This is a genomic window from Microbacterium sp. ARD32, from assembly GCF_031844385.1.
Taxonomy (GTDB): domain Bacteria; phylum Actinomycetota; class Actinomycetes; order Actinomycetales; family Microbacteriaceae; genus Microbacterium.
In genome coordinates, this window is record NZ_JAUZVD010000004.1 from 1 (window position 1) to 56203 (window position 56203).

Consider the following 56203-nt stretch of genomic DNA (forward strand, 5'->3'; position numbering starts at 1 on the left):
CCACAGCCGGCAGATCCGGGACTGCAGAGCAGTCAGGCCGGAGCCGGAACCTCTAGCCTACATCAGCGATACCGCCGATGGAAGAAGAGGAGTTGTTCGCCTCTTGGAGGGGAGCCAGGCCCTCAGGCCTTCCGCTCAACCGCTTGGGGCGAACAGGTAATAATTTACGCGGATCCCCGTGGTCCGGCAAATCGTGACGGGATCCCGGGCGTGTCGTGCTCGTCGGGACAGCGTGCGTGGCCACCCGAACCGTGCGATCGGCGTTCGGGATCCGTGCGATCGCCGGACGGAGATCCGTAGGACCGGCGGATGGAGACGCTGTCGGACGGCCGCGTCCGCACGCGAAGTGACCACGCGAAGGGACTGGGATGAGCGCAGCGCTGCTCGGCAGGCTCTGCACCGAGCTGGGGCTGGATGCCGGCCGCGCGGTCACCGCCGCGCACTCCGCCGTGCCGCTGTCGTCGCGCCTCCCGGTCGGTGAACTGGCGTGGTCGAGCATCATGATCGCCGGCGGAGCCCTGGCATCCGATGCCTGGTCCTCCCCCGACCCCGGACGGGTGGCCGCCGCGTACGTGAGCGACCGCCACCTGCGGGTCGCCGGCACCGCACCGGAGGCCTTCGCGCCGCTGTCGGGATTCTGGCGCACGCGGGATGGCTGGGTGCGCACCCACGGGAACTACTCGCATCATGCGGCCGCGCTGCGCGCCGGTCTGGGACTCGCCGCGGGCGCGGAGGTCGCCGAAGTGAGGACGACGCTGGCGCGGATGGCGGCCGTGCAGGCCGCCGACGGCATCCGCGCGGCGGGCGGTGTCTGCGTCCCCGTCGCGCAGGAGCATCCGTCGGTCGACGCCGAACTGCGGCGGCATCCGCTCATCACGCTCTCCCGGATCGGCGACTCGCGCGCGCGGGCGCTCCCCCGCGGCGACGGCGCGACGCCGCTGGACGGTGTCCGGGTGCTCGATCTGACCCGGGTGCTGGCCGGCCCCGTTGCCACCCGAACCCTCGCGCTGGCCGGGGCCGCCGTGCTGCGCGTCGATCCGCCGGGGCGCCCGGAGATCGCCTGGCAGCACCTCGACACCGGGCACGGAAAGCGCTCCGCGCTGCTCGACGCGGGCGCCGACCGCGCACGCCTGGACGCTCTCGTCGCGGAAGCCGATGTCGTCGTGCTCGGCTATCGCCCGAGCGGGCTCGCCCGCCTGGGCCTCGACGCCCGCACGCTGACCGCGCGCAATCCGCAGCTGGTCGTCGCGCAGCTGAGCGCCTGGCCCGGAGCCGACAGCCCGCGCGGCTTCGACAGCATCGTGCAGGCCGACTGCGGGATCTCGTGGATCGAGTCCGCCGACGGCATCCACCCTGGCGCGCTTCCGGCGCAGGCCCTGGACCACTCCGCCGGCTACCTGCTCGCAGCGGGAATCGCGACCGCGCTGCGCCGCCGCGCTGCTTCGGGCGGCTCCTGGTACGTGCGCACCTCCCTGCGGCGCATCGCGGCCGAGCTGCTCGGGCTCTCCCGTTCCGCCGTCACGACGCCCGCCGGATCGAACGGCCCCGACTCCGTGCGCACGCAGGATTTCGACGTGGCCGGCATGCGCGTGACCACCGTGGCTCCGGCCGTGACGTGGCCCGGCGGTCCGGAGCTGTTCGCCGCTCCCCGCCCGTGGGGCGCCGATGCGCCGGAGTGGTGAGCGGATGCCGCGGTTCACGCGGCGTGCGCGGTTCACGCGGCGTGCGCGGTTCACGCGGCGTGCGCGGTTCACGCGGCGTGCGCTGGTCGACGCGTCGCGGTGAGCACGACCACCACGCACAGCACGAGCGTCATCGCGCCCCAGACGCCGCACGCCGGCGGAAGGGTGCGGTACGCGAACTGCTGCAGCGTGAGCGCCTGCCCCGGCGGCCCGAAGCGGACGAGACCGATGCTCCAGCCGGTGATCAGGGCGGTGGGAAGCGTGAGGTACCAGACCCAGCGCAGCGGCGTCGGCAGCATACGCGGACGCCGTGCGACCGGTCGCCGTCGCCCCCAGAGCACGCCGTACAACGCGAGCGCGAGAAGCCCGATCACGCCGGAGCCGCGCTGCAGCCACTTGTACCAGGGCAGCGGGCCCCACGGCTGCTGCAGCGCCGTCAGCGTGACCACTCCCCAGCGGCCCTCGTGCGTGAACATGTCCCAGGCGATGTGCGAGAGCACCCCGAGCACCAGCGACGCGGCCAGCAGCGCGCCGGCGACGGCGCGCGACTCACCGGACCGCGGTGTCACCAGCCCTCGGAGCGCCTGGCCATCCGACCGCAGCCATTCCCGCGGCATCCGCGCGGCGACGGCATCCGGTGCGAGCATGACCAGAGCGGGACGAAGCACGACCCGCCACAGCGTGAACAGCACCAGCGCGATCAGCGCGGTCCACACGACGTTCGCCGCCGAGTGCGTGAAGCCGTATGTGGGGCCGACGCCGCGCAGGAACAGCGGGAGATCCGGCGTCATCGCGCCGATCGCGATCGCCGCCGGCACCAGCGGCGTGCGCACGAACGGCAGCGCCACCAGCGCGTGGCTCGGGGTGAACGGCATCCGGACTCCTGGGGCGCTGCGGGGACGGCAGAGCCCCCAGCCTAAGCGGGCGTGACGGCGACCGGACTCAGTCGGCGGCGATCACGACGGGGATCGGCATCGTGCTCGTGTCGATGAGCGGGTTCTCGTCCTGCCCCTCGACGATCTCCCGTGCCTCCTGCGGAGTCTCGACGGTGGGGAACGAGCCGATCAGCGGGCGCTTGGCGGTCTCCTTCATCGACAGCAGCGCGACACCGCCGAGCGCGGCGAAGAACATGATGTAGAACGCGGGCATGTAGATGTTCCCGGTCCACTCGATCAGCGCCTGGCTGAACAGCGGCGTCGTGCCGCCGAACAGGGACACCGCCACGTTGTAGGCGATCGCCATCGCGCCGAATCGCGACGCGGTCGGGAACAGCGCGGGGAGGGCGGATGCCGAGATCGCGACGTAGAACGCGACGGGGATCGCCACCATGCCGAGGGCGATCATGACCGCCCATTCCCTGCCGATCTGCATCACGGTGAACGCGGGGACCATGAGCACGATCGTCGAGACCACGGCGATGCCGTACACGGGACGACGCCCGATGCGATCGGAGAGCCGGCCGATCAGCGGCAGGCACGCGCTCATGACGATCAGCACCGGAACGGTGGCGATGGCGGCCATCAGGTTGGACACGCCCACCTCCGTCTCGAGGTAGGTCGGCATGTAACTGGTGAGCGCGTAGCCGGCGGTGTTGGTCGCCGAGACCAGGGCGATGCCGATGAGCACCTCGCGCCAGTGATGGCGCAGGATGCCGAGGATCCCGTGGCGCGCCATCGGGTCGTCGGGATTCTCCTCGGTCAGCCCCGAGGCCTGCTCGGCCTCGTAAGCGGGCGTCTCCGGGATCTTCAGCCGGAACCAGATCGCCACGACGCCGAGCGGCACGGCGACGAGGAACGGGATGCGCCATCCGTAGTCCACCATGCCGGTGGGTCCGGAGAGCGACTCGACGATCCAGGTGGTCAGTCCGACGACGCTGGCGCCGGCGGCGAACCCGATGTACGAGCCGACGTCGAGGAACGAGGACCAGTACCCGCGCGAGCGGTCCGGCGAGAACTCCGAGACGTAGGTCGTCGCGCCGGCGTACTCGCCGCCCGTGGAGAAGCCCTGGATCATCTTCAGCAGGTACAGCGGGATGATCGCCCACAGCCCGATCTGCGCCGACGTCGGCAGCACGCCGATGAGCGCCGTCGCCGTCGCCATCATGGCCATGGTGAAGAAGAGCACGCGCTGACGGCCGATGCGGTCGCCCAGCGGCCCGAGCACCAGTCCGCCCAGCGGACGCACCAGGAACGAGATCGCGAAGCCGAGCAGGGTGATCAGCAGCCCGAGTCCGCCGGGGAGGTCGCCGGTGAACACCGTGGTGAGCGTGACGGCCAGGTAGCCGTAGACGCCGAAGTCGAACCACTCCATGAAGTTGCCGACGACGGTCCCCGAGATCGCGGTGCGCAGTCGGGACTTCTTGACGACGAGCACATCGCCGACGCGGAGGCGGCGCGGCGGCCGGCGCTTGGTCAGGGTCTTCTTGGGCACAGGATCACTCCTCGCTGCGGTCGGAATCGCATCGGGTCTCGGTGGAGCACGATGTTACTCCGCCGCCGATGCGCGGCCCGCAGCGCGTCCGGTGTGTGCTATACGGCTCGCTCCGCCCGGAACGACGCGGATCACGGCATCCACACGCCTGCGCGACACGCGCGGCGCCACCCGGGCGTGTCGCCGACGCCTCCCCCAGGCGGCAGCGTCAGCTGAGGAACACGCCCGCGAGGGTCTTCTTGCCCCGCCGCAGCACGCTGACGCCGCCCGGAAGCGAGCCCTGCACGGTCGCGGTGTCGTCCGCGACCCGCTCACCGTCCAGGCTGACGCCGCCCTGCGAGATCGCGCGTCGCGCCTCGGACGCGCTCGAGACGAGTCCGGTCGCCACCAGGGCCTCGGTGATCGCGGTTCCCGCGGCCACCGTGGTGTGCGGCAGCTCCTCCAGCGCGGTGCGCAGCGTCGCGGCGTCGAGGGCGGACAGATCACCCTGACCGAACAGAGCCTCGGATGCCGCGATCACGGCCTGCGTCGCCTCGACGCCGTGCACGGTCGCGCAGACCTCGAGCGCGAGCCGCTTCTGCGCGGCCCGCCGGAACGGCTCCGACTCCACCTGCGCTGCGTAGTCCTCGATCTCGGCGCGCGTCAGGAACGTGAACACCTTCAGCCGATCGATCACATCGGCATCCGCCGTGCCCAGCCAGAACTGGTACATGCGGTACGGGCTGCACATCTCGGCATCCAGCCAGATGGCGTTGCCCTCGCTCTTGCCGAACTTGGTGCCGTCGCTGTTGGTGATCAGCGGCGTGCCGATCGCGTGTGCGCTCGCACCCTCGACGCGGCGGATCAGGTCGGTGCCGCTGGTGAGGTTCCCCCACTGATCCGACCCGCCGGTCTGCAGCACGCAGCCGTACTGCCGGTACAGCTCGAGGAAGTCCATGCCCTGCAGGATCTGGTAGCTGAACTCGGTGTAGCTGATGCCGGCATCCGAATTCAGCCGCGCGGCGACGGCGTCCTTCTTCAGCATCGTTCCCACGCGGAAGTGCTTGCCGATCTCGCGCAGGAAGTCGATGGCGCTCAGCGGCGCCGTCCAGTCGAGGTTGTTCACCATGCGAGCGGCGTTGTCGCCCTCGAAGCTGAGGAAGCGCTCGACCTGGGCGCGCAGCCGGCCGACCCATTCCTCGACGGTCTCGCGCGTGTTCAGGGTGCGCTCGGCGGTCGGGCGGGGGTCGCCGATCAGGCCCGTGGAGCCGCCGACCAGGCCGAGCGGCCGGTGACCGGCCAGCTGCAGCCGCCGCAGCAGCAGCAGCTGCACGAGGTTGCCCAGGTGCAGGCTGGGCGCGGTCGGGTCGAAGCCGCAGTAATAGGTGATCGGGTCTCCGCCGAGAAGGGCGCGCAGCGCCTCCTGATCGGTGGACACGTGGACCAGCCCGCGCCACTGCAGCTCGTCCCAGACGTTCTCGAAGGCGGGATCGAGAGCGACGGCGCTGATGGTGAGCGGGGCGGTCGTCAGAGCGGAATTCGACACGCGCTCCAGATTATCAGCGCGGATCCGGTCAGCTGCGCGCCGCCCACCACACGAGGAAGGCGCCTGCGAGCGCGATCACCCAGCTGACCAGGCTGCCGACCAGGAAGTACTCGGCGCGAGCGCCGGTCTCACCGTCCTTGGAGATCTCCGGGAATCTCACGATGCCCTTCGCCGCGAGCATGGCGGCGAGCAGGGGGTATGCGGATGCCAGGGTGAGCGCGACGACCAGGAAGCGCTCCAGCGGTCCGATGAGCCGGCCGCCCTGGAAGCCCGTCGCCGCCGGCTGCGGCTGGCGCAGTCGCCCGCCGCGCAGCGCTCCCCCGAGGTCGGCCGGTCGCCAGGTCCCCTCGCGATCCAGAGCCGCCCGCACGACCAGGTTGGCCGACTCCGCCGCGAAGAGCGCGACACCTGATGCGAGCAGCACGACATCGAGCCCGAGGTCGCCCATCGGCGAGCGGACGACCCAGACGTCGTCGAGAAGTCCGTGCCGGGTGCTCGCCGGCAGCAGCGCGGTGGTCGCGAAGACGACGCCGGCGAGCACTGCGGCCGGCCAGAACGACGCCCTGCCCGTGGCATCAAGCGGCATGGTCCACATCCACACGCCGCACAGCACGCAGGCGATCACGGCCGGGATGAGAGCAGCGCTGCACGCTCCGAAGCCGATCACTGCGACGGCCAGCAGTGACAGCACCGCGATCCGGGCGCTCCGACGGCGCGCGAACCGACGCGCCAGGTCGGAGGCGCCGATGGAGACCAGCGCGAGACCGGCGAGGATCATGCTCCCGCTCCGTCCAGCAGAGCGAGCCCGTCCAGCAGAGCGTTCGCCCCGGAACTGTGCAGCGCCTTCGACACCGCGGGCTGCGTGATGCCCTCCTGCTCGGCCAGTACGCGCTGGGACAATCCGCCGAAGCGGCCGTAGGCGAGTCGACGCTCGCGCTCGCTCATGCGCGCGACGATCGCATCCCTGGCCAGCAGATACGCGTTGGATGATGTGATCACGGCGTCCATGACCTCAGTCTGGCCCGGGGCTCCGACGATCCAGGTGCGGGAGGTCGGCACTGCGCGCTGCTGACGCGAATGAGCCGCCTCGATCGCCTCTCGCGCCGCCCACCAGCCCGGCCCGTCGGAGAGCTGGCCGTGCTGGGAGTCGATCCGGCGGATCCCGCCCACCCCCAGGCCGAACCGGAACTCGACTCCGTCGGGCAGCGCCAGCTGCAGCAGCAGCAGCGATGCGAGCGCGTCGCCGAGCGTGCGGTAGACGCCCTGCTGCTCGTCGCCGACGGTCGGCCGCAGCGGGTCCTGCGCCCGCGGATGATCGCTCTCCACGCGGGCGATCGCGCCATCGAACACCTGCTGGGCCGAGACGCGATCGTCGAGCAGCCGGGAGCCGACGATGTCTGCGATCACTGCGATGACCATGCGATAACCGTATCACGAATTATTCGCGATTATGACTTGCTTGGTTATATATACGGGATATGCCTCACGCGGGGCCCGCCCTCAGAGACCGAGCGCGTGTGCTGCCGCCTGCGTACGCGACACCAGCTCCGCCCGCTGCTCGCCCACCCGCTCCGGAGCAGTGCCCCCTGCGCCGGAGCGCGCGGCGACCGAGCCCTCGATGGAGAGCACGTCGCGCACAGCGGGAGTGAGGTGCTCCGACACCGAGCTCAGCAGGGCGTCATCGGCATCCTCCAACCCGATGCCCCGCTCCTCGCACGCCCGTACCAGCGCCCCGGAGATCTCGTGGGCGTCACGGAACGGCACCCGCTGCTTGACGAGCCACTCGGCGACGTCCGTCGCCAGCGAGAAGCCCTGCGGAGCGAGCTGCGCCATCCGCTCGGTGTCGAAGCGCAGCGTCGCGATCATGCCCGCGAACGCCGGCAGCACCACCTCGAGCGTCTGCACCGAGTCGAACACCGGCTCCTTGTCCTCCTGCAGGTCGCGGTTGTACGCGAGCGGCAGGGCCTTGAGCGTGGCGAGCAGTCCGGTCAGGTTGCCGATCAGCCGTCCGGACTTGCCGCGGGCGAGCTCGGCGATGTCGGGGTTCTTCTTCTGCGGCATGATGCTGGAGCCCGTGGAGTAGGAGTCGTCGAGGGTGACGAAGCCGAACTCGCGGGTGTTCCAGAGGATGATCTCCTCCGACAGGCGGGAGAGGTCGATGCCCGTCATCGCCGCGATGAACGCGAACTCCGCCACCACGTCGCGGGCGGCCGTGCCGTCGAGCGAGTTCTCGGCGGGGCGGTCGAGTCCGAGTTCGCGCGCGACCAGCGCAGGGTCGAGGCCCAGCGTCGAACCGGCCAGCGCTCCCCCGCCGTAGGGCGAGACGCCGGCGCGGCGACGCCAGTCGACCAGGCGCTCCAGCTCGCGCACCAGCGGCCAGGCGTGCGCCTGCAGGTGGTGGGCGAGCAGCACCGGCTGCGCGTGCTGCAGATGCGTGCGGCCGGGGAGAATGGCATCCGGATGCGCCTCGGCCTGCGCGACCAGCGCATCGATCACGCGCAGCAGATCCCGGGCGATCACCCGGGCATGGTCGATCAGGTACATCCGCACGAGCGTCGCGATCTGGTCGTTGCGGCTGCGTCCGGCGCGCAGGCGCCCGCCCACCTCGGCGCCGACCTCGGCGATCAGCGCCTTCTCCAGCGCCCCGTGCACGTCCTCGTCGCCGGGATCGGGCAGCAGGGTGCCGTCGGCGATCCTCGCGGCCAGCGCGTCCAGGCCGGCGCGCATGATGCGCGCCTCTTCGGGCTCCAGGTACCCGGCGGCCTCCAGCGCCGTGGCGTGCGCGTGCGATCCGGCGATGTCATAGGGCGCGAGGATCCAGTCGAAGTGCGTCGACCGGCTCAGTTCGGCCAGCTCCGGTGACGGTCCGCCCGCGAAGCGGGCGCCCCAGAGCGCACCCTCGTTCGTGCCATGCGCGCCGCCGGTGCTCACGCCTCCGCCTCCTGCTTGCCGAGCAGCCACACCAGCAGCGCCTTCTGCGCGTGCAGTCGGTTCTCGGCCTCGTCCCAGACGACGCTCTGCGGTCCGTCGATGACCTCGGAGTCGACCTCGTAGCCGCGGTCGGCGGGCAGGCAGTGGATGAAGATCGCCTCGGGATCGGCGAGGGCCATGATCTCGGTGGTGACCTTGTAGCCGCCGAGGTCGCGCAGGCGCTCGATCTTCTCCTCCTCCTTGCCCATCGACACCCACGTGTCCGTGACGATGATGTCCGCTCCGAGCGCCGCCTCGCGCGGATCGGTGAGCAGTGTGACCGATCCGCCGCTGGAGGCCGCGCGCTTCTCGGCGGATGCCACCACGTCGGCACGCGGCGCGTACGCGTCGGGCGAGGTGATGCGCACGTGCATGCCGGCGGTGACCCCGGCCAGCAGATAGGAGTGCGCCATGTTGCTGCGGCCGTCGCCGTAGAACGTGAGCGTGAGGCCCGCGAGTTCGCCCTTGTGCTCGCGGATGGTGAGCAGGTCGGCCAGCAGCTGGCAGGGGTGGAAGTCGTCCGAGAGGGCGTTGATGACCGGAACGCGGGTGCCGCGCGCCATCTCCTCCAGGCCCGACTGCGCGTAGGTGCGCCACACGATCGCGGCGACCTGACGCTCCAGCACGCGGGCGGTGTCGGACGGTGTCTCCTTGCCGCCGAGCTGGCTGCTGGCGGTCGAGATGATCAGCGGCGACCCGCCGAGATCGGCGATGCCGACCGCGAAGGACACCCGGGTGCGCGTGGACGACTTGTCGAAGATCACCGCGACCGTCTGCGGGCCGGCGAGCACCTTGTTCGACCAGCGGTCCTTCTTCAGCTCGAGCGCGAGATCGAGCACCTCGTTCTGCTCGGCGGTGGTCAGGTCGTCGTCGCGAAGCAGATGGCGGGTCACGAGGGGTTCTCCTTGGATGCGGATGCGGATGCGGATGCGACGGCGTCGAGCGCCGCGCGGAACAGGGTGAGGAACTCCGCCACCTCGGCGTCGCCGATGGTGTAGGCGGGCGCGATGCGGATGATGTCCTCGGTGGGTGCGTTGACGATCAGGCCGCGCTCGTGCGCGGCGGCCCGCACCTCGGCGGCGACGGGCTCCGACAGGCGGATGCCGATGAGCAGACCGGCGCCGGTGGTCCCGGTCACGTACGGAAGCTCCGCGATCGCGGTGCGCAGCTGGGCGCCGCGCGCGTTGATGTTCTCGAGCAGACCGCTGTCCTCGATGTAGCCGAGGGTGGCGTTGGCGACAGCCGCCGCCAGCGGGTTCCCGCCGAACGTCGAGTTGTGCGTGCCGGGATAGAACAGGTCGCTGGCGGCGCCGAACGTGATGAGCGCACTCAGCGGGAAGCCCGCGGCGATGCTCTTGGCCAGCGTCACGGCATCCGGGACGATGCCCTCGCGCTGGAACGCGAACCACTCGCCGGTGCGACCGGACCCGGTCTGCACCTCGTCGAGGATCAGCAGCGCATCGTGCTCCGTGGTCAGTTCCCTGGCGCGGGTCAGGAATCCCGCGGGCAGCTCGATCACGCCCGCCTCGCCCTGGATCGGCTCGACGATCATGGCGGCCACTCCCCCGTCGGCGAACGCCGCCTCGAGGCTCTCGATCGAGTGGCCGATCGTCACCACGTCGGGCACGGCGGGCAGGAACGGATCCCGGTACTTCGCCTTGGGCGTGAGCGAGAGGGCGCCCATGGTGCGGCCGTGGAAGGCACCCTCCACCACGACGACCTTCGTGCGGCCGGTGGGGTTCCCGTGCAGGCGCGCCAGCTTGAACGCCATCTCGTTCGCCTCGCTGCCCGAGTTGGCCAGGAACACGCGGCCGGCGTCGCCGGTGCCGGCGAGGCGCTTCAGCCGGGCGGCGAGCTCGAGCTGCCCGGGGCTGGCGAAGTAGTTGGACACGTGCGCGAGAGTCGCCGCCTGCGTGGACACGGCCTCCACGAACACCGGATGGGCGTGCCCCAGGCAGTTCACGGCGATCCCGCCGAGGAAGTCGAGGTAGCGCCTGCCCTCGGCATCCCACACCGACGACCCCTCACCGCGCGTGAGCAGGGCGAACCGTCCGCCCAGGCTCATCAGATCGTGAGCGGCACCCTCTTTCCAGTCGCTCATGACGCAACCACTTCCGTTCCGATTCCCTTGCTGGTGAACAGTTCGACGAGCACCGAGTGCGGCACGCGTCCGTCGATGATGGCTGCGGCGTCCACGCCGCCCTGCACGGCGTCCAGGCACGCGCGCATCTTCGGGATCATGCCCGATTCCAGTGTCGGCAGCATCGCGGTCAGATCCTCGGCTGCGATGTGCGAGACCAGCGAATCGCGATCGGGCCAGTCGGCGTAGAGGCCGGGGACATCGGTCAGGATCACCAGCTTGCGCGCTCCGACCGCGGTCGCCAACGCCGCTGCCGCGGCATCCGCATTGACGTTCAGCGACTGCCCGGGGTGATCCAGGTCGGGCGCGATCGACGACACCACCGGGATGCGGCCGGCCGCCAGATGGTCGAGCACCGGCGTGGGGTCGACCTGAACGACATCGCCGACGCGGCCGAGATCGACCTCCTCGCCGTCGATGACGACGCCACGGCGACGCCCGCCGAACAGTCCGGCGTCCTCGCCGCTGAGCCCGGTCGCGATCGGACCGTGCGAGTTGATCTTGGCGACCAGCTGCGGGTTCACCTGTCCGGTGAGCACCATCCGCACCACGCTGATCGCCTCGGTGTTGGTGACGCGGTAGCCGCCCTTGAACTCGCTCGGGATGTCGAGCCGGTTCAGCATGCGGGAGATCTGCGGGCCGCCGCCGTGCACGACCACGGGCTGCACGCCGACGTAGCGCAGGTAGGCGATGTCCTGCGCGAACGCATCCTGCAGCTCGTCGCTGACCATGGCGTTGCCGCCGTACTTGACGACGACGATCTGGTCGCGGAACCTCTTCAGCCACGGCAGCGACTCGATCAGGGTGGCCGCCTTGCCTGCGGCCTCCTCGGGGGCGGTGTCCTGCAGGTCGGTCGTCATGAGGAGTAGGCGCTGTTCTCGTGCACGTAGTCGTGGGTCAGGTCGTTGGTCAGGATCGTCGCGGTCTGGTCGCCGTTCTTCAAGTCGATCAGCACGTGGGTCGCGCGGGGGGTCAGGTCGACGTCCTCACGGGGCCGATCCGGGCCGCCGTCCGAGCAGACCCGCACCCCGTTCATCGACACGTCCACGGCATAGGGGTTGAAGTTCGCGCTGGTGGTGCCGATCGCGGCGAGCACCCGCCCCCAGTTCGGGTCGTTGCCGAAGATCGCGGCCTTGAACAGATTGTTGCGGGCCACCGAGCGGCCGACCTCCACGGCATCCGCCTCGGTGGCCGCGTGCACGACCTCGATGGCGATGTCGTGACTGGCACCCTCGGCATCCGCCTGCAGCTTCTGCGCAAGGTCGAGGCACACCTCGGCGAGCGCGACGTCGAAGTCGTCCAGGTCGGGGCGGATGCCGCTGGCACCGCTCACGAGCAGCGTCACCTGGTCGTTGGTGGACATGCAGCCGTCGGAGTCGAGCCGGTCGAAGCTCACGCTCGTCGCGCGGCGCAGCGCGGCGTCGGCCTCGGCGGCCTCGAGGTCGGCATCCGTGGTGACCACCACGAGCATCGTGGCCAGGCCCGGCGCGAGCATGCCCGCTCCCTTGGCCATCGCCCCGATGGTCCAGCCGTCGCGCGCGACGGCCGCGGTCTTCGCGACCGTGTCGGTGGTCATGATGGCCTCGGCGGCGGCCTGACCGCCGTCGGCGGACAGCGACGCGATGCCCTGCACAACGCCGTCGAGCACCTTGCCGCGGAACACCTCGTCGCCGGTGCCGATCAGACCGGTGGAGCAGACCAGGATGTCACCCGCGCTCACTTCGAGCAGCTCAGCGGCCCTCTCGGCGGTGAGATGACTGGTCTGGAATCCGAAAGCACCGGTGAAGCAGTTCGCTCCGCCGGAGTTCAGCACGATCGCCTCGACCGTGCGGTCGGCGATGACCTGCTGCGACCACAGGATCGGGTTGGCCTTGGCGCGATTGCTGGTGAACACCGCGGCGCCCACCTTGCGGGGTCCGCGGTTGACGACCACCGCCACATCCGGCTTCCCGGTGCTCTTGAGCCCTGCGGCGACGCCGGCCGCTTCGAATCCCTGGGGCGCGGTGACGCTCACGGCGCTACTCCGTTCACGGTCAGAGCGCGGTCCTCGGGAAGGCCCAGCGCGAGGTTCATGGACTGCACGGCGGCACCGGCGGTCCCCTTGACGAGATTGTCCACCGCGGTGACCACGACCACGCGGTTCGCCGCGCGGTCGACGGCGATGCCCATCAGCGCGGTGTTGGCGCCGAGCACGTCGGCGGTGCGCGGGAAGACGCCCTCTGGCAGCAGCTGCACGAAGGTCTCCTCGGCGTAGGCGGACTCCCAGGCATCCCGGATCTGCGCGTCGGTGGCGCCCGCTGCGATCGGCGCCGTGGAGGTGGCGAGGATGCCCCGGGCCATCGGCACGATCACGGGGGTGAAGGAGATGCGGATGCCGTCGGGCGACGCACCGGATGCCGCGGCGAGCGCCTGCCGGATCTCGGGGATGTGCCGGTGGGTGCCGCCGACCGCGTACGGGTTGGCGGTGCCGAGCAGTTCGCTGCCGAGCAGATGCGGCTTCAGGCTCTTGCCCGCGCCGGAGGGCCCGACGGCCAGGACGCTGACGATGTCGCCGGGATCGATGACCCCCGCGGCGACGCCGGGCGCGAGACTGAGACTCACGGCGGATGCGTTGCAGCCGGGCGCTGCGATGCGCGTCGCGCCGCGCAGGCTGTCGCGCTGCTTGGCGCCGTTCACGAGGAGCTCGGGCACGCCGTACGTCCAGGGCTCGTGGAAGGCTCCGCCGTAGAAGGCGTCCCACGCGTCCGGCGAGGTGAGCCGGTGATCCGCGCCCGCGTCGATCACGAGGGGGGTCTCGCCGAGGGCATCCGTGTACTGGCCGGACTGGCCGTGCGGCAGCGCGAGGAAGACGACGTCGTGCCCGGCGAGGATCTCGGGCGTGGTCTCCTGCAGCGTCAGGTGCGCCAGCGAGCGCAGGTGCGGCTGATGCTGCACGAGCGGCTGACCGGCGCTGGAGTGCGCGGTGACGGTGCGGATCTCGATGTCGGGATGCGCGGCGAGCAGCCGCAGGATCTCGCCTCCCGCATAGCCTGATGCGCCGGAGACGGCGACGGAGTACGTCATGGTTCTACCTTAACGGTCGAGGTGCGCCCGGAACCCTGTGCGTCATGGGTCCCTGAGCCGGGGCCCCGCGGCCCGGAGGCTCGGAACGTCGCGAAGCGGCGTTCCGAGTGGGGCGTGGGGATCGAAGGGTGGACCGGGGCGGCGACACCGGCTCCGGCCTCGCACCATGACGGAACGGGCAGCGCGGGGTCGCCTAGAGTCGGCGGCCGACGCGGCGTCGGCGCACGGGGACGACACGCACAGGGACGACGCGCGGAACGGGCGTCGAGGCGAAGTGTGCGGCCGAAGGCATGACGCGACAGTAGCGCCGATTCCGCGGCATCCGCAAATCAGCGACGTCACACCGCCGACGGCCTCACCACGGCATCGGGCGGTCCGGCCCGCGACGGCTGTCGTCGGGCATGTGCGGCAGGTGCTCGCCGCCGGCGCGGATGCACAGCCAGCGCAGCTCGCCGGGGCTGTCCGGCAGTGCCCGCCAGGTGCGCCACACGCCCTGACCCACGCGCACGACCGTGCCCTCCTCCACGTCGACGACGTCGTCGTCCAGCCCCATCTGCCCCCGTCCGGCGAGGAAGACGTACAGCTCCTCGACCTTCTCGTGCACGTGCCAGTAGCCGGCCTCCTCGCCCGGGATCAGGGCGTTCGCCGTCATGCCGATGTACTGCATGGTCAGCTCGTGGTCCACGACCCGGCGGCCGTCGCGCGAGCGCGACTCGTCGAATCCGCCGTGGAACGCGCGCCAGTCCGGCATCGCCCCGATCTCGGTCACCTGATAGTCGCTCATCGTGTCTCCCTCTCATCCGACGCGCTCTCCGCGTCCTCCATCCGATGCACCCAACCGCGCCCGTCGCGGCGATACACCAGCCGCAGGTGATTGCGGTCTTGGGCGCCCTGCCAGAACTCGATGCGCTCGGGCACAACCCGCCAGAGCACCCAGTCCCCCGTCGCGATCCCGGCGCGGGCGGCCGGCGTGCGTGCGGCGAGGTCAGCCGCCGACTCCTCCGCAGTCGCCTCGCGCACGCCGCCGCGCACCCGCACGGCGCGGACCAGCGGCTGCCACCAGAGCGAGAGCGCCGCGACCGGATGCGCGGCGAGCTGGATGCCTTTCGCCGAGCTGCGACGGCCGGCGAAGGCCCATCCGGCATCGCCGAAATCCTTCAGGATCAGCGTCCGCGCATCCGGCAGCCCGTCGCGGCCCACGGTCGCCAGCGTCATCGCGTGCGGCTCGGCGACGCCGCGATCGACAGCATCCGTCAGCCAGTCCCGGAACAGCACGACCGGATCAGCCGGGGCCTGGGCGGGATCGAACATCGGGGCGCGCCCGGAGAGGGAGCGCAGGCTGCGCAGCCACGCGGCGTCGGTCATGTCCCCGAGCCTACGCAGTCGCCGCCGCATCCCGGTGCGGAATGCGGCGGCGATGCATGTGGATCAGTCGCGGATCGCGGCGCCGAACCGCTCGGCGGCGACCGCGACACCGGCCAGCTTCGCCTCCGTCGCCTCGGCGGCGGTGAGCGTGCGATCGGGTGCCCGGAAGCGCAGCGCGAAGCTGAGGCTCTTGCGCCCGGCCTCCACGCCGTCGCCGCGGTAGTCGTCGACGAGGGTCGCCGACTCGAGCAGGTCGCCGGCGCCGGCGACGAGCGCGTCTCGCACCTCGGATGCCGGAACCGCGGCATCCAGCACCAGCGAGACGTCCTGCGTGGCGGCCGGGAACGTCGAGAGCGATTCGGCGACCACCCGCTCCCCGGCCAGGCCGAGGAGGCGGTCGAGGTCGAGTTCGAGCACCACGGCCCGTCCGGGCAGGTCGGCATCCGCCGCGACCTGCGGATGCAGCTCGCCGACGTACCCGACCTCCTCGCCGCGCACGCTCAGGACGCCCGCGCGCCCCGGGTGCAGAGCGGCGCGCTGCGTCTGGGACACGTCGATGTCGACGCCCGCCGCGACCCCGATCACCTGCACCGCATGCAGGGCGTCGCCCAGGCTCGCCGGCTCCGCCGCCCGTCCGGGCTGGCGCGGCGCGACGTTGCCCGTCAGCACCACCCCGACGTGCCGCGGCTGCGGCGGGATGGACGCGTTCAGCTGCGCGAGGGTCGCGTCATCCGGGCGCTGCGCGAGCGGCGGCACGAAGTCCGTGCCGTAGGTGACGCCCTCCTCCGGCGTGAACACCAGCCCGGTCTCGAAGATCGCGAGGTCAACCAGACCGCGGGCGATGTTGCGGTGCGCGGTCTGCAGCAGTCCCGGCAGCAGTGAGCGCCGCAGGAAGGCGGACTGCCCGTCGAGCGGGTTGGCCAGGCGGATGCCGGGCAGGTGCGCGCCGCTCGCCGAGCCGTGCAGATCGTTCTGCTCCTCGGCCGTGAACGCGAACGACGGGGTCTCGACGAAGCCGGCCGCGGCCAGAGCATCCGCCACGCGCCGGCGGCCCTGCTGCAGCGGGGTGTAGCCGCGACCCGACGGCGGGGTGGGCAGCACCGAGGGGATGCGGTCGAGCCCGTGGATGCGCGCGACCTCCTCGACGAGGGTCCACTTGTCGGTCAGATCCGGGCGCCAGCTGGGCGGGGTGACGGACCAGCCGCCGCCCTCCTGGGTGGCTGAGCCCGTCGAAGCGACTTCCGCGCCGATCATCTCCAGTGCGCCGGTCACCTCGTCATCCGTGTAGTCGACGCCGACCACGCCCTGCGCGAAACCCGCCGGCAGCAGGATGGCATCCTGCGTGACGGAGGCGAACAGCGCGCCGCCCTCGTCGGTCAGCTCGCCACCGGTCAGCTCGACCATCAGGTCGGCGACGCGTCGCGCCGCGACGAACGGGATCAGCGGATCGACGCCGCGCTCGAAGCGCTTGGACGCCTCGCTGGGCAGCTTGTGACGCCGCGCCGATCGGGCGATCGTGACCGGATCGAACGTGGCCGCCTCGATGAGCACGTTGCGCGTGGTCGCACTCATCTCGGTGGTGCCGCCACCCATGACGCCTGCGAGGCCGATCGGGCCGGAGTCGTCGGTGATCAGCAGGTCCTCGGGGTGCAGCGCACGCTCCTGACCGTCGAGCGTCGTCATCCGCTCGCCCTCGATCGCACGGCGCACGACGATGCCGCCCTGCAGCTTGTCGAGGTCGTAGCCGTGGATCGGGTTGCCCAGCTCGAGCATCACGTAGTTGGTGATGTCGATCAGCACGCCCAGCGACCGCATCCCGGCCAGCACCAGCCGCGCGATCATCCACGGCGGGGTCGGGCGGCTCGGGTCGACGCCGCGCACGACGCGCGTGACGAACTCGCTCGCGCCGACGCTGCCCCGGATCGGCGCCGCATCCTGCACGGCGATGCGGAAGCCCTCGGTGGGCTGCTGCAGCTCGCCCCACGGGCGCGAGCCCGGGTCGCGGAAGACCGCGCCCGTGGCGTGCGAGTACTCGCGCGCCAGCCCGCGCAGCGAGAACGCGTAACCGCGGTCGGGTGTGACGTTCACCTCGACGGCGATGTCGTCCAGGTGCAGCAGGGCGATGGCATCCGCGCCCACCTCGGGATCCAGGCCCAGCGTGGAGAGCACGATGATGCCTTCGTGATCGTCGCCCAGGCCCAGCTCGCGCGCCGAGGCGATCATGCCGTCGGAGACGTGACCGTAGGTCTTGCGGGCCGCGATCGGGAACGGCCCGGGCAGCACGGCGCCGGGCAGGGTGACCACGACCTTGTCACCGGCGACGAAGTTGTGCGCACCGCAGACGATGCCGCGCACGCCGCCGTTCGCCTCGCCGACATCCACCTGGCACCAGTTGATGGTCTTGCCGTTCTTCTGCGGCTCGGGCTCCAGCGACAGCACCTGCCCGACGACGACCGGGCCGGAGATCTCGAAGCGGTGGATGTCCTCCTCTTCGAAGCCGACCGACACGAAGGACGCCAGCACGTCCTCCGGCGTGGCATCCGCCGCGACCTCGACGTACTCGCGCAGCCATGAGAGCGGAACGCGCATCACACCACCATCCCGAACTGCTCGCTGAAGCGCACATCGCCCTCGGCCATGTCACGCATGTCCTTCACGTCGCTGCGGAACATCACCGCGCGCTCCACGCCCATGCCGAACGCGAAGCCGCTGTACACCTCGGGGTCGATGCCCGCCGAGCGCAGCACGTTCGGGTTGACCATGCCGCATCCGCCCCACTCGATCCAGCGCGCTCCGCCCTTGAAGGTGGGGTGCCACAGGTCCAGCTCCGCCGAGGGCTCGGTGAACGGGAAGTAGTTCGTGCGGAACCGCGTCTTGGCGCCCTCGCCGAACATCTGCGTGGCCACGTGGTCGAGCGTGCCCTTCAGATGCGCCATCGTGATGCCCTTGTCGATCACCAGGCCCTCGAACTGCGTGAACACCGGAAGGTGCGTCGCGTCGAACTCGTCGGTGCGGTACACGCGACCGGGGCACAGCACGTAGATCGGCAGCTCGCGATCGAGCATCGACCGCACCTGCACCGGGCTGGTGTGCGTGCGCATCACCAGGTGCCGCGAGCTGGGGGCGACGTAGAACGTGTCCTGTTCCTGGCGCGCGGGGTGATCCTCGTCGAAGTTGAGCGCGTCGAAGTTGAACCACTCGTGCTCGAGCTCAGGCCCCTCCGCGATCTCCCAGCCCATGCCGACGAAGATGTCGCTGATCTGCTCCTGCATCAGGACGATCGGATGCCGGGCGCCGACACGCGCGTGCGAGGTGATCGCCGTGATGTCGACGCGCTCCGCCTCCAGGCGCGCGGCCGTCTCCGCCGCGGCGAGCTCGGTCTCCCTCGCGGCGAGCGCCTGGGACACCCTGCCCCTGCCCTGCCCGATCAGCTTTCCGAAGGCGGCCTTGTGCTCGGGAGCCACCTGACGCATCGAGGCGTTCAGCACGGCGAGCGGCGACCCTTCGCCGACGTGCGCGGCGCGGGCGGCCTTCAGCTGCGCGGTATCGGATGCCGCGGCGATCGCCGCCAGTGCGGCGTCGACGGCGGACTCCACCGCCTCCGGCGTGATCTGAGGTGATTCGGAAGACTCTGACACGAGAACCGAGTCTACCGGCGCACCGGCGCCGACCCCGCGCCGATGCCGCCGGCCGCGGCGGACCGCCTCAGACGACCAGGCCCAGCAGCATCACGCCGATCAGGCCGACCACCGAGACCGCGCACTCCATCAGGCTCCAGGTCTTGAACGTCTGCCCGACGGTGAGCCCGAAGTACTCCTTCACCAGCCAGAACCCGGCGTCGTTGACGTGCGAGAGGAACACCGACCCGGCGCCGATCGCGAGCACCATCAGGGCGACGTGCGTCGCACTGAGGTCCCCGGCCAGCGGTGCCATGATCCCGGCGGCGGTGATGGTGGCGACCGTGGCCGAGCCCGTCGCCAGCCGGATCACGACGGCGACCAGCCAGCCGGCCAGCAGCAGCGGCATCCCGGAGCCGGCGATGCCCGAGCCGATCACCTCGCCGACGCCGGAATCGACCAGCGTCTGCTTGAAGCCGCCGCCGGCGCCCACGATCAGCAGGATGGAGGCGATCGGCGCGAATGAGTCGCCGGTGATCTTCGCGACCTCGCCCGTCGATCGGCCGAGGGCCGTGCCCAGCACGACCATCGCGTACAGCGCGGTGATCAGCAGCGCCTGCAGCGGCGTGCCGATCCACACCAGGACCTGCCCGGCCACGTTGTCGTCGAGACCTATGGACTTCACCACCGTCATCAGCAGCATGAGGACGACCGGCAGCAGCACCACGGACAGCGCGGCGCCGAACGCCGGGCGACGCCCCTCGCGCTCGGTCACCGGGGCGAGCAGCTTGTCGGATGCCAGCACCGGCACCCAGCGCGCCATCGGCTTCGCCAGCACGGGACCGGCGATGATGACGGTCGGGATGGCGACCAGCAGCCCGAGGCCCAGGGTGAGCCCGAGGTCGGCGCTCAACGCGTCGATGGCGATGAGCGGGCCGGGGTGCGGGGGAACGAGTCCGTGCAGCGCCGACAGTCCTGCCAGCGCGGGGATGCCGATGAGGATGACGGGAAGCTTGGCGCGCTTGGCGACCAGCATGACGATCGGGATCAGCAGCACGACGCCGACCTCGAAGAAGAGCGGGATGCCGACGATGAACGCGGCGAGCGCCATGGCCCAGCCCAGGCGCTTGAGGGGCGTCTTGGACAGGATGGTGTCCACGATCTCGTCCGCCCCGCCGGATTCGGTGAGGAACCGGCCGATCACCGCGCCCAGCACGATGAGCACGCCGACGCCGCCGACCGTCTCGCCGACGCCTTTCGAGAACGAGGTGAAGGCGTGCTCGAACCCCATGTTCGCCGTGAGCGCCATCACCGCCGCGCCGAGCATCAGGGCGAAGAACGGATGCATCTTCACCCAGACGATCAGCACCACGATGAGCAGGATCGAGACGACGGCCGCGACGATCAGCTGCGGTGTGCCCGCTGTCGGGGTGACTTTGTCAGCGGCGAGCACCCCGTTCAGGAGCGGCGCCGCGTGTGCGAGCAGTTGCATTCTCGGACTCCTTCGCTGAGCCGGGCGGGGCGCCCGGAACGTAGCGGACACGATACTCCCGGGTAGGATCGGCGACGAGAGCGACTCACGAGCGGGAGAAGGCGGATCCATGGCCGAAGAATCGATTCCGACGACGCAGGCCATCCCCCTGGCATCCGCCCCGGCCCCGTACGTGCTGGCGATCGACATCGGCTCCGGATCGACCCGCGGCTGCCTGTACGACGCGTACGCGCGGCCGATCAAGAAGCATCTGGTCAAGGCGGATCACGCGTTCGTGGAATCCGCCGACGGCACCGCCGAGGTGGACGCCGACAGGATCGTCGAAGAGGTGGGCGAGGTCATCGACGGCGCCCTGAAGGGTGTCGATCCCGGCCTCGTCAAGGCGGTGGTGATGGACACGTTCGCCTCGTCGCTGGTGTGCGTGGATGCCGATGGCGACGCCCTGACGCCGTGCTTCACCTACGCGGATTCCCGCTCGGCCGAGCACCTGGCCCGGCTGCGGTCGCAGCTGGACGAGGACGAGGTGCATCAGCGCATCGGCGCCCGGCTGCACACCAGCTACCACCCGCCGCGCCTGCTGTGGCTGCAGGACGAGTTCCCCGACGTGTTCGCGAAGACCGAGAAGTTCCTCTCGCTGGGCGAGTACGTGTACGCGAAGCTGGCCGGCATCGAGGGCGCAGCGACCTCGACCATGGCGTGGGCCGGCATCCTGAACCGGCACACCTGCGAGCTCGACGACGAGCTGCTGCAGGCCGTGGGCGTCGACCGCAGCCGGTTCGCCCCCGTGATCGACCCCGCCGAGCCGATCACCGACGTCTCCGCCGATGCCGTCAAGCGCTGGCCGGCGCTGGAGGGCGCCGCGTGGTTCCCCGCCGTTCCCGACGGCTACGCCTCGAACCTGGGCGTCGGAGCGAGCTCCCCCGACACCGCGGCGATGTCGGCCGCGACCTCGGGAGCCATCCGGGTGATCGTCGACGGCACTCCCGACGTGCTGCCCTCCGGCCTGTGGGCCTACCGCGTCTCGCGCTCCCAGTCGATCGTCGGCGGTGCGCTGAACGATGTGGGCCGGGTGACGCTGTGGCTGCAGAACACGCTGGCGCCGCTGTCGTACGAGGAGATCGACGAGGTGTTCCGCGCGGCACCGGTGGAGGGGACGCCGCTGATGCTGCCGTTCCTGACCGGCGAGCGTGCGACGGGGTGGGCCGGCGATGCGCGCGCGGTGCTGACCGGCGTGTCGTCCGCGTCGGGGCCGCACGAGCTGTGGCGGGGTGCCGTCGAGGGCATCGCCGTCTCGTACGCGCGCGTGTTCGACCAGCTGCGCGAGGTCTCCCCCGGCATCGAGCGGGTGATCGCGTCGGGCGGTGTGACCGGCGCGTATCCGGGATTCATGAGCCCTGTCGCGCAGGCCCTGGGCTTCCCCGTGCAGGTGGTCGAGGTCAAGCGGGTGACGATGCGCGGCGCGGCTGCCCTGGCGCTCTCGGTGCTGGACGGAGAGCATCCGCTGGCCACCATTCCCGAGACCGACCTCACGACGCCGGATGCCGAGCAGAAGCCGTACTACGACGATCTGCGCGCCCGCTTCGAGGACGCCTACCAGGCTGTGATCGCCGGCTGACACACCGAGGGGGCATCCGAATCGGATGCCCCCAGGTGCCCCTCCGGTCTGAGTGCGGCGACGAGCTCAGAGACTCGTGCCGTCGAACTTCCCGCCTCCGCGCTGCATGGCGATGACTTCGGTGACCGTCCCATCGTGGATGCGCGGATCGTCACCCGCCGCCGGGGCGTACCCCTTCAGCTTGGGCGAGCGGCTGGTGCGCTTCTCGAGCCACTTCGCGACACCCGAGAGGATCAGGCACATCGCGATGTAGATCGCCCCGATGACGATCGCGGACTGCAGGATCGGTCGACTCGGGTGCGCGGTGAGCTGCTTGGCGTAGTACAGCAGCTCGGGATAGGTGATGATGAACCCGAGAGCGGTGTCCTTCAGCGTCACGACCAGCTGCGCCACGATCACGGGGAGCATGGCGCGCACCGCCTGCGGGAGCAGGATCAGCGTCATCACCCCGCTCTTGCGCAGCCCGATCGCGTAGCCGGCCTCCTTCTGGCCCTTGGGCAGCGACTCGATGCCGGCACGCAGGGCCTCGGAGAGCACCGAGCCGTTGTACACCGTCAGGCCGATGACGACCGCCCAGTACGGCTCCATCTTCACGCCGAGCTCCGGGAGGCCGTAATAGAGCAGCATCATCATGACCAGCACCGGCACCGCGCGGAACAGCTCGGTGATCACCGTGACGGGCACGCGCACCCAGGTGTGATCGGACAGCCGGCCGATGGCGAGGACGAATCCCAGCACAAGACTGAACACGGCGGCGGTGGCGAAGGCGCCGAGCGTCTTGCCGAGCGCCGTCGAGATGCCCACCCAGACGTTGGTGAACGTGAACACGTACCAGCGGTCGGCGTCGAACTGGCCTGTGACCGTGAAGCGGTAGACGACGAAGCCGATCACCGCGAGCACGAGGACGGCGGTGACGACCGCGATCAGACGGTTGCGGGCGATCGCCCGGGGGCCGGGCACGTCGTAGAGGACGGAAGTCATCGTGCGATCCTCCACTTCTTCTCCAGGTGCTGCTGAGCCCAGCTGAGCAGCATGACGAGGGCGATGAAGACGAGCGCCACCCACAGCAGCACTTCCATGGACGTGCCGGGCCGGTCGTGCGAGTCGTAGATCGTGGCGCGCAGTGCCGCGAGCTCGGCGACCGAGAACCCCGCGGCGATCGTGGTGTTCTTCAGCAGCGCGATGAAGACGCTCATCATGGGCGGCACCACCGAGCGGAACGCCTGCGGGAGCACGACCAGCGTCATCACCTGGCCGAACGGCAGCCCGATGGCGCGAGCGGCCTCGGCCTGTCCGACAGGGACGGTGCTGATGCCGGCGCGCAGCACCTCGGCGACATAGGTCGCCGTGTAGATGCCGATGGCCACGATGCCGAGGACGAGGTTCTGGTTCGGGAGCTTCCCCAGTCCCAGCTGCGGATATCCGAACACGAAGATGAAGAAGACCAGGGTCAGCGGAGTGTTCCGGATGAGGTTCACGTACACCGTGCCGACGCCCCGGGCGATGGGAACCGGCGACACGCGCATCGCGCCGACGATCGTCCCCAGGATCAGGGCGATCACGCCGCCGGCGAAGAACACCAGCAGCGTGTTGCCGACCGCCTGACCCCAGAGGTCGAGGTTGCCGAAGATGACGTCCATGCCGTCCTCCCTTCGTGTCGGCGGGCGGCCCCGGGAACGCGGGGCCACCCGCCAGTGATGAACGCGGTGGCGGTCAGTCGACCTCGGGCTGGTCGACCTTGATGCCCGACTTGCCCAGGTTCTTGTCGAAGATCTTCTGCCAGACGTCGTGACCGTCGGTGAAGAGCTTGTTGATGTGGTCCTTCAGGACGGTGTCGCCCTTGGGCAGACCGACGCCGTAGCGCTCCTCGGTGAACAGTCCGCCGACGATCTTGAGGTCGTCCGGGTGCTGTGCGGCGTAGCCGATGAGGATCGCCTGGTCGGTGGTGACCGCGTCGACCGAGCCGCTGAGGAGGTCCTCCACGCAACCGGAGTAGATGTCGTACTCCTTGGTCTTGATCTCGGGGTAGTTGGCCTTGATGTTCTGGATCGGCGTGGAGCCGGTCGCCGAGCAGACGGTCTTGCCGTTGAACGCCGACAGATCCTCCACATCGTCGATTCCGCTGTCCTTGCGGACCAGCAGGCCCTGGCCGGTGACGAAGTACGGGCCGGCGAAGTCGATGTCCTGCTTGCGCTTGTCGGTGATCGAGTAGGTGCCGACGTAGTAGTCGACGTCGCCGTTCTTGATCGCCTGCTCGCGGTTCGCCGAGGCGATCGGCTTGTAAGTGATCTGCTTCTCGTCGAAGCCGAGGGACGCCGCGATCCAGCGGGCGATGTCCACGTCGAAGCCGCTGCGCTCGTTGGTCGTCGGGTCGAGGTAGCCGAGACCGGGCTGGTCCTCCTTGACGCCGACGGTGACGCCGTCGGCCTTCTTCATCTTGTCGAACGTGGGGCTGCCATCGAGGCTGACGTCCTTGGCGACCTGCCAGATGGCGCCGCTGTCGCCGCCGTCGCCGTCACCTCCGGTGCCGCCGCCGGGCGAGGTCGGGCTGCCGCTGTTGCAGCCGGTCAGCGCCAGCAGCGCCGCCGCGGCGATGCCGATTCCTGCGAGTGCCTTGGTGCGTCGCATGATCTTCTCCTTCATTTGCTGTGGGTGCACGGGATCTCCGCGCGGGAAGGTCAGTGGGTGAGGAGCTTGGACAGGAAGTCCTTGGCGCGGTCGCTCCTCGGGTTCGTGAAGAACTCCTCGGGCGTCGCCTCCTCGACGATCTGCCCGTCGGCCATGAAGACCACGCGGTTCGCGGCCTTGCGGGCGAAGCCCATCTCGTGGGTGACGACGATCATCGTCATCCCCTCCTTGGCCAGGCCGATCATCACGTCGAGGACCTCGTTGATCATCTCCGGGTCCAGCGCGCTGGTCGGCTCGTCGAAGAGCATCACCTTCGGATGCATGGCCAGGGCGCGCGCGATCGCGACGCGCTGCTGCTGACCGCCGGAGAGCTGGGCGGGGAGCTTGGATGCCTGCTGCGCGACCCCCACGCGCTCCAGGAGGGCCATCGCCTCCTTCTCGGCATCCGCCTTCTTCACGCCGCGCACCTTGATGGGGCCGAGCGTCACGTTCTCGAGGATCGTCAGGTGCGCGAACAGATTGAACGATTGGAACACCATGCCGACCTCGGCGCGCAGGTTCGCGAGCCCCTTGCCCTCGGCGGGCAGCGGCTTGCCGTCGATGGAGATCGTGCCGCTGGTGATGGTCTCGAGGCGGTTGATCGTGCGGCACAGCGTGGACTTGCCCGATCCCGACGGGCCGATCACCACGACCACCTCGCCGCGGTCGACGGTGAGGTTGATGTCCTTCAGAGCGTGGAAGTCGCCGTAGTGCTTCTGCACGTTCTCGACGACGACCAGCGATTCGGCTGTGCTCATTGTGCCTCCATAGACCGGCCGGCCGACGGGAGCACATGATCGATCCGGGCTCCCCATCGAATCCGCTGAGCTTCAGACTATGCACCCGCGGGAGCGCGGGCCAGCCCCTTGAGTGTTTCTTGAGTGTGCGGCGCGGCGTCAGCGCCGGGCGTCACGGTAGTACTCCCGCGCGCCCGGATGCAGCGCAACCGGGTCCGTGAAGATCGCCAGCCTGCGATCGAGCATTGCCGCCGCCGGCACGTCGTGCGCGATCTCGCCGCGCGACGCGAACAGCTCCGCGAGCACGTCGTGGACGAGAGCATCAGGCACGTCCGCCGAGGTCACCAGGTAGTTCGGAACGGTCATCGCGACGGTCGATGCCCGGCTCCCGTACGTGCCGACCGGGAACTCCGCCGAGCGGTAGACGCCGTCGTGCGCGGCATCCGCCCTCTCCACCACCTCCGCGCCGATCGACAGCAGCCGGATGGGCAGCTGCCCGGCGAGCTTCTCGATCCCGGGCGTGGGGAGTCCGCCCACCCAGAAGAACGCGTCGACGCGCGAGTCCGTCAGGGCCGCGATCGAGGCGCCCAGGCCCAGCCCCGCATCGTGCACCTCGTCGGCTGCGACCGACGACGCCTCCAGCACGCGCCGCGCCACCACGCTCACTCCCGAACCGGTGCCGCCGAGCGAGATCGTCCGGCCGGCCAGATCGGCGATGGAGCGGATGCCGGAGTCCGCGCGCACGACCACGTGCACGTACTCGTCGTAGAGTCGCGCGGCGGTCCGGATCGGGAGCGGCGCGTCGAAATCGCCGGAGCCGGCGACGGCATCCGCCACGGCGTCGCTCTGCGCGAATCCGAGCTGCGCCCTTCCCTCCCCGATGAGGCGGAGGTTGTCCACCGAGCCGTTCGTCTCGATCACCTGCACATCCGCGCCGCGGTCACGGCGCAGCACCGCAGCCAGGTGCTCGCCGTAGTCGTAGTAGACGCCGGTCGCACCTCCCCCGGCGATGCGCAGCGGATGCTGCGCCCACGCCGGCTGCGCGGGCGCGCAGCCGGCCAGGCTGAGCAGCATCACGGCGGCGATGAGCACCGGCATCCACCGCTTCCGGGCGCTCATCGCTCCCCCGCCCCAGGAAGGTCGAACTTCACCCGCAGGCCGCCGCCCTCGGGCGAGTCCACGTGCAGGCGGCCGCCCACCGACCGCAGCAGATCCGTCGCGATCGCCAGGCCCAGCCCCGACCCCGGCACGTTCTGGTTGCGGGCGCTGCGCCAGAACCGGTCCGACGCCTGCTCCAGTTCCGCCGGCTCCAGGCCCGGACCGTGGTCGCGCACCGTGATGCGAGGCGCGTCGCCACCGCACGCCGACAGTTCGATCAGGCCGCCGGGCGGCGAGAACTTCACGGCGTTGTCGATCACGGCATCCAGAGCGCTCTCCACGATCGCCTCGTCCACACGGGAGATCGCGCGCGGAGGCCGTTGCACCGCGAAACGGAGTCCCTTACGCGCCGCGACATCGCGCCACGCCTCCGCACGGCGAGCGACCAGCGCGCTGAGATCGACGTCCTCGAAGTCGGAGTCGCGCACGGCACCGCGTGCGAAGCCGAGCAGGGTGTCGAGGATGCGCGTCATCCGCTGCCCCTCCTCGCGGATCTTCTCCACGTCGGCGGCGCCCGCCGTTCCCAGATCGGCGGCGAGCACCTCCACGCGCAGCAGCAGGGCGTTCAGCGGGTTGCGCAGCTCGTGCGAGGCGTTCAGTGCGAACTCCTGCTGCCGTGCCACCACCCGCTCGATCTCGTCGGCCATCCGGTTGAACATCAGGATCATCCTGTGCAGCTCGGCGGGCCCGGTGTCGTCGGCGATGCGGGCGTCCATGTCGCCGCGCTCCATCGCCTCCATCGCCTGATCCAGCCGTCGCACCGGCCGCAGCACCCAGCCCGCCAGCCGGAACACGACCAGCAGTCCGGCTGCGATCACCAGCGCCGCCACGGCGACGATCAGCAGCCACTGCCGACCGATCTCGGCGCGCGGCACGTCGACACTGGCCGACATGACGACGGCGCCGATCACGTCGCCGCCGTCGAACACAGGCTCCACCAGCGACAGGTCCGAGAACTGCCACGGCAGGGCGTTCTGCGGCAGCTCGCCGCGCCGACCCGACAGGGCGAGCCGGATCTGCGCCTCGATCTCGGGACCGTCGAACACCGGCTGCGCCGTGTCGGGCGCCCACGGACGTCCCGCGCGATCGACGATCACCACCCTGGTGCCGTACAGCTCGCGGTAGCGCTGCGCCTCACCGTCGAAGACCTCGGAGCGGCCGGCGAGCAGAGCCTGACGCGCCGTCGTCACGAAATAGCTGAGATCGCCCAGCTGCTCGGCGTAGAACTCCTGCTGCACGCTGCGCGCGGCGCTCCACGCGTACGCGCCGCCCAGCACCGTCAGCACGAGCACCAGCGGCACGAGGAAGACGACGATCAGCCTGCGGCGCACCGCTCAGCCCTCCAGCCGGTACCCGACGCCCCGGACGGTCTCGATGAGCGATGCCCGGCCGATCTTGCGGCGGATCGAGGCGACGTGCACCTCCAGCGAGCGCGCGAAGCTCTGCCAGTCGGTGTTCCACACCTCCCGGATCAGGCGATCCCGTGGGACGGCGACACCGGGGTAGCGGGCGAGCACCGCGATGATGTCGAACTCCTTGCGGGTCAGCTCGATCGGAGCGCCCTCCACCGACACGCGGCGGGCCACCAGATCGATCCGCACACCGTCGACGGTGATCACGGAGCGGTCGCCCGTCGCCTGGCCGTGCACGTCGAGCGGATGCAGGCGCCGGGTGACCGCCTCGATGCGGGCGAGCAGCTCGCGCACGTCGTAGGGCTTGACGACGAAGTCGTCGGCGCCGGCGCGCAGTCCGCGGATGCGCTCCTGCACATCGCTGCGCGCGGTCGCGATGATCACCGGCACACCGCTGCGCGCACGGATGCGACGACAGACGTCGACGCCGTCCATGTCGGGCAGGCCGAGATCCAGCAGCACCACCTCGGTGTCGGAGCCGATGAGGGCGAGCGCCTGTGCGCCGTCGGTGGCGCGCACGGTGGCGTACCCCGAGCGGTTCAGGAACGCCTGCAGCGCCTCGGCGACGCTGTCGTCGTCCTCGACGATCAGGATGCGCATCGGGTCCCGCTCATCCGCCCGCGCGCTGCGCGAAGGCGCTCTCGTACAGGCAGACGCTGGCGGCGGTGGCGAGGTTGAGCGATTCGGCGCGTCCGTAGATCGGCAGCTTCAGCGCCCGATCGGCGAGGGCGAGCATGTCGTCCTCCAGGCCGCGCGCCTCGTTGCCGAAGAGCCAGGCCGTCGGTCGCTCCAGCACGCCCTCGGCGCGCGCCTGCAGAAGATCGTCCCCCTTCACGTCGGCCGCGAGCACCTGCAGCCCTGCCGCGTGCGCGCGCGTCACGACATCGCTCAGCTCGCCGCCCACCGAGAACGGCAGGTGGAACAGCGAGCCGGTCGTCGAACGCACCACCTTCGGGTTGTACGGATCGACCGTGCGTCCGGTCAGCACCACGGCATCCGCTCCCGCCGCATCCGCCGCGCGGATGATGGTGCCGAGGTTCCCGGGATCGCGCACCTCCTCGCAGATCGCGATCAGCCGCGGCGAGGCGGCGAAGACGTCGCGCACCGACGTCGGCGTCTGACGGGCCACCGCGACGATCCCCTGCGGGGTGACGGTGTCGGCCATCGCCGCGACCACCTGCTCGGTGACGAACTCCACCTCGATGCCGTGCTCCGCGGCCAGCGCGCGCACGTCAGCGTGCTTCTCCCACGCGGTCGGCGTCGCGTACAGCTCGACGATCGCCTCGGAGAGGTAGTTCAGCGCCTCCCGCACCGACTGCGGACCCTCCAGCAGGAACATCGCCGCCTCGGCGCGCGCACTGCGCTTGGTCAGCTTGGCGACGGCACGGACTCGGGGCGAGCGGGGGTTCTCGAGCACGCTCTCAGTGTATCGGGGCCGGATACGACGAGACGGGCGCCTCCCCGGAGGGAGACGCCCGTCTGCGGTGTCGTTCGGCTCAGGCAGCGGCCTTGGGAGCGTTGACGTCCGAGGGCAGCGCCTTCTTGGCGACCTCGACCAGCGCGGTGAACGCGGCGGCGTCGGTCACGGCCAGGTCGGCCAGCATGCGGCGGTCCACCTGCACGCCCGCGAGGCCGAGGCCCTGGATGAAGCGGTTGTAGGTGATGCCGTTCTGGCGGGCGGCGGCGTTGATGCGCTGGATCCACAGACGACGGAAGTCGCCCTTGCGCTTGCGACGGTCGCGGTACGCGTAGACGAGGGAGTGTGTGACCTGCTCCTTCGCCTTGCGGTACAGACGCGAACGCTGACCGCGGTAGCCCGAGGCGCGCTCGAGGATGACGCGACGCTTCTTGTGCGCGTTGACCGCGCGCTTGACTCTAGCCATTTTCCTGTGTTCCTATTCGTGCGTTCGGGCGACGATCAGCCGCGGCCGAGAAGCTTGTTGGCGACCTTGGTGTCGGCCTTGGAGAGGACCTGGTCCTGGTTCAGGCGACGGGTCTGGCGGCTCGACTTGTGCTCGAGGTTGTGGCGCATGCCGGCCTGCTGCTTCTTCAGCTTTCCGCTGCCGGTGATCTTGAAGCGCTTCTTCGCACCCGAGTGGGTCTTCTGCTTCGGCATCTTCTCTTCCTTCGTGTGGCGCCCTGGCGGGCGACGGTGGGTTACCCGCGCGGGGCGGGAGTTCTGGGGCGGCTCAGGCCGCGGATTCGTCGTCCGCCGCGGATGCGGCGCTCGCGCCGTTCTTGGCGTCGCGGGCCGCCTGCTTGTTCGCGCTGCGGACGGCGTTCTGCTCGGCCTTGGCCTCGGACTTGTTCTTCAGGGGTGCGACGACCATGACCATGTTGCGCCCGTCGATCGTGGGGTTCGACTCGACCGTGCCGAACTCGGCCACGTCCTCGGCGAACTTGCGCAGCAGGCGCACACCCTGCTCGGGACGCGACTGCTCGCGACCGCGGAACAGGATCATGGCCTTGACCTTGTCGCCGGCCTTCAGGAAGCCCTCGGCGCGCTTGAGCTTGGTCGTGTAGTCGTGCGCCTCGATCTTCAGGCGGAAACGCACCTCCTTGAGGATGGTGTTCGCCTGGTTGCGGCGCGCTTCCTTCGCCTTCTGTGCGGCCTCGTACTTGAACTTGCCGTAATCCATGATCTTGACCACGGGCGGCTTGGAATTCGGGGCCACCTCGACCAGGTCGAGGTCTGCCTCCTGGGCCAGACGCAGTGCTGCCTCGATGCGGACAACACCGATCTGCTCACCCGCGGGGCCGACGAGGCGGACCTCGGGGACGCGGATGCGCTCATTGGTACGGGGATCGCTGATGCGGAGCTCCTTAGACGTGGTTTCGGCCACCGGGGTGCGGTCTGCATCCCGGGCGAAATCGAAGTCTCCCCACCCGCCGATGCGTTCAGAAGCACCGGCTTGTGACACCCTTTCCACCGGAGTCCGGCGGGGTGTGGAACCCGGTAGCCTGGAACGGCAAGCGCGGGTGGGAATGAATCCTCTTTCGTGTCGGAGCGAAAAGCTCCGAAGCCCGCAGAAGTCTACCAGAAAGCATCCCGAAGTGACGATTCCTGCCGACCACGCCGATGACCGCCACGAGCGCTGGGCTCAGCAGGAGCAAGCCGCGAACGCCGCCAGTCGCGACATCGCCGATGTTCCCGCCGTCGAGGTGATCACCACCACCGCCGTGCATCTGATGAGCGCCGCCGCCGTCAAGCTGGGCCTCGCCGATGACCCGGACTCCCAGCTCGACCTGGACGAGGCGCGCAAGCTCATCAACGCGTTGGCCGGCCTGATCACCGCCGGCGCCCCCGAGATCAGCAGCGCCCACGCCGGCCCGCTGCGTGATGGCCTCCGCTCCCTGCAGCTGGCCTTCCGCGAGTCCTCGCCCATCCAGGACCCGATCGGCAAGGGTCCGGGCGAGAAGTGGACAGGGCCGGTCAGCTGATCCTGGCGAGCGCTTCGCGCGGGGATGTGCGCTTCGCGCGGACGGACTCCCGGCATTCATCCGCTGATGGCGCACAAGTCCGCGACAGGCGTACGCGAACGGATGCTGCTGATCAAAGCTCTGCGCGGCCGAAGCGCGCAAGCAGGTGCACGTCGTCCAGCATGAGCGCACCGTACACCGGATCTGCAGAACTTCGGAGAGATCCGGCCGGGCTTCTCCGAGATCGCGCATCTCTCCGACGTTCCGCTGAGCCGGAAGCGGATTCGGATGCCGAACTCAGCCGGCGGAGCGGGTGAGCTTCACGGTCAGGGAGTCGACCAGCACGGCCATGCGGTCATCGGCGGCCCAGCGCTGCGCGAGGCGCGCGAGCACGGCATCCAGCGTCTCCCGGTCCAGGCCGTCGACCAGTTCGAGCGTGACGATCAGCTCGGGGCCGCGCATGCGGGCATCCGGGTCCCCCGCCGCGACGGAGACGTCGATGACCGCGAGCTCGTGCGCGATGCTCTCCCGCAGCGCGGTGAACACCTCCGGCGAGAGGTGGCTCGGCTCCCACGGCTCGTCGCGGGCGATCGCCCAGACCGCCGGACGACGCAGCACGAACTCGGTCTCGGATGCCGGGTCCAGCACGATCAGGTCGGTCTCCTCGTCGGCGGCCGACAGCGCGACCCGCACCGCCTCGACAGGGATCGGCCGGGCCTGAGGATCCCAGGCGCGCATGGTGTCGACGGAGGTGAACGCGGGCTGCACCCGGCGGCCGTCGGGGGCGGCGACCGTGACGATCGACAGCTCCTGGGTCTTGTCGACCTTCAGGCCGGTCGGGCCGACGGGTTCCTGAGCCTGACGAAGGGTGTCGCCCTTCTCGGCGACCAGTGGCACCAGCACGCGTGCCGGCCGCAACGCATCGACGACCTCGGCCTGCGAGCCGGTGCCGGCGCGGAAGCGCAGCAGCGCGTCCAGCAGCGCAGGGTCGGCGGAACCGTCGTCCGCGGCGCGCGCGTTCGGCTCGAAGCTCCGTCCGGCCCACGGGACGCCGGCAGAGTCAGCGCCGCCCGGTGCAACCTGCGAATCGGGATGAGCGCCGTGATCGCAGGCGTCGTCAGAAGCCGGCGGCATCCAGCGCCTCGACCAGCGTGAACTGCCCCGCGTACAGCGCCTTGCCCACGATGGCGCCCTCGACACCGAGCGGCACCAGCTCGCGCAGCGCCGCGATGTCGTCCAGGCTGGAGACCCCGCCCGAGGCGATCACCGGCTTCAGCGTGCGCGAGGTGATCTCGCGCAGGAGGTCGAGGTTCGGGCCGCGCAGCGTGCCGTCCTTGGTGACGTCGGTGACGACGTAGCGGCTGCAGCCGGCCTCCTCCAGCCGCTCCAGCACCTCCCAGATGTCGCCGCCCTCCTGCGTCCAGCCGCGGGCGGCCAGAGTGGTGCCGCGCACGTCGAGGCCGACCGCGACCGCCTCGCCGTAGCGGCCGATGACATCGGCCGCCCACTCGGGGTTCTCCAGCGCGGCGGTGCCCAGGTTGATGCGGTTGGCACCGGACTCCAGGGCCGCCTCGAGGCTGGCGTCGTCACGGATGCCGCCGGAGAGCTCGATGCTCACCCCGCGGTACTGCTTGATGACCTTGCGCAGGATGCCCGCGTTGTTGCCGCGCCCGAAGGCGGCGTCCAGATCGACGAGGTGGATCCACTGCGCACCCTGGTCGACCCATTCGCCTGCGGCGTCGACCGGGTCGCCGTAGCTGGTCTCGGTGCCGGCCTCACCCTGGGTGAGCCGCACCGCCTTGCCGCCCGCGACATCGACTGCCGGAAGCAGGATCAGCGAGGGGGACTGAGCGAAGTCGTTCATGACGTCCTTGATTCGGGTGGCGTCCGCGGTATGCGAGCACGAGAGAAGACACTAGTCGGCCCCCGTGCCCGGTTCAACACGGGGTGCGCCGCATGACGTTCAGGTGAGGGAGCCCACCCAGTTGCGCAGCAGGTGCACGCCCGCATCGCCCGACTTCTCGGGGTGGAATTGCGTGGCGGACAGCGGGCCGTTCTCGACAGCGGCGAGGAAGCGCTGCCCGTGCACGGCCCACGTCAGCGCCGGCTGCGGGAAGGGCGCCTCCACCTGGATGCGCCAGTCCGTGGCTGCGAACGAGTGCACGAAGTAGAACCGCTCCTGCTCGATCCCGCGGAAGAGCACGCTGCCCTCGCCGGCCTCGACGGTGTTCCAGCCCATGTGCGGCAGCACGGCGGCATCCAGCTCCTGCACCGTGCCCGGCCACTCCCCCAGGCCCTCGGCGTCCAGACCGCGCTCGAGGCCGCGCTCGAACATCACCTGCATGCCGACGCACACGCCCAGCACCGGACGGCCCCCGGCCAGACGGCGGTCGATGATCTCATCGCCGCCGTGCGCGCGCAGCGCGTCGACGACCGCGGCGAACGCCCCGACCCCGGGGACGAACAGGCCGTCGGCCTCCAGCGCGCGATCACGGTCGCCGGTGAGCTCCACGTCGGCACCGGCGGCGGCGAGTGCCTTGACCGCGGAGTGCACGTTGCCGGACTCGTAGTCGAAGACGACTACCCTCGGGGATCGCGTCACAGTGCGCCCTTGGTGGAGGGGATGCCGTCGATCAGCGGGTCGAGGGCCTTGGCCTGCCGGAACGCGCGTGCGAACGCCTTGAACTCCGCCTCGGCGATGTGGTGCGGATCGCGTCCGCCCAGCACGCGCACGTGCACCGTCAGCGCGGCGTTGAAGGTGATGGCCTCGAACACGTGCCGCACGAGCGAGCCCGTGAAGTGACCGCCGATCAGGTGCAGCTCGAAGCCGGCGGGCTCGCCCTCGTGCACCAGGAACGGGCGGCCGGAGATGTCGACCACGGCCTGGGCGAGCGCTTCGTCCAGCGGGACGAGCGCATCGCCGTACCGGGAGATGCCCGACTTGTCGCCGAGCGCCTCGCGGATCGCCTGCCCGAGCACGATCGAGATGTCCTCCACCGTGTGGTGCGCGTCGATGTGCGTGTCGCCGGTCGCGCGGACAGTCAGGTCGGTCAGGGAGTGCTTCGCGAACGCGGTGAGCATGTGATCGAAGAACGGCACCGAGGTGCTGATCTCGCTGCGGCCCGTGCCGTCGAGGTTCACCTCGACCTCGACCGTCGACTCGGACGTGCTGCGGGTGCGGCTGGCGATGCGGGACGCGGTCATGCTGGTGATCCTATCGACGCGAGTGCTTCCAGGAAGGCGGTGGTCTCGGCTTCGGTGCCGGCGGTGACGCGCAGGTGCCCGGGGATGCCGACGTCGCGGATGAGCACGCCGCGGTCGTAGAGCGCCCTCCAGAGCTCCTGCGGATCATCGACGCCGCCGAACAGCACGAAGTTGGACCACGACGGGTGCGGCGCGTACCCGAGCGCCTGCAGGGTCGCCGAGATGCGATCGCGCTGCTCGACGATCTCGTCGACCATGGCCAGCATCGTGGACGAGTTCCGCAGCGCGGCCGTGGCCGCCGCCTGCGTGAGGGCGCTCAGGTGGTACGGCAGGCGCACCAGGCGCAGCGCGTCGATGAACGTGGGGTCGGCGGCGAGATACCCGACCCGACCGCCGGCGAAGGCGAACGCCTTGCTCATGGTGCGGGAGACGGCCAGCCGCGCGCGACCGGGCAGCAGGCTGAGCGCGGAGGCCGCCTCTCTCGGCGCGAACTCCTGATACGCCTCATCGACCACCACGACACCGCGGGCGGCGTCGTAGACGGCCTCGATCACGTCCAGGCCGAGCGGCGTGCCGGTGGGGTTGTTGGGCGTGCACAGCAGCACGACGTCCGGGTCCGCGGCAGCCACCTGCGCCGCCGCGTCCTCGGGTGTGATCGTGTAGTCATCCTCGCGGGTGCCGGCGATCCACGCGGCACCGGTGCCCTGAGCGATCAGCGGATACATCGAATACGTCGGCGCGAAGCCGAACACCGAGCGCCCGGGGCCTGCGAACGCCTGCAGGATGTGCTGCAGCACCTCGTTCGAGCCGTTGCCGGCCCAGATCTGCTCCGCGCGGAGGTTGTGACCCAGGTAGGTCGCGAACGCCTCCCTCAGCTCGGTGAACTCGCGGTCGGGGTAGCGGTTGACGTCGCTCAGGGCGATGGCCACGTCGTCGAGGATGTCTGCGACGACCGCTTCGGGAACGGCATGCGTGTTCTCGTTGACGTTCAACGCCACCGGCAGCGGCACCTGAGGAGCACCGTACGGCGTGAGTCCGCGAAGATCGTCGCGGAGGGGCAGCTCGTCGAGAGAGGTCACTCTTCCCATGGTAGAGCGCGCAACGGCGGACTCACTCCGAAGTGACGCATCCCCCGTGGGCCGCTGTGCCTGTCGAAGCGTCAGTGCTCGTACTGCGCGGGGATGGCGATCTCGGCGCCGGCCTGGATCGCGCCCGTGCCGAGGTTGTTCAGCCGCATGATGTCGTCGATCACCTCGCGGGGGTCGATCCCGGGAGCCACCTCTGCCGCGATCGACCACAGCGTGTCACCCGGCAGCACCGTGACGCTCTCGAACGCGACTGGGGCGCTCTCCTCACCGGAGGCGAGTGCCGAGCCGCCGGCCAGGACCGAGAACGCGATGCCGGCGATCAGCGGAGCCGCAGCGAATCCCGCGAGCACACGACGCCCTCTCGCCGTCAGGCGCAGCCTGGTGCGGTGCGTCACACGGGACGACGCGCCGCCGGAGGCGCGAAGGATCGCGGGGCTCTGGATGCTGATCGTGCTCATGTGCGGCTCCTCTGTCTCTGCCCGCCTCGCGGCGGAAGCGTTCCAGCTTTCGCATCCGGCATCCGGCCGGGGATGCCGGATGCGAAGCTGTGTTCCGAATGTATCTTCGATATCGAACATCTGTCAAGCGTTCTTCGAAATCCGATCGGGAATCCGCCCGACACGCTCGAACGGATCTTCCGATCTCGGCCGTTTCTCGGATACGGTTTCGATATGGACAGCACACCACTGGCCACCGACATTCGAAGCGGACGACCGCACTGACGCGGATTCCGCACGACCCGCACGCACGAAGGAGCACCGATGAGCGAGACCCCCGCCCCCGCAGCCGAGGCGCCGCGCACGCGTCGGCGCAAGAGCCTGAGCGCGAAGCAGCTGGCCATCCTCGAGGTGATCCAGACCTCGATCGCCCGGCACGGCTATCCGCCGAGCATGCGCGAGATCGGCGATGCCGTCGGACTCAAGTCGCTCTCCAGCGTGACCCACCAGCTGGGCCAGCTCGAGCTGAGCGGCTACCTGCGCCGCGACCCGGGGAAGACCCGCGCGATGGAGGTGCTGATCGACCTGCCCGGCACGAGCGCCGAGAACCCGGCCGATGCCGCGCCGGCCGTCGGCGATGCGGCGCTGGTGCCGCTGGTCGGACAGATCGCGGCGGGCGTGCCGATCACCGCCGATCAGCAGGTGGAGGAGATATTCCCGCTCCCCCGCCAGCTGGTCGGCAAGGGCGATCTGTTCATGCTGAAGGTCAGCGGCGAGTCGATGATCGATGCCGCGATCTGCGACGGCGACTGGGTGGTCGTGCGCACGCAGAACAACGCCGAGAACGGCGAGATCGTCGCCGCGATGATCGACGGGGAGGCCACCGTGAAGACCTTCCGCCGCCGCGACGGCCACACCTGGCTGCTCCCCCGCAACTCCGCCTTCGAGCCGATCCTCGGCGACGAGGCCGTGGTGCTCGGCAAGGTCGTGGCGGTGCTGCGCGCCGTCTGATCCGCCGAAACCCCTCCTGATTGCCGAAACCCCTCCTGAATCGCGTGATTCAGGAGGGGTTTCGACGGTGCGGAGGGGTCTCGGCGAGAGAGCTCAGGCGGGGACGTTCACGTCCTCGCGCACGCGGCGCGTCGCCTCCACGATGTTGCGCAGCGACGCGACCGTCTCGTCGTAGCCGCGGGTCTTCAGTCCGCAGTCCGGGTTGACCCACAGCTGCCGCAGCGGCAGTTCGTCCACCGCGCGCCGCAGCAGCGCCTCGACCTCTGCCACGCTCGGCACGCGCGGCGAGTGGATGTCGTAGACGCCGGGTCCGATGCCGTGGTCGAAGCCCTGCGCGGCGATGTCGGCGACGACCTCCATGCGGCTGCGGGCCGCTTCGATGGAGGTGACGTCGGCGTCCAGCGCCCGGATCGCATCGATCACGACGCCGAACTCCGAGTAGCAGAGGTGGGTGTGGATCTGGGTGGCCGCCGCCGCCCCGCCCGTGGCCAGGCGGAACGAGTTGACCGACCAGTCCAGGTACGCCGCCTGGTCCGCCCGCTTCAGCGGCAGCAGCTCGCGCAGCGCCGGCTCGTCGACCTGGATGATGGCGATGCCCGCCGCCTCGAGATCGGCGATCTCATCGCGCAGCGCGAGCGCGACCTGATCGGCCGTCTCGCCCAGGGGTTGGTCGTCGCGGACGAACGACCAGGCCAGGATCGTGACGGGACCGGTGAGCATGCCCTTGACGTGCTTGGCGCTGAGCGACTGCGCGTACGCGGCCCAGGAGACCGTGATCGGCGCGGGGCGCGACACGTCGCCCCACAGGATCGAGGGACGCGTGGCGCGCGAGCCGTACGACTGCACCCAGCCGTTCTCGGTGACGGCGAATCCGTCCAGGTGCTCGGCGAAGTACTGCACCATGTCGTTCCGCTCGGCCTCGCCGTGCACCAGCACGTCGAGCCCCAGATCCTCCTGCAGCGCGACGACGCGGTCGATCTCGGCGCGCAGGAAGGCCTCGTAGTCGTCCTGCGGCACCTCGCCGCGGCTGAACTGCGCACGGGCGCGGCGGATGTCGGCGGTCTGCGGGAACGATCCGATCGTGGTCAGCGGCAGCGCCGGAAGATCCAGCGCGAGCTGCGCGGCCTCGCGGTCGGCGTACGGAACGCGCGAGAAGTCGGTCGTGTCCAGCACCCGGTCCCGCACCGCCCCGTCCCGCACACCAGGGGCGTCATGACGGTCTGCGAGCGCCGCGGTCGCGGCATCCAGCTCCGCCGCGATCGCCGCGCGCCCCTCCGCCAGACCTCGGGCGAGCGTCACGACCTGCTCCACCTTCTGATCGGCGAAGGCCAGCCACGACACCAGGCGCGCGTCGAGCCGGGACTCGTCCTGCACGTCGTGCGGCACGTGCAGGAGCGATGTGGAGGTGGAGGCCGAGACGTGCTCGGCGCCCAGCGCGCGCAGCCGCTCGAGCTTGTCGAAGGCGGCGGCCAGGTCGCCGCGCCAGATGTTGTGACCGTCGATCACTCCGCCGACCAGCACCTTCCCGCCGAGTTCGGGCAGGGATGCCGGGACCTCTCCGCGCACCAGGTCGATGCCGATCGCCTCGATGGGCGCGGCCGCGAGCACGTCGAGAGTGCCGCCCAGCGACGCGTAGGGCGCGGCGACGAGGACGGCCGGCCGCTCGGCCGCGGCGCCCAGCACTGCGAGAGCGCGCTGCGCGGCATCCGCCAGCTGAGCGCTGTCCGCCGGCAGCGACTCGCTGACCAGCGCGGGCTCGTCCAGCTGCACCCACTCGGCCCCGGCGTCCTTCAGCTTCGTCAGCAGCTCGGCGTACACGGCGACCACGTCGTCCAGGCGGGAGAGGGGATCGAAGCCCTCGGGCGCCGCATCCGACGCCTTGGCGAGCGCCAGCAGCGTGACAGGGCCGACGATCACCGGACGCGTGCGGAACCCGGCCGCCGCGGCCTCGGCGACCTCGCGCACCAGCCGGTCGCTGGAGAGCGAGAACGTCGTCTCCGGGCCGATCTCGGGCACCAGGTAGTGGTAGTTCGAGTCGAACCACTTGGTCATCTCCAGGGGTGCGCGGTCCCCTTCGCCGCGGGCGACGGTGAAGTACGCCGGCAGGCCGATGGCGCCGTCGGCGTCGCGCAGGTCGTCGAAGCGCGCCGGGATCGCGCCGACCGCGACGGCGGCATCCAGAACCTGGTCGTAGTACGACGACGCCTCCGGGATCGAGGAGTCATCGCGTCCCAGCCCCAGCTCCGCCAGGCGCTCGCGGTTGGCGGCGCGCAGCTCTGCGGCCGCGTTCTCGAGCTGCTGCTCGTCGATGCGTCCGGCCCAGAACGCCTCGACGGCCCTCTTCAGCTCGCGGCGACGTCCGATCCTGGGGTAGCCGAGGATCGTCCCGGCGGGGAAAGCGGTCATGGTGTTTCCTTTACTTCACTTCGTGGCTTGATGCAGACATCGGTCGGCCAGGACGCCGGCCCGGACGAGGACGTCGAGCACGGTCTCGTGCTGGTTGAAGGCGTACAGGTGCACGCCGGGCGCGCCCCCGGCGACCACCTCGCGAGCGAGGTCGGCCGCCCATTCGACGCCGACGCGCCGCCGGCCCTCGGCGGTGGGCTCCACCTCGAGCGCGATGGACAGCTCTCCGGGCAGCTCCTCGCCGGTGAGCTCGAGCACGCGCGCCAGCCGGGCGGGCGAGGTGATCGGCATGATCCCGGGGAGGATCGGGATGGTCACGCCGGCGCTGCGGGCGCGCTCGACGAAGGCGAGGTAATGGTCGGCGTGGAAGAACAGCTGCGTGATCGCGAGGGTGGCTCCCGCCGCCTGCTTGGCGAGCAGCGCGTCGACGTGCTGGCTGCTGTAGGCGGAGCGCGGATGCCCGTTCGGGAACGCCGCCACGGCGATGCTCACCTTCCGGCGCGGCGCGACGCGCACGGCGCCGGGGTTGCCGGGGACCTGGGACTCCTCGTACGGGGCGCGCTCGGCCTGCACGCGGTCGATCAGCTGCACCAGCTGGGCTGAGCTCTCCAAGTCGCCGAGGAACGGCTCGCCCTCGGCGCGACCGGCGGGCGGATCGCCGCGCAGCGCGAGGAAGCTGAGGATGCCGGCATCCAGGAACTCCCGGATCAGTCGCGCAGCGCCCGCGTAGGTGTTGCCGACGCAGGTGAGGTGCGCGAGCGGCTCGACGTCGGTGTGCGCGCGGATGTACCGCAGCACCTCGAGGGAGCGGCCGCCGGTGGATCCGCCGGCGCCGTACGTGACGGACAGGAAGTCGGGTCCCGCGGCGGCGAGCCGATCGATCGTGTCCTGCAGCGCCTGCGCGCTGGCGGGTGAGCGCGGCGGGTACAGCTCGAAGGAGAACGGCACGCGGGTCATCGACGTCCTCCTCGCTGATCGTGGGGCCGGTCGGTCCGAGCCCGTCTCAGCACGGTAGAACGGGCGCGCGCCCGGCTGCACACTGTGTGACGCCGTGTGTCAGCGACCGGCTCCGCGCACCGGCTGGATAGGCTCGATCCATGACTGCGCCCTACGGTTCCTGGCCGTCGCCCTTCTCCGCCGCGGACGTCTCCGCAGCGGCTCCGCGGATCGACGGGGCCCGCTTCGTCGGCGACGAGATCTGGTGGGGCGAATCGGTTCCGTCCCAGGGCGGCCGGGTCACGGTGCGCAGCTCGACGGACGCCGAGATCCTGCCGCAGCCGTGGAACGCGCGCTCCCGCGTGCACGAGTACGGCGGCGGCGCGTGGACCGCGGATGCCGAGGGCACGCTGTACTTCGTGAACGCCGCCGACCAGCGCGTGCACCGGATGCCCCGCGGTGGCGTCCCCGAACCGCTGACGGCGGCCGGTCCGCATCACGGCGGTCTGACCCTGCAGCAGGGGCGTCTGTTCGCGGTGCGCGAGGATCTGCGCGGCGAGCAGCACTGGCGCGGCATCGTGGAGATCCCGACGGACGGGTCGGCGGCAGACGACGACTCGCCCGCGTGGGTGTCGTCGTACGGCTCGGGCTTCTACGCCCACCCGTCCCTGTCGCCGGATGGAACGCGCTTGGCCTATGCGCAGTGGACCGAGCAGCGGATGCCGTGGGATGTCGCCCGGATCGCGATCACGCATCTCGAATCCGGATCGCAGACGCCTGTCCCCTGCCGTGCGGCCGTGCAGCCCGAGTGGCTCTCCGACGACGAGGTGCTGTACGCCGACGACGGAACGGGGCGCTGGAACCTGTGGCTGGCCCGGATCGCCGAGGACACCCCTCCGCCCGCGCCGACGCCGCCCGCCGTAGCGGAGCCGTACGTCCTGGCGGACGCCGACACCGGTGGCGGGCTGTGGGTGCTCGGCAACCGCTGGTACGGCGTGCTGGAGGACGGACGGATCACGGCAGTGCGCACGAACGGCGCGGATGCCGTGGTGCTGATCGACCCGGCATCCGGAACCGAGCGCGTCCTCGACGTCCCCGTCACGGCCGAGACGAGCATCGACGACGTCTCCGGCTCCCGCGTGCTGATCTCGGGTGCGGGCGCCGCGGTCTCGCGCGGGCTGTGGTGCGTGGACGTCGATTCCGGTGACGTGGTCGCGATCCGCGGCGGCGAGCCGGTCGACCCCGCCTGGGTCCCGGTGGCGCGCCCGGTCACCTTCGACGGTCCGCACGGACCTGTGCACGCTTTCGACTACCGTCCGACGCACCCGGAGGCGATCGCGCCCGACGGCGAGCTGCCGCCGTACATCGTCATGGTGCACGGCGGCCCCACCTCGCACGTGGCGGGTGCGGCATCCGAGGCATACGCCTACTGGACCAGCCGCGGCATCGGCGTGCTCGACGTGAACTACGGCGGATCGACCGGCTACGGGCGGGCCTACCGCAAGCGGCTGGACGGGCAGTGGGGCGTCGTCGACGTCGACGACGTCATCGCCGCCGCGCGCGGCCTGGCCGATGCCGGACTCGCCGACCCCGGCCGGATCGCGATCAAGGGCGGGTCGGCCGGCGGCTGGACCGTGCTCAGCGCCCTCGTGCGCGGTGGCGCGTTCGCCGCCGGGATCAGTCGGTACGGCGTCGCCGACCTGCGGATGCTGGCATCCGACACCCACGACTTCGAGAAGCACTACCTCGACGGTCTCGTCGGCCCGCTCCCCGAAGCCGAGGACGTCTACGTCGAGCGGTCGCCGCTCACCCACGCCGAGCGCATCGACGTGCCCGTCCTGCTGCTGCAGGGTGCGGACGACCGAGTCGTGCCGCCGTCGCAGTCCGAGGCGATCCGCGATGCGCTCGCCGCCCGCGGCATCCCGCACGAGTACATGCTGTTCGAGGGCGAGGGCCACGGCTTCCGCCGGGCGGAGACGATCATCTCCTCGCTGGAGACGGAGCTGCGCTTCCTGGGCGCCGCGTTCGGCTTCACGCCCGCCTGAGTCGGCGGGTCACTCCCCCACGCGGTTGCGCAGGCGCATCGCGCGCTCTGCCTCGCGGGTGTCCTGGCGTTCGCGCAGCGTCTGGCGCTTGTCGTACTCGCGCTTGCCCTTGGCCAGGGCGATCTCCACCTTCGCCCGCCCGTCGGAGAAGTACAGCTTGAGCGGGATCAGCGTGTAGCCGCCCGCCGAGACGGCATGCTCGAGCTTGCGGATCTCGTCGCGGTGCAGCAGCAGCTTGCGGATGCGCTTGGCCGAGTGGTTGGTCCAGTGCCCCTGCGAGTACTCCGGGATGTGCACGGCGTCGAGGAACGCCTCACCGCCCTTGATGTACGCGTAGCCGTCGCTGAGGTTCGCCCGCCCCTGGCGCAGCGACTTCACCTCGGTGCCGGTCAGCACCAGGCCGGCCTCGTACGACTTCTCGAGGTTGTAGTCGTGGCGCGCGCGACGGTTGGTCGCGATGACCTTCTCACCGCGTTCCCTGGGCATGGTCTCTCCTGTGTCTGCAGGCCCGTTCGGGCCGACGGATCAGTCTAGCTCAGGTGCGCAGCCAGCGCCGGATGGCGAAGCCGGCCGACAGCGCCGAGAGCACGATGCCGATGCCGATCAGCACGGGGACGACGAACACGGCATCCTGCATGCCCACCAGCGGACGCATGAAGGGCACCCGGTCGGCCAGATACCCCTCCACGCCGAAGTGGACGCCGGCGAGCACCGCGGCGCTGGCGAGCGCGGAGCCGAGGAACGCGGCGAACACGCCCTCCAGCACGAACGGCGTCTGGATCGAGCTGTTCGAGGCGCCCACCAGCCGCATGATGCCGATCTCCTTGCGGCGCGCGTACGCCGACAGCCGGATCGTGGTGGCGATCAGCAGCACCGCGGCGATGAGCATGAGCGCGGCCACCCCGACGGCGATGTAGGTCGCCACAGTCAGCGCCGAGAACAGCGGGTCCAGCAGCTTGCGCTGATCCTTGACCGCGTCGACGCCCGCCTCGCCGGTGAACGCCTCGGTGATCACGTCGGACTGCTGCGGATCCTTCATCGTGATGCGGAAGTCCACCGAGGTGTTCTCCACGCCGATCACGCTGGCCTGCTCGTCGCCGAGCTGATCGACGATGTCCTGGTAGGCGTCCTCCTTGGTCTGGAAGCGCACCTCGCTGATCAGCGGCGCGAGCGCGTCGCCCTCGAGCGACTGCTTGACCTTGTCGATCTGCTCCTGGCTCGCCTCTCCCCCGACGCACGACGGCGCGGTCGACAGCGGGGAGCACATGTAGACCGTGACCTCGGCCTTCTCGCCCCAGTACGCGCGCATCGTGCTGATCTGGGTCTGCATGAGGATCGCGGCGCCCACGAAGGTGAGCGAGACGAAGGTGACCAGCACCACCGAGATGACCATGGAGAGGTTGCGGCGCAGGCCCAGCAGCGCCTCTCCGACGATGAGTCCGAAGTTCACGAGGTCGGCCCCACTTCCTCGTCGTCGCCGTCCGAGAGGCCGAGTCGGTCGGCCACCCCCAGCTCGTCGACCTGCACGTCCGGGATCACGATCGGGTTCGTGCGCGGCGTCCGCGCCGCGGCATCCGACTCCGGTGCCGGCGCGGCATCCGATTCCGGTGCCGACGCCGCCTCCGGCGCGGGCTCCGACGCCTCCTCCTGCGCCGGTTCTGCGACGACCGGCGCGGTGACGCTCTGGCGCTGCACCTCCTGCACGGCGGTCAGCGCGGCCGCGGCCGCCGCGCCGCGCACCGCCTCCGGGCGCAGGCGCGGGATGCTGGAGGTGTCGCCGTAGCCGCCGCCCCGCTCGTCGCGCACCAGTTCGCCGCCCTTGAGCTCGATCACACGGCGCTGCATCTGGTCGACGAATCCGGCCTCGTGGGTGGCCATCAGCACGGTCGTGCCGCCGGCGTTGATGCGGGCGAGCAGCCGCATGATGTCGACCGAGGTGGCCGGGTCGAGGTTGCCGGTCGGCTCGTCGGCCAGCAGCACCTTGGGCCGGTTCACGATCGCGCGGGCGATCGCCACACGCTGCTGCTCACCACCGGAGAGCTCGTGCGGCATCCGCTTGGCCTTGCCGTCCAGACCGACCAGCGCGAGCGCCTCGGGCACAGCCTGCTGGATGAAGCCGCGGGACGAGCCGATCACCTGCAGCGAGAACGCGACGTTCTGATAGACGGTCTTGGTGGACAGCAGCCGGAAGTCCTGGAACACCGAGCCGATGTGCCGCCGGAAGTACGGCACTTTGCGGTTGGCGAGCGAGCGCAGGTCGCGGCCGAGCACGGCGACGCGGCCCGCGCTGGGCACGTCCTCGCGAAGGATGAGCCGCAGGCAGCTGGACTTGCCGGAGCCGGAGGCTCCGACCAGGAACACGAACTCCCCGGCCTCGACGTTAAAGTCGACTTCGGAGAGGGCGGGGCGCTTGGTGCCGCGGTAGCGCTTGGTGACGTTCTCGAACCGGATCATGGCCTTATGAGCCTAAGCGCGGCCCACCGCGGGACGCCCAGCGACACTCGGGCTGTCGCGCTCCTGCTGCCGATCAGTCCTCTTCCTTGCGCTTGCGCCAGCGGATCCCTGCCGAGATGAAGTCGTCGAGGTCGCCGTCGAACACGGATGCCGGGTTGCCGGACTCGTGGCCGGTGCGCAGATCCTTGACCAGCTGCTGCCCATAGAGGAAGTAGGAGCGCATCTGGTCGCCCCAGCTGGCGGTGATGTTGCCGGCCAGCTCCTTCTTCTTCGCCGCCTCCTCCTCCTTCTGCAGCAGCAGCAGGCGGGTCTGCAGCACGCGCATGGCGGCGGCGCGGTTCTGGATCTGCGACTTCTCGTTCTGCATCGAGACGACGATGCCCGTGGGCAGGTGCGTGATGCGCACGGCGGAGTCGGTGGTGTTGACCGACTGGCCGCCGGGGCCCGAGGAGCGGAAGACGTCGACCCGGATGTCGTTCTCGGGGATGTCGACCTCGGTGGCCTCCTCCATGAGCGGGATCACCTCGACGGCCGCGAACGAGGTCTGGCGCTTGTCGGCCGACCCGAACGGGCTGATGCGGGCCAGGCGGTGCGTGCCGGCCTCGACCGAGAGCGTGCCGAACGCGTAGGGGGCGGTGACCTCGAAGGTGGTCGACTTGATGCCGGCGCCCTCCGCGTACGAGGTGTCCATCACCTTGACGGGATAGCCGTGCTGCTCGGCCCAGCGCAGGTACATGCGCATGAGCATCTCGGCGAAGTCGGTGGCGTCGTCGCCGCCGGCGCCCGAGCGGATCGTGATGATCGCGTTGCGGTCGTCGTACTCGCCGTCCAGCAGGGTCTGCACCTCGAGCTGGTTGATGGTGTCGGTGAGCGAGGCGAGCTCCTTGCGGGCCTCCTCGGCAGAGTCCTCGTCCTCCATCTCGTTGGCGAGCTCGATGAGCACGTCCAGATCGTCGAGGCGGCGCTCGACGTCGGTGACGCGCTTGAGGTCGGCCTGCTTGTGACTGAGCGCGCTGGTGACCTTCTGCGCCTTCTCGGGGTCGTCCCAGAGGTCGGGCGCGCCGGCCTCTTCGCTGAGCCGTGCGATGTCGGCGTTGAGGGAATCGACGTCGACGACCTCGCGGATGTCGCCGAAGGTGTGTCGCAGGGCCTGGATGTCGGCGGAGAGATCGAGTTCGAACATGGCAGTTCAGCCTATCGCGCCGCGCCCGCGGTTTCGCGCCGCGGGATCGGGCGCATGGCATACCGTGAACGTGTGGGCGACAGCGCGGGCACGGTTCTCAGGCAGTTCGGGCCGATGGTCTACCTGCCCACGGTGCTGTTCGCACTCGGCGAGGGCGCGGTCATCCCGCTGATCCCGGTGCTGGCGACCCAACTCGGCGCCGACGTGCCGCTGGCGGCGCTGGTCGCCGCAGCGCTCGTGATCGGCCAGCTGTGCGGCAACATCCCCTCGGGCTGGCTGGTCGCGAGGATCGGCGAGCGGTTCACGATGGTCTACGCCGGTGTCGCGGCGATCGTCGCCGGCGTCGGGATGCTGCTGGCGGACTCGCTCGCGCTGTTCACCGCGGCGGTGTTCCTGCTGGGCTTCTGCGCGGCGGCGTTCGGACTGGCCAGGCACGCATTCATGACCACGCGCGTTCCGACCCGATTCCGGGCGCGGGCGCTGTCGCTGCTGGGCGGATGCTTTCGCCTGGGCGTGTTCGTGGGGCCGTTCATCGCTGCGGGTCTGATCCAGCTCACCGGCTCGGAGCTGTCGACGGTGTGGTTCCTGATCGGCTGCACGGCGGCGCTCGTGGTGCTGGTGCTGCTCGGCCCCGATCCGGAGCGCACGGTGCCCGTGCTGCTGAAGCCCACAGGCGCCGCCGTCGCCGAGGACACCGGCGAGGTGGTGACCGGCTCGATTCCCGTGGCCGATCGGCGCGGCGTGCTCGGCACCATGTGGGCGTACCGCGCGGTGCTCTCGCGCCTGGGCGTCTCGGCCGCGTGCCTGTCGGCGGTGCGGGCGGCGCGCCAGGTGGTGCTGCCGCTGTGGGGCGTGTCGCTGGGGCTGGACGCTTCGACGATCGCTCTGGTCGTGGGCGTTTCGGGTGCGATCGACTTCGCCCTGTTCTACGCGAGCGGCCAGGTGATGGACCGCTTCGGCCGCATCTGGGCCGCGATGCCCGCCCTGCTGCTGATGGGGCTGGGGTTCGCGGCGCTGTCGTTCACCCACGACCTCGACGCGGCGATGCTCTGGTACGGGCTGCTGTCGGCGGTGCTCGGGGTGGGCAACGGCCTCTCCAGCGGCATCCTGCTCACCTTCGGCGCGGATCTGGCTCCCGAGCGCGATCCGGCGGCGTTCCTGGGCTCGTGGCGCACGCTGACGGATGCCGGAGGCGCGGCCGCCCCGGTGCTGGTCTCGGCGATCACCGCGGCCGTGTCGCTGTCGCTGGCCACGGGCGTGATGGGTGTGGTGGCGCTGATCGGCGCGGCCGGCTTCCTGCGCTGGACCCGGAGGTATCTGCCGCGGGTACCGCGGGACTGAGCGCGTCCGCGTCCGACCTCGATCCTCAGCGCAGCGCCGTGCGGGTGGTCGCGGTGGATTCCAGCCGCACGCCGTCGGGTACGAACGGGGAGATGAGCGGCGGGTGCCACACCGTGGCGACGCTGACCCGCGCCGAGACGCCGTCGGGCGTGTCCGCCGAGAGCAGGTCCGCTTTCGGCGCGACGGCGTCGATCACGGCATCCGCCTGCTCGCTGACCTGCGCATCGGTGAGCTCGGCATGCACGTCGCCCTCGGCGAGCTCGAGCGTGAACCCGTCCGCGCCGGCGAGCGAGGCGGCGTCGGCGAGCGAGTCGAGGCGCTTCTGGGCGATGTACAGGTCGGTGGCGCACGTGCACACGATCACCACCGCGATCGCCAGCAGCACGTAGCCGAGGATCAGCGGCAGGATGCTGCCGTCCTCATCATTCCCGAGCAGCCGCAGACGCCGCCCGAGCGCGCGTCGCCGGCTCATCCTCTCCCCCACAGCCTGGACACCTTCTGCGCCGCTTCGGCCTGCACGGGGATCGCGGCGATCCTGTCCAGCCCGAACAGCGGTGGCATGAACGGAAGGCTCACCCGCGTGGCGACCGTGACGATGACGGTGCTCCCCGCGGCCGGGCAGGTCGCCGCGGCCGGGCGGCAGGTGACGTGCACCTCGACAGCGTCCTGATCCATGCCGTACTCGCGGATCACGCTTCTGAGCACGGCGTCGCCGCGAGCACTGGCCGCATCCGCGTCCGGCGCCTGGCCGATGACGCGGGCAGTGTGCCTGGCCGCCGCCTCGGCGCCGAGCGTCTGCTCCTGCACCGCACCGAGCGTGAGCACGAGATACACCAGGGGCACCAGCAGCAGCACGCCGACCGTGATGAACTCCAGCGCCGCCGAGCCGCGCTCGTCGGAGAGCACGCCGCCCTCATCCCTCGTCGAACGACTCCACCGGGGCACGCGCCTCCACCTCCATTCCTCCTGGCACGCCGATCAGCCCGAGCAGCGGCAGCGAGGTGCGCACGCGCACGACGACGCTCTCGTGGCCGAGGCTGTGGTCCCGACCGACCGAGACGGCGCCCGCGTAGTCGGCGCCCACGGCACGCGAGATCACGGTACGAGTGCGCGCTGCCCCCTCGCCGAGCGTGGTGTCGGCGAGTGCGGCGTAGTGCGCCCCCTCGACAGCAGCGTCGTGCACGACGTTGCGCACGTACACGGCGAGCGCGATCTGCAGCACCGACAGCACCAGTGCGGTGAGCAGCGCGCCGACGAGCACGAACTCGACGGGGCTGGACCCGCGCTCGTCGGCGGCCGGTGCGGTGGCGCGCATGGCGCTCAGATGCCGGACACCTTCGCGATCGCGTCCTGGAACAGGTCGACCAGCGCAGGGCCGGCGACCGCCCAGATCACCACCACGAGCGCAGCCGTCATCAACGTCACCAGCACCCAGCCGGGCACGTCGCCGGTCTCATCGGCGGCCAGCTCGCGGCTCGCGTCCCCCCAGCTCTTCACCTTGAACGGTCGTCTCAGTGTGGACATCATCTCTCCTCTTCCCCAGCTCTCATCGGTTCGGCATGGTCTCATCGGTTCGGCATGGTCTCATCGGTTCGGCGTCTGTCATCGCTGCCCTCATCCCAGGCCCAGCCGCAGGATGAACAGACCCGGGTAGATCGCGAACAGCACGCTGAGCGGGAGGATCAGGAACACCAGCGGCAGCAGCATCAGGATCTCCTTCTGCCCGGCCTGCTCGATCAGCACGCGCTTCGCCTCGTCCCTGGCATCCGCCGCCTGCGAGTGCAGCACGGCGGCCAGCGGCGCGCCGTGCTCGAGTGCGGCGATGATCTGATCCACTGCCCGCGAGAGCCCCGGCAGCTGCAGGCGGGTGGCCGTCTCGCCGAGCGCGTCCGCGAGCGGTGAACCGGTGTGCACGGCCAGCACCGCATGCCCCAGCTCCTCGGTGAGCTCGCCGGTGCCGATGCCGGAGACCCGCCGGAGCGCATCGAGCAGCGACTCCCCTGCCGACAGGCACAGCGCGATGAACTCCAGCGTCGTCGGCAGCTCGTCCGCCAGCCGGGCACGACGCGCCTTGGCGCGACCCGTGAGCTGCATGTCGTAGCCGATCGCCGCACCGGCGGCAGCCAGCAGCGGAAGCAGCACGGCCGGCGGCGACATGCGCCCGGCGACGGCGAGCACGATCACCAGCAGCGCGCCGCCGACCAGCCCTGCCAGGCCCCATGCCAGCTGCCGCCCGCGGAAGGATGCCGGTGCCTGGCTCGATCCGGCCTGCGCCAGGCGGCGGGCGAGCGCGTCGCCGCCGCCCAGCATCCGCTCGAAGGAGGCGCGGACGCGCTCCCAGGCCGTGCGCCCCTGCACGGGCAGCACGCCCACCCGCGGCAGGAGGCCTGCGGGCATCGCCTCGTCGGCGATCACGTCGCGCAGATACGGCGCGATGCGCCGATCCAAGGGCTGGGCTCCCCAGCGCGGCAGCGCGGAGAGCACCCCGAGGATGCCGAGCGCGAACGCTCCGCCGAGCAGCACGGCGAGCGCGAGGTCGCTGATGCCGTTCACCCGAACCACCTCTCCGGCTCGGCGAGTCGCCCGATCCGCAGCATGATCCGGTAGGCGATCACCGATACCGCGGCGCCGGCCACGATCACCACCACGCCGGCCGCACTGGCATAGGCCGCGCGTCCCTCCGGCCGCATCACCAGCAGCCCGAGGATCACCCAGGGCGCGACGGATCCCAGCACGGCCGCACCGCGGATCCATGACTGCCGGGCCTCGACCTCGCCCCGCAGCGCGGCGTCGGCCCGCACCGACGCGGACAGAGCGCGCAGCACGCCGGTGAGCTCGGTGCCGCCGACCTGCCTGGCCATCCGCAGGGTCTCGATGATGCGATCGGCGATGGGATCCGCCAGCGTCGTCTTCAGCCGGTCGAGGCTGGTCTCGAAGCGACCGGTGGCGTGCAGGTCGCGCGCGAACACCGCGAAGGCGGGGCGCACGGCCGGCGGCGCCGACTCGGCCAGACTCGACACCGCATCCGGCAGCGACAGCCCGACGCGGATGGCCGCGACCAGCAGGTCGCACACGTCGGGCCACATCTGCCGCCGCGCCTTGCGCAGCCGCAGCCGGCGGCCCCGCAGGTAGAGCACGGGAGCGGATGCCGCGGCCAGCCCCGCCAGCAGTGCGAGCACGGGAAGTCCGGTCAGCAGCCAGGCGACGGCGGCAGCCACCAGCGCGAGGGCGATCATCGTGACGACCAGGGTGCGCGTGGCGGCGCGCGCGAGCCCCGCCTCCTCGAGCAGTCGACGCAGCCGGCCGCGCGCGGGCGGGCGCGGTTCCCGCTCTCGCGGCGGCCACAGCCAGGGGGATGCGCACAGCAGCAGCCCCGCGCCCAGCAGCGCGCCGATGAGCAGCGTCATGCCACACCCTCAGCCCGATACACGGACGCTGTGCGGATGCGGCCGTCGACGACCTCGCCGGTCGGCGCCACCACCTCGGCGACGCGACGCGACCCGTCGGATGCCCGGCTGCAGTGCACGACGTAGGAGATGGAGGTCGCGAGAGCCGGTGCGACGAACGCGCGGTCGATGTTGCGGCCGGCCAGCAGCGGCAGCAGCGCGAGCTTCTCGAGCGCCTCGTCGGCCGAGTTCGCGTGGATCGTGCCCGCCGAGGGCACGCCGGTGTTCAGCGCGAGCACCAGGTCGAGGGCCTCCGCGTCGCGCACCTCGCCGACGACGATGCGATCGGGTCGCATGCGCAGCGCCTCCTTCACGAGGCGGCGCAGGGTGATCTCGCCGGTGCCCTCCAGGCTCGCCTGGCGTCCCTGCAGCGCGACCACGTCCGGTCCGTCGACGGCGAGCTCGAAGGTCTCCTCGACCGTGATGATGCGCTGCGCGGCCGCGACGGATGCCAGCAGCGCCCCGAGCAGCGTGGTCTTGCCCGCGTGGGTGGCGCCCGAGACGATGATGCTGCCCCCGTCGAGCAGCGCTCGGCGCAGGAGGTCGGCGATGTGCGCGGGCACGGATCCCTGCGCCACCAGCGACTCGAGCGTGCGATGCCGCTTCAGGAACTTCCTGATGTTCACCGCCCAGGAGCCCCTCACGACATCGGCGATGGCGACGTGAAGTCGCGACCCGTCCGGCAGCGACGCATCCACGAACGGCTGGCTGACGTCCACGCGACGGCCGGTGGACTGCAGCATCCGCTCGACCAGATCGCGCACGGTGGCGTCCGTCAGGTGCATGTCGACGCGCTCGGTCGTGCCGTCGCGGGCGATGAAGACGCGGTCGGGCCCGTTCAGCCAGATCTCCTCGATCTCGGGGTCGTCCAGCAGCGGCTGGAGAACTCCGAATCCGGACACCGAGGCCAGCACGTCGCGGATCAGCGCGGCTTCGTCGTCGATGATCGCCTCACCGCGCTGCAGTGCCAGATCGTTGTGGCGTCGGACCTCGGTCTGGGCGATGTGCCGGGCCTCGGCCGGGTGCGACGACGGATCGGTGTGCTCCAGGCGCAGACGTCGCCGCACGCGCTCGGCGACGACGAGGGACGGATGACTCACGCGGGCATCATGACAGAATTCCGTCCGCCGCCGTCAAAGTTATCCACAGGGCGATGCTCGGCAGATGTACGGGAATCCATAGCGATGCGATCAGTAGACTTGCTGATGCGCGGGAGTGGTGGAATCGGTAGACACGCAGGATTTAGGTTCCTGTGCCCCTGGGCGTGTGGGTTCAAGTCCCATCTCCCGCACGCTTCCCCGCACTCCCTCAGCGCCGAATTCCGACCGATGGGATCATCCCTTGCTTCACTCGCTCATCCAGGCTCCGACCTCGTTCATGCCCGACTGGCTGGACCCGGCGCACATCATCGACGTCGCCGGCCCCTGGGCACTGCTGGTCGTCTGCTTCATCATCTTCGCCGAGACCGGCCTGCTGATCGGCTTCCTGCTGCCCGGTGACACGCTGCTGGTCATCTCGGGCCTGCTGACGCACACCAGCGACGTGTTCGGCGTGAACATCTGGGTGGTCGCGCTGCTGATCGCGCTGGCCGCTTTCGTCGGCGGCGAAGTGGGGTACCTGATCGGCCACAAGGGCGGCCCAGCGGTCTTCGAGCGCAAGGAGTCCGGTCTGTTCAGCCGCAAGAACGTGGACCGCACGAACGCGTTCTTCGAGCGCTTCGGCGGCATCACGGTCATCCTGGCCCGGTTCATCCCCGTGGTGCGCACCTTCGCCCCGGTCGCCGCCGGCGTGGGCCACATGCCGTGGAAGCGGTACTCGCTCTACAACCTCATCGGGGCGGTCCTGTGGGGCTTCGGCCTGACGATGTTCGGGTACGTCATCGCCTACATCCCGTGGGTCCGCGACCTGGTCGTGGACTACATCGACCTGATCCTGCTGGCCGCCGTCGCCGGGACCGCCCTGATCACGCTGGGGCACTACCTGTACGAGCGGTTCAAGGTGAGGCGCGAGGCCGCCGAGCCGGTGCCCGCCACGACCACACTGCAGCTGGATGCCGAGGTCTTCGACCGCGCGCCGGATCTCGACGGCGACGGCAGGCACTGATCCCCGCGCCCCCGCAGTCGCCGCTCCGCGTCGCCCGGAGCCTCCGGGGCGCGTGGGCCCGCCCGGTGATGGATGTCTCCTCGTGACCCGAACCATCACCATCCGGATCAGCCGGCCTTCTTGCGTCCGCCGGACTTCCGGCCGGATTCCTTCTTCTCGGCATCCTTCCCACCGGCCCGCGCGGCCTTCGACCTCTCCACGCTGGCGCGCAGCGCCTCCATCAGGTCGATGACCTCGCCGCCGGCGCCCTCGCCGTCGTCGGCGAACGTCTCGGACACGTCGAAGGTCTCTCCCGCCTCGATCTTCGCGTCGATGAGCGTGCGCAGCTCCTTCTGGTACTCGTCGACGAACGACTCCGGTTCGAAGTCGCTGGAGTAGCTGTCCACCAGCGACGAGGCCATCTCCAGCTCCTTCTTGCTGATCCTCACGTCCTCGTCCAGAGCGGGGAACGCGGCCTCGCGCACCTCGTCCGCCCACAGCAGGGTCTGCAGCACCAGCACGTCGCCGCGCACCCGCAGCGCCGCGAGCCGGGTCTTCTGCCGCAGGGTGAATCGCACGATCGCGGTGCGGTCGGTCTGCTCGAGGGTCTTGCGCAGCAGCACGTAGGCCTTCGGCGACTTGGAGTCGGGCTCGAGGTAGTACGCCCGGTCCAGGGTGAGCAGATCGATCTGCTCGCTCGGCACGAACTCCACCACGTCGATCTCGCGGCTCTTCTCCGCGGGCAGGGCCGCGAGGTCCTTCTTGGTGAGCACCACCGTCTGCCCGTCGTCGTCCACGTAGGCGCGATCGATGTCGGAGTACGCGACGGGCTTGCCGTCCAGTTCGCACACCCGCTGGTAGCGGATGCGGCCGCCGTCCTCGTCGTGCACCTGATGCAGCGAGATGTCGTGGTCCTCGGTCGCGGAGTACACCTTCACCGGCACGTTCACCAGGCCGAAGGTCACCGCGCCCTTCCAGATGCTCCTCATCCCACCAGTATCACCAGTCACACCCGTTCCGGCCAGGGGCTTGCGTCCGTGCGGCTAACCTGTCCCCATGGCAGCGAGCGGGCAGGTCGTGCAGGTCGATGGCCGGCGTCTGCGCGTGACGAACCTCGACAAGGTCGTCTACCCCGAGACCGGCACGACCAAGGGCGAGATCCTCGGCTACGTCTCACAGGTCGCGCCTGCCATGCTGCCGCACCTGCGCGGGCGGCCGGTCACGCGCAAGCGCTGGGTCGACGGGGTGGGAACCGCGGATGCCCCGGCCGAGAGCTTCTTCGCCAAGCAGCTCGAGCAGGGCGCGCCCGACTGGGTGCGCCGGATGCCGATCGAGCACTCCGACGGCCCCAAGGACTACCCGCTCGCCGACGACGCGGCCACGCTGGTGTGGTTCGCGCAGCTGGCGGCGCTCGAGCTGCACGTGCCCCAGTGGCGCTTCACGCAGTCCGGCGGCCGGGGCCGGCCGGACCGGCTGGTGCTGGATCTGGATCCGGGTCCGGGCGTGGGCCTTCCGGAGTGCGCGACGGTCGCCCGGATCGCGCGCGGCATCCTCTCGGGCATGGGCCTGGACCCGATGCCGGTGACCAGCGGCAGCAAGGGCATCCACCTGTATGCGCGGCTGCCCACGGCCGAGGACGGCGGCGGGCTGCAGACCAGCGACGAGGTGTCGGCCGTCGCGAAGGAGCTGGCGCGGCTGATCGAGGCCGACCACCCCGATCTGGCCACGCGCACGATGGCGAAGTCGGCCCGCAGCGGCAAGGTGTTCATCGACTGGAGTCAGAACAACGCCGCCAAGACCACGATCGCCCCCTATTCGCTGCGCGGGCGCGCCCGGCCGTGGGTGGCGGCGCCGCGAACCTGGGAAGAGCTGGAGGATCCCGAGCTCCGCCAGCTGGAGCTGCACGAGGTGCTGGAGCGGGTGGATGCCGGCATCGACCCGCTCGCCGGCCTCGCACCGCCGAGCACCGCGCTGACCTCGTACCTGGCCAAGCGCGACGCGGCCAGGACGCCGGAGCCCATACCGCGCGCAGCGGCCGCCGCGGGCGCGGGTGCGCCGAGATTCGTCATCCAGGAGCACCACGCCCGGCGCCTGCACTACGACCTGCGCATCGAGCGCGACGGCGTGCTGATCAGCTGGGCGGTGCCCAAGGGCGTTCCCGAGACCGCCGACCGCAACCACCTGGCGGTGATGACGGAGCCGCATCCGCTGGAGTACCTCTCCTTCGAGGGCGAGATCCCGCGCGGCGAGTACGGCGCCGGGTCGATGACGGTCTGGGACACCGGCACCGTGGCGCTGGAGAAGTGGCGGGATGACGAGGTGATCGGCACGTTCACCGGGCGCGCGGGCGGCCGGCTCGGCTCGGTGCGGCTGGCGCTGATCCGCACTGAGGGCGAGGGCGAGAAGTCGCAATGGCTGCTGCACCGCATGATCCCCCCGCCCCCCTCCAGCCGCCGCTCCGCGTCGGCCGGAGCCTCCGGGGCGCGTGGGCCCGCCTCACAGAAGGTCGACGACGGCGAGGCTACAACGGCCGGATCTCCCACCTCCTACTCGCCGATGCTCGCGGAGTCCGGCTCCCGCGGCGTCGCGGGACGGATCGGCGCCGACGCCTGGGCGGAGATCAAGTGGGACGGCATCCGCGCCATCGGCATCTGGGCCGACGGCCGCTTCGCACTGCAGGCCCGGAGCGGCACCGACATCACCGCCCGCTACCCCGAGCTCACCGCCGACGGCGCACCGCACCTGCCGGCGTCCGACGCCGTCGTCGATGGCGAGATCGTCGCCTTCGACGCGCAGGGCAGGCCCAGCTTCCACCGTCTGCAGAACCGGATGCACCTCACGCGCGGCCGCGACATCGAGCGCGAGGTCGTGCGCACGCCGATCACCTACATGCTGTTCGACCTGCTGCGCCTGGACGGTCACGACCTCACCGGGATGCCGCTGCGCCAGCGGCGCGAGCTGCTCGAGCACCTGGCCTCCGACCTCGACGCTCCGGTGCAGGTTCCTCCGGTCTTCGACGACCTCGACGCGGCCGTGGAGCTGAGCAGGCAGCAGGACCTGGAGGGCGTCGTGGCCAAGGACCCCGACTCCGTCTACCGTCCGGGCGCGCGGAGCCCCTCGTGGCTCAAGCTGAAGAACACGCACACGCAGGAGGTGGTGATCATCGGCATCCGACCGGGCAGGGGCGACCGCACCGGCACCATCGGCTCGCTGCTGCTGGCCGTGCCCGACCACGACGGCTCCCTGCGGTACGTGGGCAGGACCGGTACCGGCTTCA

The 56203-nt window shown here is 70.6% G+C and carries 55 protein-coding genes and 1 tRNA gene (1 of these 56 cut by a window edge); 9 read left to right on the top strand and 47 right to left on the bottom strand.

The genetic code is table 11. The features are described from left to right. Window positions 1-368: 368 nt before the first annotated feature. Window positions 369-1682, top strand: coding sequence for a CoA transferase (locus Q9R19_RS13155; protein WP_311256850.1), 1314 nt, complete (start codon window positions 369-371; stop codon window positions 1680-1682). 68 nt (window positions 1683-1750) lie between these two features. On the opposite strand, the gene Q9R19_RS13160 is transcribed toward Q9R19_RS13155, so the two are convergent. The 16 genes from Q9R19_RS13160 to Q9R19_RS13235 all read right to left on the bottom strand — a co-directional run bounded on the left by Q9R19_RS13160 (window position 1751) and on the right by Q9R19_RS13235 (window position 20284). After that, window positions 1751-2557: a DUF4184 family protein gene (locus Q9R19_RS13160; protein ID WP_311256851.1), complete on the bottom strand. Its 807-nt coding sequence runs from the start codon at window positions 2555-2557 to the stop codon at window positions 1751-1753. Between the two features lie 67 nt (window positions 2558-2624). Continuing rightward, the gene (locus Q9R19_RS13165; RefSeq protein WP_311256852.1) at window positions 2625-4112 is read right to left on the bottom strand and encodes an MFS transporter; all 1488 of its coding nucleotides are present in this window, start codon (window positions 4110-4112) and stop codon (window positions 2625-2627) included. A gap of 208 nt (window positions 4113-4320) precedes the next feature. Then, window positions 4321-5637 (bottom strand): tyrosine--tRNA ligase, encoded by a 1317-nt coding sequence (tyrS, locus tag Q9R19_RS13170; RefSeq protein WP_311256853.1) that lies wholly within the window; start codon window positions 5635-5637, stop codon window positions 4321-4323. Window positions 5638-5665: 28 nt separating this feature from the next. Continuing rightward, window positions 5666-6415 carry a hypothetical protein gene (locus Q9R19_RS13175; RefSeq protein WP_311256854.1) on the bottom strand — a complete coding sequence of 250 codons (750 nt, stop codon included), beginning with the start codon at window positions 6413-6415 and terminating at the stop codon, window positions 5666-5668. Next, window positions 6412-7056, bottom strand: coding sequence for a SatD family protein (locus Q9R19_RS13180; protein ID WP_311256855.1), 645 nt, complete (start codon window positions 7054-7056; stop codon window positions 6412-6414). Before Q9R19_RS13180 ends, Q9R19_RS13175 begins: the two co-directional genes overlap by 4 nt. An 81-nt stretch (window positions 7057-7137) precedes the next feature. After that, window positions 7138-8568 (bottom strand): argininosuccinate lyase, encoded by a 1431-nt coding sequence (gene argH / locus Q9R19_RS13185; RefSeq protein ID WP_311256856.1) that lies wholly within the window; start codon window positions 8566-8568, stop codon window positions 7138-7140. Then, the gene (gene argF, locus Q9R19_RS13190) at window positions 8565-9500 is read right to left on the bottom strand and encodes an ornithine carbamoyltransferase (RefSeq protein WP_311256857.1); all 936 of its coding nucleotides are present in this window, start codon (window positions 9498-9500) and stop codon (window positions 8565-8567) included. Before argF ends, argH begins: the two co-directional genes overlap by 4 nt. Next, window positions 9497-10708 (bottom strand): acetylornithine transaminase, encoded by a 1212-nt coding sequence (locus tag Q9R19_RS13195; protein WP_311256858.1) that lies wholly within the window; start codon window positions 10706-10708, stop codon window positions 9497-9499. The genes argF and Q9R19_RS13195 overlap by 4 nt, the downstream gene beginning before the upstream one ends. Continuing rightward, entirely contained in the window at window positions 10705-11607 is a 903-nt protein-coding gene (gene argB / locus Q9R19_RS13200; protein WP_311256859.1) for an acetylglutamate kinase, read from the bottom strand. Before argB ends, Q9R19_RS13195 begins: the two co-directional genes overlap by 4 nt. Then, the gene (gene argJ, locus Q9R19_RS13205) at window positions 11604-12761 is read right to left on the bottom strand and encodes a bifunctional glutamate N-acetyltransferase/amino-acid acetyltransferase ArgJ (protein WP_311256860.1); all 1158 of its coding nucleotides are present in this window, start codon (window positions 12759-12761) and stop codon (window positions 11604-11606) included. Before argJ ends, argB begins: the two co-directional genes overlap by 4 nt. Then, entirely contained in the window at window positions 12758-13810 is a 1053-nt protein-coding gene (gene argC / locus Q9R19_RS13210) for an N-acetyl-gamma-glutamyl-phosphate reductase (protein ID WP_311256861.1), read from the bottom strand. The genes argJ and argC overlap by 4 nt, the downstream gene beginning before the upstream one ends. A 355-nt stretch (window positions 13811-14165) precedes the next feature. Then, window positions 14166-14594 (bottom strand): cupin domain-containing protein, encoded by a 429-nt coding sequence (locus Q9R19_RS13215; RefSeq protein WP_311256862.1) that lies wholly within the window; start codon window positions 14592-14594, stop codon window positions 14166-14168. Further along, on the bottom strand, window positions 14591-15175 hold the full coding sequence (locus Q9R19_RS13220) for a pyridoxamine 5'-phosphate oxidase family protein (protein WP_311256863.1): 585 nt from the start codon (window positions 15173-15175) through the stop codon (window positions 14591-14593). Before Q9R19_RS13220 ends, Q9R19_RS13215 begins: the two co-directional genes overlap by 4 nt. A 63-nt stretch (window positions 15176-15238) precedes the next feature. Then, entirely contained in the window at window positions 15239-17764 is a 2526-nt protein-coding gene (gene pheT, locus Q9R19_RS13225; RefSeq protein ID WP_311256864.1) for a phenylalanine--tRNA ligase subunit beta, read from the bottom strand. Further along, on the bottom strand, window positions 17764-18813 hold the full coding sequence (pheS, locus tag Q9R19_RS13230; RefSeq protein WP_311256865.1) for a phenylalanine--tRNA ligase subunit alpha: 1050 nt from the start codon (window positions 18811-18813) through the stop codon (window positions 17764-17766). Before pheS ends, pheT begins: the two co-directional genes overlap by 1 nt. Before the next feature lie 67 nt (window positions 18814-18880). Then, on the bottom strand, window positions 18881-20284 hold the full coding sequence (locus Q9R19_RS13235) for a gluconate:H+ symporter (protein WP_311256866.1): 1404 nt from the start codon (window positions 20282-20284) through the stop codon (window positions 18881-18883). Window positions 20285-20393: 109 nt separating this feature from the next. On the opposite strand from Q9R19_RS13235, the gene Q9R19_RS13240 reads away from it, so the two are divergent. Continuing rightward, window positions 20394-21899, top strand: coding sequence for a gluconokinase (locus Q9R19_RS13240; protein ID WP_311256867.1), 1506 nt, complete (start codon window positions 20394-20396; stop codon window positions 21897-21899). Window positions 21900-21965: 66 nt separating this feature from the next. Here Q9R19_RS13240 and Q9R19_RS13245 read toward each other — a convergent pair whose 3' ends face one another. The 11 genes from Q9R19_RS13245 to infC all read right to left on the bottom strand — a co-directional run bounded on the left by Q9R19_RS13245 (window position 21966) and on the right by infC (window position 30716). After that, window positions 21966-22880, bottom strand: coding sequence for an amino acid ABC transporter permease (locus tag Q9R19_RS13245; RefSeq protein WP_311256868.1), 915 nt, complete (start codon window positions 22878-22880; stop codon window positions 21966-21968). Further along, a complete protein-coding gene (locus tag Q9R19_RS13250; protein ID WP_311256869.1) occupies window positions 22877-23539 on the bottom strand; it encodes an amino acid ABC transporter permease in 663 nt (220 codons plus the stop codon). The genes Q9R19_RS13245 and Q9R19_RS13250 overlap by 4 nt, the downstream gene beginning before the upstream one ends. Window positions 23540-23612: 73 nt before the next feature. Further along, window positions 23613-24527, bottom strand: coding sequence for a glutamate ABC transporter substrate-binding protein (locus Q9R19_RS13255; protein WP_311256870.1), 915 nt, complete (start codon window positions 24525-24527; stop codon window positions 23613-23615). Window positions 24528-24577: 50 nt separating this feature from the next. Next, window positions 24578-25324, bottom strand: a complete 747-nt coding sequence (locus tag Q9R19_RS13260) for an amino acid ABC transporter ATP-binding protein (protein WP_396653489.1) — start codon at window positions 25322-25324, stop codon at window positions 24578-24580. 138 nt (window positions 25325-25462) lie between these two features. Then, on the bottom strand, window positions 25463-26422 hold the full coding sequence (locus tag Q9R19_RS13265) for a TAXI family TRAP transporter solute-binding subunit (protein ID WP_311256871.1): 960 nt from the start codon (window positions 26420-26422) through the stop codon (window positions 25463-25465). Continuing rightward, the gene (locus Q9R19_RS13270) at window positions 26419-27792 is read right to left on the bottom strand and encodes a HAMP domain-containing sensor histidine kinase (protein ID WP_311256872.1); all 1374 of its coding nucleotides are present in this window, start codon (window positions 27790-27792) and stop codon (window positions 26419-26421) included. Before Q9R19_RS13270 ends, Q9R19_RS13265 begins: the two co-directional genes overlap by 4 nt. Before the next feature lie 3 nt (window positions 27793-27795). Then, complete coding sequence (locus Q9R19_RS13275; RefSeq protein WP_311256873.1) at window positions 27796-28473, bottom strand: response regulator transcription factor; 678 nt, start codon at window positions 28471-28473, stop codon at window positions 27796-27798. Window positions 28474-28483: 10 nt separating this feature from the next. Further along, a complete protein-coding gene (locus Q9R19_RS13280; protein ID WP_311256874.1) occupies window positions 28484-29290 on the bottom strand; it encodes an RNA methyltransferase in 807 nt (268 codons plus the stop codon). A 79-nt stretch (window positions 29291-29369) separates the two neighbouring features. After that, window positions 29370-29756 (bottom strand): 50S ribosomal protein L20, encoded by a 387-nt coding sequence (rplT, locus tag Q9R19_RS13285; RefSeq protein ID WP_311256875.1) that lies wholly within the window; start codon window positions 29754-29756, stop codon window positions 29370-29372. Window positions 29757-29791: 35 nt separating this feature from the next. After that, complete coding sequence (gene rpmI, locus Q9R19_RS13290) at window positions 29792-29989, bottom strand: 50S ribosomal protein L35 (protein WP_193596428.1); 198 nt, start codon at window positions 29987-29989, stop codon at window positions 29792-29794. Window positions 29990-30062: 73 nt separating this feature from the next. Further along, window positions 30063-30716, bottom strand: coding sequence for a translation initiation factor IF-3 (gene infC / locus Q9R19_RS13295; RefSeq protein ID WP_311256876.1), 654 nt, complete (start codon window positions 30714-30716; stop codon window positions 30063-30065). Between the two features lie 211 nt (window positions 30717-30927). Here infC and Q9R19_RS13300 point away from each other — a divergent pair, with 211 nt between their 5' ends. Further along, the gene (locus Q9R19_RS13300) at window positions 30928-31314 is read left to right on the top strand and encodes a DUF1844 domain-containing protein (RefSeq protein ID WP_311256877.1); all 387 of its coding nucleotides are present in this window, start codon (window positions 30928-30930) and stop codon (window positions 31312-31314) included. 276 nt (window positions 31315-31590) lie between these two features. Here Q9R19_RS13300 and Q9R19_RS13305 read toward each other — a convergent pair whose 3' ends face one another. The 6 genes from Q9R19_RS13305 to Q9R19_RS13330 form a co-directional block, all read right to left on the bottom strand. Next, window positions 31591-32427 (bottom strand): SseB family protein, encoded by an 837-nt coding sequence (locus Q9R19_RS13305; RefSeq protein ID WP_311256878.1) that lies wholly within the window; start codon window positions 32425-32427, stop codon window positions 31591-31593. Further along, window positions 32411-33157: a bifunctional 1-(5-phosphoribosyl)-5-((5-phosphoribosylamino)methylideneamino)imidazole-4-carboxamide isomerase/phosphoribosylanthranilate isomerase PriA gene (gene priA / locus Q9R19_RS13310; protein ID WP_311256879.1), complete on the bottom strand. Its 747-nt coding sequence runs from the start codon at window positions 33155-33157 to the stop codon at window positions 32411-32413. Before priA ends, Q9R19_RS13305 begins: the two co-directional genes overlap by 17 nt. Window positions 33158-33256: 99 nt before the next feature. After that, window positions 33257-33895, bottom strand: a complete 639-nt coding sequence (gene hisH, locus Q9R19_RS13315; RefSeq protein WP_311256880.1) for an imidazole glycerol phosphate synthase subunit HisH — start codon at window positions 33893-33895, stop codon at window positions 33257-33259. Beyond that, window positions 33892-34497, bottom strand: a complete 606-nt coding sequence (gene hisB, locus Q9R19_RS13320; protein ID WP_311256881.1) for an imidazoleglycerol-phosphate dehydratase HisB — start codon at window positions 34495-34497, stop codon at window positions 33892-33894. Before hisB ends, hisH begins: the two co-directional genes overlap by 4 nt. After that, the gene (locus tag Q9R19_RS13325; RefSeq protein WP_311256882.1) at window positions 34494-35585 is read right to left on the bottom strand and encodes a histidinol-phosphate transaminase; all 1092 of its coding nucleotides are present in this window, start codon (window positions 35583-35585) and stop codon (window positions 34494-34496) included. The genes hisB and Q9R19_RS13325 overlap by 4 nt, the downstream gene beginning before the upstream one ends. Window positions 35586-35656: 71 nt before the next feature. Further along, complete coding sequence (locus Q9R19_RS13330; RefSeq protein WP_311256883.1) at window positions 35657-36043, bottom strand: LysM peptidoglycan-binding domain-containing protein; 387 nt, start codon at window positions 36041-36043, stop codon at window positions 35657-35659. A gap of 303 nt (window positions 36044-36346) precedes the next feature. Between Q9R19_RS13330 and lexA the strand changes: the two genes are divergently transcribed. Beyond that, the gene (gene lexA, locus Q9R19_RS13335) at window positions 36347-37033 is read left to right on the top strand and encodes a transcriptional repressor LexA (RefSeq protein WP_311256884.1); all 687 of its coding nucleotides are present in this window, start codon (window positions 36347-36349) and stop codon (window positions 37031-37033) included. A 93-nt stretch (window positions 37034-37126) separates the two neighbouring features. Here the strand turns inward: lexA and metE are convergent, their stop codons facing one another. Together metE and Q9R19_RS13345 are read right to left on the bottom strand one after the other, a co-directional pair. After that, window positions 37127-39439: a 5-methyltetrahydropteroyltriglutamate--homocysteine S-methyltransferase gene (gene metE, locus Q9R19_RS13340; RefSeq protein WP_311256885.1), complete on the bottom strand. Its 2313-nt coding sequence runs from the start codon at window positions 39437-39439 to the stop codon at window positions 37127-37129. A gap of 15 nt (window positions 39440-39454) precedes the next feature. Continuing rightward, entirely contained in the window at window positions 39455-40396 is a 942-nt protein-coding gene (locus Q9R19_RS13345) for a methylenetetrahydrofolate reductase (RefSeq protein ID WP_311256886.1), read from the bottom strand. A 140-nt stretch (window positions 40397-40536) separates the two neighbouring features. Here Q9R19_RS13345 and Q9R19_RS13350 point away from each other — a divergent pair, with 140 nt between their 5' ends. Continuing rightward, on the top strand, window positions 40537-42420 hold the full coding sequence (locus tag Q9R19_RS13350) for a prolyl oligopeptidase family serine peptidase (protein ID WP_311256887.1): 1884 nt from the start codon (window positions 40537-40539) through the stop codon (window positions 42418-42420). Window positions 42421-42429: 9 nt separating this feature from the next. Here Q9R19_RS13350 and smpB read toward each other — a convergent pair whose 3' ends face one another. From smpB to prfB, 4 genes are all read right to left on the bottom strand, one after another. Beyond that, on the bottom strand, window positions 42430-42906 hold the full coding sequence (gene smpB / locus Q9R19_RS13355) for an SsrA-binding protein SmpB (RefSeq protein WP_311256888.1): 477 nt from the start codon (window positions 42904-42906) through the stop codon (window positions 42430-42432). 49 nt (window positions 42907-42955) lie between these two features. Further along, window positions 42956-43870 (bottom strand): permease-like cell division protein FtsX, encoded by a 915-nt coding sequence (ftsX, locus tag Q9R19_RS13360; RefSeq protein ID WP_311256889.1) that lies wholly within the window; start codon window positions 43868-43870, stop codon window positions 42956-42958. Further along, on the bottom strand, window positions 43867-44874 hold the full coding sequence (ftsE, locus tag Q9R19_RS13365) for a cell division ATP-binding protein FtsE (protein WP_311256890.1): 1008 nt from the start codon (window positions 44872-44874) through the stop codon (window positions 43867-43869). Before ftsE ends, ftsX begins: the two co-directional genes overlap by 4 nt. A gap of 73 nt (window positions 44875-44947) precedes the next feature. Beyond that, window positions 44948-46057: a peptide chain release factor 2 gene (gene prfB, locus Q9R19_RS13370; RefSeq protein ID WP_311256891.1), complete on the bottom strand. Its 1110-nt coding sequence runs from the start codon at window positions 46055-46057 to the stop codon at window positions 44948-44950. 114 nt (window positions 46058-46171) lie between these two features. Between prfB and Q9R19_RS13375 the strand changes: the two genes are divergently transcribed. Continuing rightward, window positions 46172-47398, top strand: coding sequence for an MFS transporter (locus tag Q9R19_RS13375; RefSeq protein ID WP_311257062.1), 1227 nt, complete (start codon window positions 46172-46174; stop codon window positions 47396-47398). Between the two features lie 25 nt (window positions 47399-47423). On the opposite strand, the gene Q9R19_RS13380 is transcribed toward Q9R19_RS13375, so the two are convergent. The 7 genes from Q9R19_RS13380 to Q9R19_RS13410 all read right to left on the bottom strand — a co-directional run bounded on the left by Q9R19_RS13380 (window position 47424) and on the right by Q9R19_RS13410 (window position 51944). After that, complete coding sequence (locus Q9R19_RS13380) at window positions 47424-47870, bottom strand: pilus assembly protein TadG-related protein (RefSeq protein ID WP_311256892.1); 447 nt, start codon at window positions 47868-47870, stop codon at window positions 47424-47426. Further along, the gene (locus tag Q9R19_RS13385) at window positions 47867-48304 is read right to left on the bottom strand and encodes a TadE family protein (protein ID WP_311256893.1); all 438 of its coding nucleotides are present in this window, start codon (window positions 48302-48304) and stop codon (window positions 47867-47869) included. Before Q9R19_RS13385 ends, Q9R19_RS13380 begins: the two co-directional genes overlap by 4 nt. Window positions 48305-48311: 7 nt before the next feature. Beyond that, complete coding sequence (locus Q9R19_RS13390) at window positions 48312-48713, bottom strand: pilus assembly protein (protein ID WP_311256894.1); 402 nt, start codon at window positions 48711-48713, stop codon at window positions 48312-48314. A 5-nt stretch (window positions 48714-48718) separates the two neighbouring features. Next, window positions 48719-48925, bottom strand: a complete 207-nt coding sequence (locus tag Q9R19_RS13395; RefSeq protein ID WP_311256895.1) for a hypothetical protein — start codon at window positions 48923-48925, stop codon at window positions 48719-48721. Between the two features lie 87 nt (window positions 48926-49012). Continuing rightward, on the bottom strand, window positions 49013-49951 hold the full coding sequence (locus Q9R19_RS13400) for a type II secretion system F family protein (RefSeq protein ID WP_311256896.1): 939 nt from the start codon (window positions 49949-49951) through the stop codon (window positions 49013-49015). Next, window positions 49948-50805: a type II secretion system F family protein gene (locus tag Q9R19_RS13405; protein ID WP_311256897.1), complete on the bottom strand. Its 858-nt coding sequence runs from the start codon at window positions 50803-50805 to the stop codon at window positions 49948-49950. Before Q9R19_RS13405 ends, Q9R19_RS13400 begins: the two co-directional genes overlap by 4 nt. Next, the gene (locus tag Q9R19_RS13410) at window positions 50802-51944 is read right to left on the bottom strand and encodes an ATPase, T2SS/T4P/T4SS family (RefSeq protein ID WP_311256898.1); all 1143 of its coding nucleotides are present in this window, start codon (window positions 51942-51944) and stop codon (window positions 50802-50804) included. Before Q9R19_RS13410 ends, Q9R19_RS13405 begins: the two co-directional genes overlap by 4 nt. 109 nt (window positions 51945-52053) lie before the next feature. Here Q9R19_RS13410 and Q9R19_RS13415 point away from each other — a divergent pair. Both Q9R19_RS13415 and Q9R19_RS13420 read left to right on the top strand, forming a co-directional pair. Then, window positions 52054-52135, top strand: a tRNA-Leu gene (locus Q9R19_RS13415). 86 nt (window positions 52136-52221) lie between these two features. Next, on the top strand, window positions 52222-52947 hold the full coding sequence (locus tag Q9R19_RS13420; protein ID WP_311257063.1) for a VTT domain-containing protein: 726 nt from the start codon (window positions 52222-52224) through the stop codon (window positions 52945-52947). A 107-nt stretch (window positions 52948-53054) separates the two neighbouring features. Here Q9R19_RS13420 and Q9R19_RS13425 read toward each other — a convergent pair whose 3' ends face one another. After that, window positions 53055-53915 carry a Ku protein gene (locus Q9R19_RS13425; RefSeq protein ID WP_311256899.1) on the bottom strand — a complete coding sequence of 287 codons (861 nt, stop codon included), beginning with the start codon at window positions 53913-53915 and terminating at the stop codon, window positions 53055-53057. 67 nt (window positions 53916-53982) lie between these two features. On the opposite strand from Q9R19_RS13425, the gene Q9R19_RS13430 reads away from it, so the two are divergent. Further along, window positions 53983-56203 carry the 5' portion of an ATP-dependent DNA ligase gene (locus Q9R19_RS13430; RefSeq protein WP_311256900.1) on the top strand. The gene runs 230 nt beyond the window's last position, so the window shows 2221 of its 2451 coding nt (coding positions 1-2221); its start codon is at window positions 53983-53985; its stop codon lies off the right edge, out of view.

What these genes read in the sequence shown, in the direction of transcription:
- metE (WP_311256885.1), bottom strand. Translation starts at nt 39,439, where the DNA reads ATGACCGCTTTCCCCGCCGGGACGATCCTCGGCTACCCCAGGATCGGA.
- Q9R19_RS13250 (WP_311256869.1), bottom strand. Translation starts at nt 23,539, where the DNA reads ATGGACGTCATCTTCGGCAACCTCGACCTCTGGGGTCAGGCGGTCGGC.
- Q9R19_RS13350 (WP_311256887.1), top strand. Translation starts at nt 40,537, where the DNA reads ATGACTGCGCCCTACGGTTCCTGGCCGTCGCCCTTCTCCGCCGCGGAC.
- Q9R19_RS13405 (WP_311256897.1), bottom strand. Translation starts at nt 50,805, where the DNA reads ATGACGCTGCTCATCGGCGCGCTGCTGGGCGCGGGGCTGCTGCTGTGC.
- ftsE (WP_311256890.1), bottom strand. Translation starts at nt 44,874, where the DNA reads ATGATCCGGTTCGAGAACGTCACCAAGCGCTACCGCGGCACCAAGCGC.
- Q9R19_RS13390 (WP_311256894.1), bottom strand. Translation starts at nt 48,713, where the DNA reads ATGCGCGCCACCGCACCGGCCGCCGACGAGCGCGGGTCCAGCCCCGTC.
- Q9R19_RS13325 (WP_311256882.1), bottom strand. Translation starts at nt 35,585, where the DNA reads ATGGGAAGAGTGACCTCTCTCGACGAGCTGCCCCTCCGCGACGATCTT.
- Q9R19_RS13245 (WP_311256868.1), bottom strand. Translation starts at nt 22,880, where the DNA reads ATGACTTCCGTCCTCTACGACGTGCCCGGCCCCCGGGCGATCGCCCGC.
- Q9R19_RS13215 (WP_311256862.1), bottom strand. Translation starts at nt 14,594, where the DNA reads ATGAGCGACTATCAGGTGACCGAGATCGGGGCGATGCCGGACTGGCGC.
- rplT (WP_311256875.1), bottom strand. Translation starts at nt 29,756, where the DNA reads ATGGCTAGAGTCAAGCGCGCGGTCAACGCGCACAAGAAGCGTCGCGTC.
- Q9R19_RS13155 (WP_311256850.1), top strand. Translation starts at nt 369, where the DNA reads ATGAGCGCAGCGCTGCTCGGCAGGCTCTGCACCGAGCTGGGGCTGGAT.
- Q9R19_RS13255 (WP_311256870.1), bottom strand. Translation starts at nt 24,527, where the DNA reads ATGCGACGCACCAAGGCACTCGCAGGAATCGGCATCGCCGCGGCGGCG.
- Q9R19_RS13305 (WP_311256878.1), bottom strand. Translation starts at nt 32,427, where the DNA reads ATGCCGCCGGCTTCTGACGACGCCTGCGATCACGGCGCTCATCCCGAT.
- lexA (WP_311256884.1), top strand. Translation starts at nt 36,347, where the DNA reads ATGAGCGAGACCCCCGCCCCCGCAGCCGAGGCGCCGCGCACGCGTCGG.
- Q9R19_RS13220 (WP_311256863.1), bottom strand. Translation starts at nt 15,175, where the DNA reads ATGACCGACGCCGCGTGGCTGCGCAGCCTGCGCTCCCTCTCCGGGCGC.
- priA (WP_311256879.1), bottom strand. Translation starts at nt 33,157, where the DNA reads ATGAACGACTTCGCTCAGTCCCCCTCGCTGATCCTGCTTCCGGCAGTC.
- Q9R19_RS13175 (WP_311256854.1), bottom strand. Translation starts at nt 6,415, where the DNA reads ATGATCCTCGCCGGTCTCGCGCTGGTCTCCATCGGCGCCTCCGACCTG.
- Q9R19_RS13380 (WP_311256892.1), bottom strand. Translation starts at nt 47,870, where the DNA reads ATGAGCCGGCGACGCGCGCTCGGGCGGCGTCTGCGGCTGCTCGGGAAT.
- Q9R19_RS13265 (WP_311256871.1), bottom strand. Translation starts at nt 26,422, where the DNA reads ATGAGCGCCCGGAAGCGGTGGATGCCGGTGCTCATCGCCGCCGTGATG.
- Q9R19_RS13260 (WP_396653489.1), bottom strand. Translation starts at nt 25,324, where the DNA reads ATGAGCACAGCCGAATCGCTGGTCGTCGTCGAGAACGTGCAGAAGCAC.
- Q9R19_RS13420 (WP_311257063.1), top strand. Translation starts at nt 52,222, where the DNA reads ATGCCCGACTGGCTGGACCCGGCGCACATCATCGACGTCGCCGGCCCC.
- Q9R19_RS13235 (WP_311256866.1), bottom strand. Translation starts at nt 20,284, where the DNA reads ATGCAACTGCTCGCACACGCGGCGCCGCTCCTGAACGGGGTGCTCGCC.
- Q9R19_RS13425 (WP_311256899.1), bottom strand. Translation starts at nt 53,915, where the DNA reads ATGAGGAGCATCTGGAAGGGCGCGGTGACCTTCGGCCTGGTGAACGTG.
- Q9R19_RS13180 (WP_311256855.1), bottom strand. Translation starts at nt 7,056, where the DNA reads ATGGTCATCGCAGTGATCGCAGACATCGTCGGCTCCCGGCTGCTCGAC.
- prfB (WP_311256891.1), bottom strand. Translation starts at nt 46,057, where the DNA reads ATGTTCGAACTCGATCTCTCCGCCGACATCCAGGCCCTGCGACACACC.
- argC (WP_311256861.1), bottom strand. Translation starts at nt 13,810, where the DNA reads ATGACGTACTCCGTCGCCGTCTCCGGCGCATCAGGCTATGCGGGAGGC.
- Q9R19_RS13160 (WP_311256851.1), bottom strand. Translation starts at nt 2,557, where the DNA reads ATGCCGTTCACCCCGAGCCACGCGCTGGTGGCGCTGCCGTTCGTGCGC.
- Q9R19_RS13275 (WP_311256873.1), bottom strand. Translation starts at nt 28,473, where the DNA reads ATGCGCATCCTGATCGTCGAGGACGACGACAGCGTCGCCGAGGCGCTG.
- Q9R19_RS13195 (WP_311256858.1), bottom strand. Translation starts at nt 10,708, where the DNA reads ATGAGCGACTGGAAAGAGGGTGCCGCTCACGATCTGATGAGCCTGGGC.
- smpB (WP_311256888.1), bottom strand. Translation starts at nt 42,906, where the DNA reads ATGCCCAGGGAACGCGGTGAGAAGGTCATCGCGACCAACCGTCGCGCG.
- rpmI (WP_193596428.1), bottom strand. Translation starts at nt 29,989, where the DNA reads ATGCCGAAGCAGAAGACCCACTCGGGTGCGAAGAAGCGCTTCAAGATC.
- Q9R19_RS13395 (WP_311256895.1), bottom strand. Translation starts at nt 48,925, where the DNA reads ATGATGTCCACACTGAGACGACCGTTCAAGGTGAAGAGCTGGGGGGAC.
- hisB (WP_311256881.1), bottom strand. Translation starts at nt 34,497, where the DNA reads ATGACCGCGTCCCGCATCGCCAGCCGCACCCGCAGCACGTCCGAGTCG.
- Q9R19_RS13345 (WP_311256886.1), bottom strand. Translation starts at nt 40,396, where the DNA reads ATGACCCGCGTGCCGTTCTCCTTCGAGCTGTACCCGCCGCGCTCACCC.
- argB (WP_311256859.1), bottom strand. Translation starts at nt 11,607, where the DNA reads ATGACGACCGACCTGCAGGACACCGCCCCCGAGGAGGCCGCAGGCAAG.
- Q9R19_RS13330 (WP_311256883.1), bottom strand. Translation starts at nt 36,043, where the DNA reads ATGAGCACGATCAGCATCCAGAGCCCCGCGATCCTTCGCGCCTCCGGC.
- Q9R19_RS13240 (WP_311256867.1), top strand. Translation starts at nt 20,394, where the DNA reads ATGGCCGAAGAATCGATTCCGACGACGCAGGCCATCCCCCTGGCATCC.
- Q9R19_RS13375 (WP_311257062.1), top strand. Translation starts at nt 46,172, where the DNA reads ATGGTCTACCTGCCCACGGTGCTGTTCGCACTCGGCGAGGGCGCGGTC.
- pheT (WP_311256864.1), bottom strand. Translation starts at nt 17,764, where the DNA reads ATGCGCGTTCCGCTCTCATGGCTGCGCGAGTACGTCGAGGTCGCGGCG.